Origin of the sequence: Streptomyces sp. NPDC048185 (genome assembly GCF_043202495.1) — a bacterium.
Taxonomy (GTDB): domain Bacteria; phylum Actinomycetota; class Actinomycetes; order Streptomycetales; family Streptomycetaceae; genus Streptomyces.
This window is the reverse complement of the sequence record NZ_JBIDAN010000006.1, coordinates 54,475-110,582: the sequence shown is the minus strand read 5'-3', so window position 1 is coordinate 110,582 and position 56,108 is coordinate 54,475. Positions and strand designations below refer to the sequence as shown.

Genomic DNA, 56,108 nt, shown 5'->3' with positions numbered 1-56,108 from the left:
ACGTCGTCGAGTGCGGCGTCGGCGCCATCGTGTGGCGCCACGAGGCCACCGCGCACCGGCTGGTGCAGGCGGTCCTGGCGGCCTCCCGCGGCGACGGCGACCTGCCGGCCGACCTGATCGGGCGGCTCGTCCACCAGGTGGGAACCCTGCATCGGGGCGCGGCGGGCCGCCCCGGCGCCCCCTCGCTGGGCCTCGCACCCCGCGAGGTGGACGTCCTGCGACTGGTCGCCGACGGCCTCGACACCGGGGAGATCGCCGGCAAGCTGTCCTACTCCGAACGGACCGTCAAGAACGTCATGCACGGACTCACCACGCGGCTCCATCTGCGCAACCGCGCGCACGCCGTGGCCTATGCCCTCCGGGAAGGCTACATCTGACCGAACGGGCAATCGAAGGCGGCGCGTCGGAGCCGCACGGGCAGACCGTCCTGCCCGCCGGCCGTCCCCGGCGTGCCTGCGGGCCGGGCGGCCCCCGGGGCACGATCGACGGCGGACGACAGGCCGGGCGAAGCGGCGGCGGTGCGGGCAGGGCGGGAGCGCGAACGTGATCCACGAGGTGGACGAGGTCCTCAAGACCCTCCTCGGCGGCGGGGCCTTGGCGGGCTCGGGCATCGACGTGTCCTTCGAGGCACCCACGCGCGACTGGGCGGCCCGGCGCAACGGCCCGGTGGTCAACACCTACCTGTACGACATCCGCGAGGACGTGGCCCGGCGCCAGCGCGGGCAGATGGCGGTCCGCGACGAGCACGACATCGTGGTGCGGCGCCGCCAGCCGCCCCGCTGGTTCCGGCTGTCGTACCTGGTGACGGCCTGGACGAAGACCCCGCAGGACGAGCACCGGCTGCTGTCCGCCGTGCTCGCGACCCTGCTGCCCCACGAGATGGTGCCGCCCGCCGGACTCCCGGGCTCCCTGGGCGCACTCGGCCTGTCGGTGCCGCTGACGGTGGCCGGCATCCAGACGGAGTCCCGGTCCCTCGCCGAGATCTGGTCCGCCCTGGGCGGTGAGCTGAAACCCTCCCTCGACCTGGTGGTGACCGCGCCCTTCCCCGCCTTCCCCGAGTACGACGCCGGTCCCCCGGTCACCGAGGGCGCCACGGTCCGGGTCCGCGACCTGGCCGACGACCCGGCGGAGGCCGGCGGACGCTCCCACCGCCCGCACCAGGTCGCGGCGGCCCGGGCCGCCCGCCGGGCCGGCCGCCCCGCGGACCCGCGGTGAACGCGCCGTGCACCCCCTCCGACGGCCCGGGAGCGGCCACGGGCACCGGTGAGGGTGCCGCCCCCGCGCTGCTCGCCCGGCTCGCGGTGCTGCGGGAGCGGGTGACCGCTCTGGTCGAGCGGCGTTCCGCCACCGATCCGACCGCCGACGACCCGCTGCGCGGCCTCTACCTGTCCGAGGAGGCGGTGCGGCGCCTGCTGCACACCTGGTCCCCGCCCGCGGGGGCCGAGGCCACCGCAGCGGCCACCGGGGCCGCCCCCGGCGCCGGCCACGACGGGACGCCGGCCGACCGGCTGTCCCGGCTCGCCGGGCGGGCGGCGCTGACCGAGCTGGACGTCGCCGTGCTGCTCGTGGCCCTCGCCCCCGACGTCGACCGCACCTTCGAGCCGCTCTACGGCTACCTCAACGACGACGTCAGCCGCCGCCGGGCCACCGCGGGCCTCGCCCTCGAGCTGTGCGCCGTGCCCGCGCACGCGGCGGCGGCCCGCGCCCGCCTGCACGCCTCGGCACCCCTGCGCGCCCTCGGTCTGCTGGAGGTCGAGGAGCCGGAACGCCCCTTCCTGACCCGTTCGCTGCGGGTTCCCGACCGGCTGACCGGCCACCTCCTCGGCGACGACACCCCGGACGCGGCCCTGCTCGGCCGGCTGCGCCCGATGCCCGAGCCGCTGCCCGCGGGCGCCGCCGCCGAGGACTTCGCGCGCCGGCTCGCCGCCCGCCTGCTCGCCGGACCGCTCACCGTGCACCTCCGCGAACAGCACGAGGGTGACGGCCTGGCCGCCGTCGCCGCCGCGCTGCGCCTCGCCGGCCTCGACGCGCTGCACTGCCCGGACCCGGGGGACCACGTCCCCGAACTCCTCCGCGAGGCCCGCCTCGACGGCCGCGCCGTCGTCGTCCCGGGCCTGCCCGGACAGCCGGGCCCGCTGGTCCGGGCGCTGACGGCGGCGAGGGACGTGACCGTACTGCTGACGGACACCCGCCCCTACGACCCCCACTGGTCCCTGGGCGATCCGCTGGTCCTGGAGGCGCCGGGACGCGGGGCCGGCGGGGCGCAGGCCTGGCGGGCCGCGCTCGGCCCGGACGCCGACGGCTTCGACCTGGCCGCCACCGTCGCCCCGTACCGCCTCGGTGGCGAGCGCATCCGGCGGGCCGCCGAGGCCGCCCACGCCCTCGCCGTCTTCGACGGCGGCCCGGTCACCGCCGCCCACGTCCGGCTCGCCGCCCGCCGCCAGTCAGCCTCCGGACTGGAGAGCCACGCCCGGCGCATCCGTCCCGCGGTGGACTGGGGAGACCTGGTCCTGCCCGAGAAGCCCCTCACCCAGCTGCGCGAACTCGCCCTGCGCGCCCGCCACCGCGACCGCGTGCTCGGCGACTGGCGGCTCAGCGCCGGCGGCGGGCGCGGCCGGGGCGTGCTCGGGCTGTTCGCGGGCGAGTCCGGCACCGGCAAGACCCTGTCGGCGGAGGTGGTCGCGGCCGACCTGGGCCTGGACCTGTACGTCGTCCAGTTGTCGTCGATCGTGGACAAGTACGTCGGCGAGACCGAGAAGAACCTGGAACGGATCTTCACGGAGGCCGACCGCACCGACGCCGTGCTCCTCTTCGACGAGGCCGACGCCGTGTTCGGCAAGCGCTCCGAGGTCAAGGACGCGCACGACCGGTACGCCAACATGGAGAGCGCCTACCTGCTCCAGCGGCTGGAGTCCTTCGACGGCATCGCCCTGCTCACCACCAACCTGCGGGCCAACATCGACGAGGCGTTCACCCGGCGCCTGGACCTCGTGGTCGACTTCCCGTTCCCGGACGCCGGGCAGCGGCTGGCCCTGTGGCGGCACGGCATGGCGCACGTCCCCTCCGCCGACGGCATCGACCCGGCGCCCCTGGCGCGGGACTTCGAGCTGGCCGGGGGTTCGATCCGCAGCGCGGTGGTCACCGCCGCCTACCTGGCCGCCGGGCGCGGTGACCGGGTGACGGCGGGCGACCTCCTGGAGGGCGCCCGCCGCGAGTACCGCAAGGCGGGGCGGCTGGTGCCGGGCGAGGGCGGCTGGTGACCGGTCAGGCCCCGTCCGGCCGGACGATCTTCCACTCCGCGTCGTCGGAGGCGGCGCAGTCGTAGATCATCAGCCGGGCGAAGAGGTTGCCCCCGTCGACGCCGTCCACGTCCAGACACGCGTTGTTGCTGGCGAAGTTGCGGATCCAGTAGACGCCGCTCTGCTGCTCGTCGAGCCACCAGAGCTGGTTGTCGGCGGTCGTGCCGTCGCAGTGGAACTCGGCGACGGGCGTCCCGAAGGGCCGGGCACCGTACTCGCCCAGGTCCATGCAGTACTTGTCCTTGACGTTGCGGATCTGGAAGAGAGCCGCCCCGCCGGGGCCGCCCTTCTCGTCCGTCACCTCCAGGTCCCAGATCTGGTTGTCCCCGTCGGTGTCGTCGCAGGCGGCCTGCTGCACGGGGCCGTTGATCTCCCCCTTCTCACGGCCGGGCAGTTCGGCGCACATGTCGCTGGCGGTGTTGCGCAGCAGGATGTTCCGGGCGGGCACCACGGGCGGCTCGCTCTTGGGCTTCGGGGACGGCGACGCGTCACCGCCGCCGCCACCGCCGCCACCGCCGTCGTCCTCGGGTTCCTCGGCGGCCGGCTGCTCGGGTGCCTCGACGGGAGCCGACGCGGCCGCGCTGGGCAGCGGCTGGGGCGGGGCACTGGGGCTGGGGGCGAGCGCTGCGCCCGCCTGCTCCGTCTGCTCGGTGGCGCTGCTGCGGACCTGGGGCTTGTAGGCGATCCAGATCATGACGAAGGCGATGGTCAGGGCCAGCGCGATGCCGAAGAACGTGGCCAGCCAGCGGGGCAGGAACCCGCGCTGCACGTAGGTCCCCTCGACCTCCGTCGGCTCGACGCCCGACCGGCGCACCGCCAGCGTGTAGGGCCGTTCCTCCTTCGAGCCGAACCAGATGATCCGGCGCGGCCTCAGCGTCGTGTCCACGAACGCCGCGCGTCCCGGCTCGATCTGCACGTTCCCCGGACGGATCTCGTACGTCAGGTGGTCGCCGGTGTCGCTGCCCGCGACCGACGCCGTCACCTTGGTGTTGCCGAGGTTGTCCACCGCGAGCCGCGGCCGCCCCCGGAACCTGCCCTTCACCGTCGGCGGCACCAGTTCGGCCCGCACCTGCGTGAACGGCGTGATCGTCAGGTTGCCCTCGGGAACCGTCACCGCTTCCGGGTGCTCGGTCGGCGTGATCCGCACCGCGTACGGATTCGGGCCGGCCGCGGCGTCGGGGGTCCGCGGCGGCGCGAACGTCAGCTCGACGGTGCCGGTCGTACCGGGGTACAGCCGCAGTGTCTGCGGCTCGACGGTCGTCCACGGGGCCACGTCCCCGACGGGTTCGAACCGGTACTCGTCGACGACGTCACCGGTGTTGCGCAGCCGCAGCCGCACCCGTGTGCTGCTGCCGGGATCGACCGTGGCGGACGCGGGCTCCAGGGAGGTCCAAAGGCTCACGCCGCGACGCTACGGGGCCCGCGCCGCCGGGTCACCGGGCGGCGGGGCAGACCCCGTTGCCCCTCGGGTCAGGCGGAGGTGTCCATCGGTTCGGTCTCCCGCTCCCCCTCGCTGGGCGCCGGGGAGTCGGAGTCGGAGTCGTGATCGGTGGTGAGCTGGTGGAGCTCGCAGTTCAGCGGCACGGTGACGCGGGTGCCGCCGGCCTGCCGGATGACGGTGTCGATGCGCCGCGCGAGGGCGGGCGCCTGGTCGGCCGTGTAGTCGGCGATGTCCGTGTTGGCCGCGGTGCTGGGCCAGTACGGGCCCGGAGTGCGGTCGGTGCCCTGGAACAGCTCCATGTAGCAGATCACGCAGGGCCGCTTCAGTCCGCCGTACGTGTCCGCGGTCGCGCCCTCCTTCTCCGCGGCGGCGTGGATGGCCCGCTCCGCGTGGATGTCCTTCTCCCCGTCGGGCACCGTGGCCTGCCCGGCGAGCGCCGCCATGACCGGCCAGAAGTCGGGATGCAGGTTCTCCTTGGTCTTCATCTGCGACAACAGGTGCCGCAGCTTCGCCGTGTGGCGCTTCTCGCGGCCCTCCTCGGGTGCCACCTTCTCCAGCAGACCCAGCAGGTAGGCGTCGGCGGCCTGTCCGTCGATGCCGGCGCGCAGCGCATCGTTCACCCGGGTGTGGTTGGTGGAGACGAACAGCTTGAAGGCCTGCTCCTGTTCGGGCGTGGGCTCCAGGTCCTGGGCGGGCCGGACGGTCGCCGCCTGCACCTCCGTCGGCTTGAGGCCGTCGGCCAGCAGGTACCGGTTGACGGTCGTGCACACCCAGCGCAGCACCTGCCGGGTGCGGGCGCCGTCGAAGCTGTGCGCCTGGCTCCGGTTGGCCGAGCCCGCGTAGCGCTCGTCCAGCACCGACTTGGCGGTCCCCTCCTCCATCTGCTGCGCGTCCGGCACCAGGTGGAGGGTGAGGCTCTGGTTGGCGCCCCTGCGCTTCCAGCCGAGGGCCACCAGCGCGTCCGCCACCGAGTCGGCGACGCTCTGCACCTTCTTCCGCCGGCCGCCCCGCCCCTGCGGCTTGGTCACCCGGCCGGACGGCGCCCGCTGGACGTGCGCGCCGGGCTCGGCGGCACGCTGCACCGCGGCGCCCGAGGCCGTCGCGCCGGGCAGCGTCAGGTCGGGCACCCCGCCCCGCGCCATGATCCGCCCGTGCTCCGCGGCCTGCACCTCGAAGGCGTCGTCCGGGCTGGAGACCCGGGTCCCGGTGCCGTCGTCGGTGCCCGCCACCTTGCCCATGGCCTGCTGCCAGACGTGCCCGGCCTCGTGGAAGAGGGTCTCGTCGTCCAGGCTGGAGCGCCCGCTGACGATGTGGGAACCGGTGGTGTAGGCGACGGCGCCGTGGTCGGCCGCCGAACGCTGCGCCACCGGCCCGTCGTGCAGGCGGACGTGCCCGAACTTCATGGGGTACGCCTGCTCCACCCGCTCCAGGATGTGCGACGGCAGTGGCCGGCCGGGCGTCGCGATGGCGTCACCGGGAGCGACCCGGCGCTGCACCGCCGCCTCCTCGTGCCCGCAGCCGGCGCCGTGCCGGTGCCGGTCGCCCTCCGCCAGGCGCTGCACCGCCGCGTCGGCGTGCCCGCAGCCGGCGCCGTGCTCGTGCCGGTCCTGGGAGACGGCGCGGGAGAAGGCCGCGTTGCCCGCCTGCCGCTGGAGCGCGAGCGCCCCGGCCGCCCACGAGGGTGTCCGGGAGGGCCTGGGCGGGCGCCCCGCCTGCCCGTTCGCCGGATCCCGCTCCTTGCCGTTGTCCTGCGCGCGCACGGGCGCTCCCCTCGGCGGTGGATACACGTCGGGACGACACTGTGCCGGGCGGCGGCGGGAGCGGGAAGGACCACGGGGGCAGCCGCGGGGGCAGCGCGCGAACGTGCCCGTCGGGGCAGCGGGGCTGCCCCGGGAACGGCCCCCGGGGCCGTTCCGGCGGGCGCGACGCGCGCGCGAGGGTGAGGGGCGTCCTGTCTCGTACCCCGAGGAGAGCAGAGCATGCCGTCCTACCTGTCGCCCGGCGTCTACGTCGAGGAGGTGGCCAGCGGCTCGCGCCCGATCGAAGGGGTGGGCACCTCGGTGGCGGCCTTCGTCGGACTCGCGCCGACCGGACCGCTGAACGAGCCCACGCTGGTCACCAACTGGACCCAGTACGTCGCGGCGTTCGGTGACTTCACCGACGGGTACTACCTCGCGCACTCCGTCTACGGCTTCTTCAACAACGGCGGCAGCGCCGCCTACGTCGTCCGCGTGGGCGGCTCCGCCGAGGACGCCGCGGGTGAGGCCCCGGGGACGGACGCCGCCGCCTCGGTGACGGCCGGCACCGCTCCCGCCGCGCTGCCCGCCGCCGAACCCCGGCAGCTCGGCACCTTCGCCGTGACGGCCACCGCCGCGGGCGAGCACGGGCCGCTGTCCGTCGAGGTCGCCGACCCCGAGGGCGAGGGCCCCGCCGAGCGCTTCAAGCTGATCGTCAAGGACGGCGACCGGCCGGTCGAGACCTTCGACGTGAGCGCCAAGAAGGGCAACCGCGCCTACGTCGTCACCCAGGTCAAGGAGCGCTCCAAGCTCATCACCGTGACGGAGGCCGCGCCGTCCGCGCAGCTGGCCCGTCCGGAGAACCAGACCGTGGCGCTGCCCGCACCGCCCGCCGCTCCCGCCGCTCCCGCCGGGAAGGCCGCTCCGGCCGGCGAGGTCTCCCACCCCGGCCCGGCGCAGTACCTCGGCGACTCCGCCGACCGCACCGGCTTCGGCGGTCTGGAGGCCGTCGACGAGGTCTCCATGGTCGCCGTGCCCGACCTGATGGCCGCCTACCAGCGCGGCGCGATCGACCTGGAAGCCGTCAAGGCCGTCCAGCTCGGTCTCATCGCCCACTGCGAGCTGATGGGCGACCGCGTCGCCGTCATCGACCCGCCGCCCGGGCTGAACGCCCGTCAGATCCGGGTCTGGCGCCAGGAGACGGCCGGCTACGACTCCAAGTACGCGGCCCTGTACTACCCGTGGATCAAGACCTTCGACCCGGCCTCCGGCCAGTCCCGCCTGATCCCGCCGAGCGGCCACGTGGCCGGCATCTGGGCCCGCAACGACTCCGAGCGGGGCGTGCACAAGGCCCCCGCCAACGAGGTCGTCCGCGGCGCCGTCGACCTGGAGCTCCAGATCACCCGCGGCGAGCAGGACCTGCTCAACCCGGTCGGCGTCAACTGCATCCGCGCCTTCCCGGGCCGCGGCATCCGCGTCTGGGGCGCCCGCACCCTCTCCTCCGACCCGGCGTGGCGCTACCTGAACATCCGCCGGTACTTCAACTACCTGGAGGAGTCGATCCTGATCGGCACCCAGTGGGTGGTGTTCGAGCCGAACGACCACAACCTCTGGGCCCGCATCCGCCGCAACGTCTCGGCGTTCCTGGTCAACGAGTGGCGCAACGGCGCCCTGTTCGGCCAGAGCCCCGAGCAGGCCTACTACGTCAAGTGCGACGAGGAGACCAACCCGCCGGAGTCCGTCGACCTCGGCCGGGTCATCTGCGAGATCGGCATCGCCCCGGTCAAGCCCGCCGAGTTCGTGATCTTCCGGCTGGCCCAGTTCTCCAGCGGCAGCGGGGAGCTGGAGGAGTAGGCGGCACCCGCCCGCTCCCCGTAAGCCCCCTCCCATCCCCAGAAGGACAGCGAACACATGAGTCTCCAGCCGGGTGACGCCCTCACTTCACACAACTTCGGTCTCCAGATCGACGGTGTGATGGTCGAGTACCTCGCCGAGGTCAGCGGCCTGACCCTCGAACAGGACGTCATCACCTACCAGCAGAACAGCGCGCAGGGCCGGGCCGAGGTGGCGCTGCTGCCGGGCGTGCAGAAGAACGGCCAGTGCACCGTCGTGCGCGGCATGACCCAGTCGGCGTCGTTCACCCAGTGGATCAACGACTCGATCCGCGGCCAGATGAGCACGGCCCGCAAGAACGCGTCCATCATCATGATGGACTTCCAGGACAACCCGGTGAAGCGGTACAACCTGCGCAACGCCTGGTGCAGCAAGATCGACACGAGCACGGTGAAGGCGGGCGAGGCGGCGGCCCTGACCGAGACCGTCACCATCGTGTTCGAAGAACTGGTCATCGAGTAATGCGGCGTACGGCTGCCCAGGCACCCGCCGCGGCACCCATGACTGCGGCGGCGGGAGCGGACTCCCCCCGTTCGGCTCCCGCCGCCGCGCCTGCGGAAGCTCCGGCCGACGCGCTGCCCCGCCGGCAGCTCGTCACCGAGTTCCCCTTCGAGCTGCCGCGCGGGTACGTCGACGAGGCGGGCACGGTGCACCGGGACGGTGTGATGCGCCTGTCGACGGCCCGGGACGAGCTGGTCCCGTTGCGCGACGTGCGCGTGCAGGAGAACCCCGCGTACCTGTCGGTGGTGCTGCTCGGCCGGGTCATCACCCGGCTCGGCACGCTGGCGATGGTGCACGACGGGGTCGTGGAGAACATGTTCGCCTCCGACCTGGCGTTCCTCCAGGACTTCTACCGCCAGATCAACGCGGAGGGGCACACCCGCGCGGCCGTGCAGTGCCCGCACTGCTCGGAGCCCTTCGAGGTGGAACTCGGCGGGAGCCGCCTGGGGGAATCGTGACGTACGCGACCGACCGGCTGCACGAGGAGATCGCGTACGTCGCCTTCCACTTCCACTGGGGCCTGGACGCGATCCTGGACCTGGAGCACCAGGACCGGCGCCGGTACACGGAGCAGATCGCGTCCCTCGTGACGCGCGGCGCGACGGAGGGCTGAGCGGTGGGATTCCTCGACCGGCTGCGGGGACGGCAGGGCGGTGCCGGCGCGGCGGGCTCCGCGCAGAGCCCGCCCCCGCGCGGGGACGTGCCGAGCCCGGCGGACGTGCCGAGCCCGGAGAGCGTGCCGAGCCCGGAGGGCGTGCCGGCCCCGGCCGATGTCACGGCGCCGCCCGTGGCCGTCGCCGCGTGGACGGCCCTGCCGCCGATCCAGCGGTCGACGGGCGACCGGCGTCCAGGCGTCGCGGACGCCGGGTTCGGCGGACGGCTGCCCACCTGGCAGAACCCGTCGTTCAGCGGGGCACCGTCCCCGGCGGTCCTCGACCCGGCGGCCGGCCACGGCCTGCTCTCGGGGGCGTTCGCCGAGCCGGCGCGGCCGGGCGCGGAGTCCGGCCCCCGTACGCGAGGGCTCCCGTCGGCGTCCCCGGCGGGCGCTCCCGCCGTGCAGCGCATGCCGGTGGCGCCGCTGCGGACGGTACCGAGGACACCGGCGCCGTCCCCGGCCGCGCCCGCCTCGTCCCCGGCCGCGTCGCCCGTGACGCGGGCGCACACTCCGCCGTCCGCCGCGGCACCGACCGCGTCCCGGACGCCGGTCCAGCGACCGCGCCCCACGGCGCCGGCGTCGCCGTCGGCTCCCGCGGGTCCCCCGGCCCGGGGCGCGCACGGCGTCCGCGTGACTCCCGTGCCGCCCGCCGCACCGCGCACACGGGACCTGCTGACCAGGGCGCCGTCCGCGCCGGCGGCCGTGCAGCGGCGGGCCCTGCCCGCGACCCGGCGCGCGCCCGACGCCGCTCCCGCCTCCTCGGACACCGCGCCCTCGTCACCGGACGGCGACCGAGGAGGCCCCGGCGCGCTTCAGCCCGGGTCCGCCGACCGGACGCCCGCGCCTGCCGCGGCGCCCGTCCAGCGCACCGCACGCCCGCCCGGCGCCGCGCCCGCACCACGGACGCACACCTCCGGTCCCCGGGCGACGGCCGCGTCCCCGGACGGCCCGACGGTCGCCGACGCGTCCCCGGGTCCCGTTCGCCTGCCCGGCCCCACCACCAGCACCCCGACACCGGGCGGCGCCCCGCGGTCCGGCACGCCGGTCCAGCGGGCGACCCACGAGGCCCGGCCCACGCCCCGCACCACCCCGGCCCCACGCACCACCGCACGACCCGCGAACGCCCCGGCGGCCGGTGCCCCGGCGGCCGGACGTCCGGTCCAGCGCGCATCGTCGGCGCCGCGCACCGACCCGGCCGCCAACACCCCGACACCCGGAACTCCGGTCCAGCGGACGACATCCGCCCCGCACCCGGGCCCCACCGGCAACGACAGCACCTCGACGACCGGCACCCCCGCCCAGCGCGCATCGTCGGCGCCGCGCACCGACCCGGCCGCCAACGCCCCCGCACCCGGAACTCCGGTCCAACGAGGCACCTCCGCCCCGCACCCGGGCCCGACCGGCAACGGCAACTCCCCGGCGACCGGCACCCCGGCCCAGCGGCCGACATCCGCCCCGCACCAGACCCCGACCCCGACCCCGACCCCGACCCCGACCGGCAACGACAGCACCTCGACGACCGGCACCCCCGCCCAGCGCGCATCGTCGGCGCCGCGCACCGACCCGGCCGCCAACGCCCCCGCACCCGGGGCTCCGGTCCAACGAGCCACCTCCGCCCCACCACGCACCGACCCGGCCGGCAACCCCCCGGCGGCCGGCACCCCCGCACGCGAAGGCGCCCTCGGCGGCCCGGCGTCCGACCTCCCGGTGCAGGGTGCGGTGCCCCCGCGGGGCCCGCAGACCGCCCGCACGAGTACGGGCCCCACCCCCGCGAGCACCCGGTCCTCGTCCGCCCCCGGTAGCAGCACGCCCGCCGCACCCGTGCACCCGCACGGCTCCGTACCGAACGCCGCCCCTGCCTCCGGCACCACGACCGACGGCACGCGACCGACCACGCGGGCCCAGGGGGCCGTACCCGGCTCCACGGGCGACCGACGGACGCCCGCCCCTCACGACCCGGCAGCCGGTCTCCCGGTACAGCGGGCCGCCACCCCGGGCAGCACCGCGCCCGGCGGCGGCACGTCCGCACCGGCGGCACGCCCGCAGAGCCGGCCCTCCGCGGCCGCCGGTCCGGCGACGCCCACCACCGGTGGCGCCCCCGCGACGAGCACCCCGGTCCAGCGGCCCGCGCCCGGCACCGTCCGCCCGACCGCGGCACCCGGCACGCCCGGCGGCAAGGGCGGCGGCGGAGCGACCGGCACGGCACCCGACGCCTCGGCCCCGCCCGTCCAGCGGGCCGTGCCCCGGAACACCCCCGCGGCGAGCGGACCCCGGCCGACCGCCACCGCCCGGCCACCGGCGGATCCCTCCGGCGCGGGACGCCACCCCGGTGCCACCGCGCCCACCCCCACGACGTCCACGTCACCGCGCACCGCCGACAGCACGGCCGCGACCCGCCCCGCCGACGCGGGTGCCACCACGGCCCCCGTCCAACGGCGGACGACGACGCCCGGCGGGCCGGCCGCAGCGAAGACCTCGCCGCCGCACCGCGCCGACGGCACCCCCGCCCCGGCCCCGTCCACCGTCCCCACGGCCGTACGCCCGGGCACGCCCGCAGGCCCGGTGCAGCGCTCCACGGACGGAGCACCCGCGTCCGCGACGCCTCCGGCGCCCGCCACGGCACCGGCCCCCGTCCGGCGGTCGCCGTCGGCCGCCCCGGGTGCCTCCGACCGCTCGGCCCGTCCGACGACCGACGCGGCCACCGCCTCGCACTCCACCGGCCCCACGTCCGTACGCCCCGGCCCGGTGCCCCCCGGCACCGCACCCCTGGTCCAGCGCAGCACCGCGGTACACCGTCCGGGACTGGGCGCCCCCGCCTCCGCACCGACCCCCGCACACCCGGCCCCGGCACCCGAGCCCGCGCGCCCGGCCCCCGGCACGGCGGCCCCGCCCGCCGACCGGCGCCGCTCCCCGCTCGGCACCCCCCTCACCACCACGCCGGCCGGCAGCACGCCGCTCACCGCACCGGCCCCCGGTCCGCGCGCCGGTACGCCCGCACCCCCGCCGGTCCAGCGAGCCACCGCCCCCTTCGTCCCCGGGTTCCGGACCCCGGTGCCGGCCGCCGACGTCCTCCAGGCCCCCGCGTCCACGTCCCCGCCGACGCCCCCCGGCCCCAGCGCCCCCGTCACGGACCACCCCGCACCCCAGATCCAGCGCGCCACCACGACACCCCCGCCGGTCCACGCGGCCACCCCCGGCCCCAACCCGCCCCTCCCGGGCCACCCCGCACCCCCGGTCCAGCGCACCACCACCGCCACACCCCCGCCGAACCGGCAGGCCGCCACCCCGTTTCCGCCGCCACCGCCCGTATCCGCGGCGCCCGCCACCCCGACCGGCCCGCCACCCGGGCCGGTGCCGCCCCTGCCGCTGCCCGCCGTCGCAGGCTCCGCCGCGCACACGGGCCGGCGCGCGCCCGCCGGCGCCGTACCGCTGCGCCGGCCCGCCCCGCCCGGCGCCGGGGCAGCCGCCGGTCCGTTGCCCGTGGCGCCCCTGACCCCGCCCCCGGCGGCCCCGCACCCCCCGCTCCAGCGCACGCCCCCGGCGACGCCGGCCGCGGACACCGCACCTGCGCACACGGTGCAGCGCCTTTCCGGTCGCAGCATCGGCGCCCTCGCCGCGGCGGCGTCGGCCACCGTCGCCTCCACCCTGGGGCACTTCCGGACGTCCTCGACCCAGCAGTCAGGCGTGAGCGACCCGCCGCCCCCGTCGTACAGCGCGGCGACCGCCCCGCCCGGCGACCGTCCGCCCTCCGCGTCGCCCGGTCCCGCGGCAGACCCGCCGCCCGCGTACACGGCGGTCGCCGAGGGCGGGTTCGACCCGCGCGAGCTCACCGACTTCCAGCTCGACGAGCTGGTGCACCGGATCATCGGCCGCGTCACCCGCCTGGTCCGAACCGAACTGCGCATGGACCGCGAGCGCATCGGACGGCTCCGCGACCCTCGCGCCTGACCGGCCACCCCTCGCACCCCACGGCTCACCCACAGAAAGGCCACTCCGATGTCCCGCCAGGACCCGGGCTCCACGATCTGGTTCACCCTCACCATCGACGGCGAGAGCCTCGGTTACTTCAACGGGTGCGAAGGCCTGGCGTCCCAGGTGGAGGTCGAGCAGCGGCAGGAGGGCGGCAACAACGGGTTCGTCTGGCAGCTGCCGACCCGCGTCACCTTCTCCACCATCCGGCTGACCCGCCCCCTCACCCCGGACACGGCCAAGGTCGCCAAGTGGATCTCCTCCGTCCAGACCGGCATCAAGCGGCCCACCGCGCAGATCTCGGCGCTGCGCGCGGACGGTTCGCTGGTCGCCCGCTGGGGGCTGATCGAGGTGCTGCCCGTCAGCTGGCAGGGCCCGAGCCTCGACCCCGCGAGCCCGGCCGTGGCCACGGAGGTCCTGGAGATCGCCCACCACGGGTTCACGGACTGACGGCGCCGCGGAGCAGAGAGGAGAACCCATGGCCACCAGCGGCAAGGGCGCCGGCAAGAGCCTCGTACGCGCCAGCCTCGCCATCCACGAACCGCCCACCGGCACGACCACCACGCCCGGCGCGCTGATGCGGACGTTCGGCTTCGAGTTCAACCCGGCACACCTGTCCATGACCCAGCGCGCCCAGTGGAAGGCGACGCCGACCATGGCCGTGCGGGACGGCTCGAAGCCGGAGTTCATGGGTGCCGAACCGCGGGAGATGACCCTGGAGATCTTCCTGGACTCCTCGATGAAGCCCAACGGCAACACCGTGATGAAGAAGGTCGAGTCCCTGTTGCGCTGCTGCGACGTGACCGCCAAGAGCATCGCCGCCAAGCAGCCGTCGCCGCCCTGGGTGGTCTTCGAGTGGGGTTCGTTCTCCACGGCACGCTTCGCCGCGTACGTCTCCTCCGTCGAGGCCCAGTACACCCTCTTCGGCACCACCGGAGTGCCCATCCGCGCCACCTGCCGGGTGTCGCTGGTGGAGATCCCCGGCCCGACCGAGGGCCAGAACCCGACCTCCGGCGCCCTCACCGCCCAGCGCGTGCACCGCGTCGTCGCGGGGGACTCGCTCGAGTCGCTGGCGTGGAGCGAGTACGGCCGCGCCCAGGCCTGGCGGGCGATCGCCGAGGCGAACGGCATCGACGACCCGTCCCGTCTGGCGCCCGGCACCGAACTCATGCTGCCCGCCGCCGAGGAGGTGCCCCACTGATGGTGCGGCACGCCTTCTCCAGCATCGTCGAGGTCAGGATCGGCGGAGCGAAACTGCCCGCCGACATCGCCCCCCTGCTCGTGGAGGGCTGGGTCGACCAGGGCGTCGGCGTACCCGCCGCCTTCCGCCTCACCTTCCGCGACCCCTACCGTCTGGTCCTCGGCAAGCTGAACGTGCAGTTCGGCACCCAGGTCGTCATCACCCCGGTCGCCGACGGGCAGGGCGTCGGCAACCCCCTGCTCACCGGCGAGGTCACCGGCCTGGAGGCCGACTACGACGGCACCGGCAGCTTCACCGTCGTCCGGGGCTACGACTACGGGCACCGCATGATGCGCCAGCGGCGCGTCGCCGCCTACCGCAACCAGAAGGCCTCCGACATCGCCCGCAAGCTCGCCGCCATGGACGGCGTGTCCATCGGCCGCATCCAGCCGACGAAGGGCATGTACGGGTTCATCAGCCAGTCCAACGTCACCGACTGGGACTTCCTGTCCCGGCTCGCCGACGAGAACAACATGGTCATGTCCCTGGACGCCAAGGGAAAGTTCCGGTTCGTCACGCCGCAGCCGTCGGCCGGCGCGCCCTCACCGCAGACCGACGGAGACAAGAGCACCTTCGTGCTCCAGGCCGGCCACGACATCCTGCGGCTGCGGGCCGCCGTCACCGCCGCCGACCAGGTGGGCCGGGTCGAGTCGCGCGGCTGGAACGTCACCACCAAGAAGAAGATCACCGAGATCGCTCCCGCCACCACCGACCCGGGCATCAGCATCGGCTCGACACCGGGCGAGGCCGCCGGGAAGTTCAAGTCGGCCAAGCTCGTCGAGACCGCCCACCCCTACGACCGGCAGGACGAGGTCCAGCACGCCGCGAAGGCCCTGGCCGCGGACGTCACCTCCTCCTTCGCCGAACTGGAGGTCGCCGTCTACGGCCACCCGGACCTGCGGCCCGGCGTCCCGGTGGCCCTGTCCGACGTCGGCAGGCCCTTCGAGGGCAAGTACACCGTCACCTCGGTGCGCCACGTCTTCGGCGACGGCAAGCACTACGAGTCCTGGATCACGGTCAGCGGACGCCAGTGGCGCTCCCTGTACGGCCTGGCGTCGGGCGGCGGTGGCGGCGGCGTGGACGCCGCGAGCGCCGCCCGGCTGCCCAGCGTCGCCAACGCCGTCGTCACCGACGTCCAGGACCCGCTCAAGCAGGGCAGGGTCAAGCTCCAGTTCCCCTGGCTCGACGACACCTACGTCAGCGACTGGGCGCGCAGCGTGCAGCTCGGCGGCGTCGGGGGCGGCGGCGTCTTCCCCATGGACGTCGGCGACGAGGTGCTGGTCGCCTTCGACCGGGGCGCGCTGGACCACCCGTTCGTGATCGGCGGCCTCTACAACGGCCGGGACCTGCCCACCAAGGTCTCCGACGTCCCCCTGCACGACGGTCTGCGGAAGAAGGCCGCCCGGCACACCCTGTCCGACCGCCAGGGCAACCGCGTCGACCTGCTCAGCCAGCAGACCGGCGGACGCAGGCAGGGCGTGCGGATCGCCAGCGGCAACGACAAGCTGACCATCAACCTCGACCGCACCCGGACCGAGATCACCGTCGACAGCAAGGGCTCGGTCAGCATCACCGGCAGCCGCTCGGTGTCGGTGGAGGCCGGCACCAGCCTGCGCCTGCACGGCCGCCAGTCCGTCCTGATCGACAGCGGCGGACCGCTCACCCTCAAGGGCAAGGGCCTGGTCAGCATGACGTCGCTGGGCGGGGCCGTCGACGTCAACGCGATGGGCGGCGCCATGAACCTGTCGTCGACCGGCATGACGTCGATCAACGCCACCGGCATGGTCTCGGTCAACGCCGTGGCGAACGTGAACATCAAGGGCCTCAAGCTCGACCTCTTCGGCGCCGTGTTCGTCAACACGATCAAGTACCCCCTCCCGGCATGAGCGCCGAGCGAAGCAGAAGGCAGGTGGCCCCCTGATGGCCGAACAGTTCGTGGGCTCCGGCTGGGCGTTCCCCATGCGCATCGGACCCACCGGCGGCATCGCCCTGGTCAGCGGCGAACGCGAGGTCGAGGAGGCCATCCGCCTCGTCCTCGCCACCGCGCCCGGCGAACGGCCGATGCGCCCCGAGTTCGGCTGCGCCATCCACGACCTCGTCTTCGCCCCGGTCAACGAACAGACCGCCGGGCGCATCCAGCACGAGGTGTACGTCAGCCTGGACCGCTGGGAGCCCCGCATCGAGGTCCACGAGGTCGACGTCAGCACCGGCACGGACCAGAGCGTCCTCTACATCGACGTCCGCTACTCGATCCGCGGCACCAACAACCCGCGCAGCCTCGTCTTCCCCTTCTACGTCATCCCGTCCCACGACGAGCCGGACCTCCCCGACGGTCCGGCCGGCCCTGCCGGCCTCCCGGGCTCTCCCGAAAGCGACCACTGATGTCCCTGCCCTCCCCCAACCTCGACGACCGCCGCTTCCAGCAGTTCGTCGACGACGCCAAGCGCTACATCCAGCAGCGCGCCCCGGAGTGGACCGACCACAACGTGTCCGACCCCGGCGTCACCCTCGTCGAGACGGTCGCCCACATGGCCGACCAGATCGTCTACCGGCTCAACCGGGTCCCCGAGAAGAACCACCTGGCCTTCCTCGACCTGGTCGGCATCACCCTGTTCCCGCCCTCCGCCGCGCGCACGGACGTCACCTTCTGGCTGTCCGCGCCCCAGGAGGACGCGATCCTGGTCCCGGCCGGCGCGGAGGTCGCCACCCTGCGGACCGAGCGCGACGACGCCGTCGTCTTCGCCACCGAGGAGGACCTGACCGTCGTACCGTGCGCCCTGCGCCATCTCGTGGTGCAGCACCGCGGCGAACCCGTCACGGACCGCACGACGGACCTCGCGGAGGGCAAGGACCTGCTCTGCTTCGCCGAGGCTCCCGGCCCCGGCGACTGCATGCTCATCGGCCTCACCGCCGCCGTCCCGGACTGCGCCCTCGCCCTCGAACTCGACAGCCGCGTCGACGGCGTCGGCGTCGACCCCCGCCAGCCGCCCCTCGTCTGGGAGGCGTGGACGGAGGACGGCTGGCAGTCCTGCGAGGTCGACCGCGACGGCACCGGCGGCCTCAACCGCCCCGGCGACGTCGTGCTCCACGTCCCCGGCGGCCACGTCCTGTCCCGCAACGGCGGCCAGGAGGCGGGCTGGATACGGTGCCGGGTCACCGACCCGCTGCCCGGCCAGCCCTTCTACACCACCTCGCCCACCATCCGCTCCGCCGAGGCGTTCACCATCGGCGGCACCACCCGCGCCGTCCACGCCGAGACCGTCCACGACGAGGCCCTCGGCGAGTCCACCGGCCTGCCCGGCCAGCGGCTGCGCCTCGCCCACGCCCCCGTCGTCGCCGACGACCCGCCCCTGCTCCTCCAGACCGCCGCCGACGCCGGCTGGCAGGACTGGCAGGTCGTCCCGCACTTCGCGGCGTCCCGCCCCGACGACCACCACATCACCCTGGACGCCGCCACCGGCGAGATCGCCTTCGGCCCCGCCGTCCGCGAACCCGACGGCACCCTGCGCCAGTACGGCACCGTCGCCCCCAAGGGCGCCGTCATCCGCGCCCGCCGCTACCGCACCGGCGGCGGCCGGGCCGGCAACGTGGCACGCGGCGCCGTCCAGGTCCTGCGCACCTCCGTCCCGTACGTCTCCGAGGTCGTCAACCGCGAGGCCGCCCGCGGCGGCGTGGACGGCGAGACCGTCGAGGAGGCGAAGCTCCGGGCGCCCATCACGCTGCGCGCCCAGGAACGCGCCGTCACCCTGCGCGACTACGAGGAACTCGCCCGCCGCGCCGCCCCCGAGACCGCCCGCATCACCTGCCTGGAGGGCAAGGAGGGCGACCACGGCGCCTACGCGGTCCGCGTCCTGGTCGTCCCGCAGGCCGTCCCCGACCCGGGCGGACGGCTCCGCTTCGAGCAGCTCGTCCCCGGCGACGCCCTCCTGGCCCGCATCACCCGCCACCTCGACGAGCGCCGCCTCATCGGCACCCGCCTCGCCGTCGGCCCGCCGTACTACCAGGGCGTCACCGTCGTCGCCACCGTCCACGCCTTCCGCGGCGTCGACACCGACCGCGTGCGCCGCCAGGCCCACGACGCCCTCTACCGCCACCTCGACCCGCTCACCGGCGGTACCGACGGCAAGGGCTGGCCCTTCGGCCGCCCGGTGCAGAGCGGCGAGGTCTTCGCCGTGCTGCAGCGCGTCCCCGGTGTGGAGCTCGTGGACGAGGTCGTCCTGCACCCCGCCGACCCCCTCACCGGCAAGCGCGGCGACCCCACCGACCGCATCGACCTCCAGGCCCCCTCGCTGGTCTTCTCCTTCGACCACCGCGTCCGCGTGATCGGAGACGGCACATGAGCACCACCGCGTACCGGGGCTCCGTCGACGGGCTCGGATCTTCCCTCCCCCTGGGCACGATGCTCCCCGCCGTCTTCGCCGACGACGACCTCGCCCAGCGCTTCGTCGGCGGCCTCGACGACGTCCTCGCCCCCATCCTCAACGTCCTCGACTGCCTGGACACCTACTTCGATCCGGCCCTCACCCCGGCCGACTTCGCCCAGTGGCTCGGCACCTGGGTCGGCGCCGAGACCGACGGCACCGAACCGGAGCCCCGGCTGCGCGCCGCCGTCGCGGCGGCGGCCCGCCTGCACCGCGTGCGCGGCACCCGGCGGGGCCTGTCCGAGGCCGTACGGCTCGCGTTCGGCGTCGCCCCGACCATCACCGAGAGCGGCGGTGCCGCGTGGAACGCCCGCCCCCTCGGCCCGTTCCCCGGCGACGCCCGCCCCCACCTCCACGTCGCCCTGCGGCTGCCGAACCCGTCCCCGGCCGACACCCACCGCCTGGACGCCCTCGTCGCGGCCGCCCGCCCCGCCCACATGCCCTACACCGTCGAAGTGACCGCCTCCGAAAGGACCCCGGAGAGATGACCACGCAGAACTGCGCCGAGTGCGGAACGCGCGCGGAACCGGGCCAGTCCTTCTGCGACGCGTGCGGCGCCGTACTCCGCTGGGAACAGGCCGGCACGGCCCGCCCCGCCCGGGACACCGCCGCCCCGCCCGACCGGACCCCCGCGCGGGACACCTCTGCCCGGCCGGACTCCGGCGGCACGCACACGCCCGCCACGACCGCCCCGGCCGACGACGACCGGTCCACCCCCGGCGCCGACGGCGACGACGACGGCTGGGCACCCCCGCCCACCACCGGCACCCCTGCCCCCGCCCCGCAGCCGGACACCCCCCGGAACACGACGACAGGGGCCGGCACGGGCACCCGGGGGACCGGCACGCCCGACCCGGGGACCGCGGCCAGGCCCGGGGCCGGCACGGGCACCCCGACGCCCGACACGAATCACCCGGGGATCGATGCGGGACACCCGGGGGCCGGCGCAGGCACCCCGACGCCCGGCACGGGTCTCCCGGGGGCCGGCGCAGGCGCCCGGGGGACCGCGGAGGGCTCCGACACCAACACACCCGCGGGAGCGGCAGGCGAGGCGGCGAGCGCCCCGGCACCCGCGGGCACCACCGACACCGTGAGCGCCGCGCGAGCCGCCAGGGCGGCGAGGGCCGCCAGAACCGCCAGGATCACAGCGGGCGCCACGGCGTCCACCGGACCGGCCGGCACCACGGCCCCCACCGCGCCCCAGCGGGCCGACGCCCAGCCCTCCTGGTCCGCCGACGCCACGCACTCCCCCGCCCCCGGAGCCCCCGGAGCCCCCGGCACCACGGCACCGACGACGCCCACCGCACCGAACGCACCCTCCTGGCCCGCCGGCACCACACACCCCCCGGCCCCCGAACCGTCCGCGCCCACCACCGGCCCCGCCCACCCCACGACGCCCGCCCGCGCGGACGGCGGCCCGCCCCACCCGTACACGGCCCCCGACACCCGCGACGTGGACGAGACCGCGCCCACCACCCCGATCCCGTCGACGTCCGAGCCGGCCCGGCCGAACGCCCTCAGCGACACCATGAACCACCGCGCGCGGTCCCTGCTCGTCCCCGTCGACGACCCGGAAGACCCCGCGCCCGCACCGCCGCCCGCCGTCGCCCCGGTCCTGCCCGGCCGCCCCGACGCCGCCCGGCCGCAGGTACGCGCCCCGGGCCACCAACCCGGCATCGCCGACGGCCCGCCCTGCCCGTGGTGCTCCACCCCCAACCGGCCCGACCGCCACTACTGCGCCCGCTGCGCGATGCCCCTGGCCGCCACCGGCGGGACCACCCAGGCACCGGCCCCCTGGTGGCGCCGCCTCTTCGGCGGCCGTCGCCGCGAGACCCCCTGGGCGGGCGACCGGCCCCGCCTGCGGCGCGTGTTCGACCGCGTCGGCACCTGGGTCACCCTCGCCGTCGTCGTCACCCTGGCGATCCTGGGCTTCGTCTACATCCCCGACGGCGTCCAGGCCACCCGCGACCACTTCGCCAAGCGCGCCCCGGTCGCCCCGGACAGGATCACGGCCTCCCGCTCCTTCCCCGGGCACTCACCGCAGCTCGCCTTCGACAAGCGCAGCAACACCTGGTGGGGCCCGGGCGTCTCGGAGTCCGGCCGGGGAGAGTGGATCGAGGTCGGCTTCACCGAGCCGACCCGGCTGCTGGACGTGATCATCACGCCGGGCGTCTCCACCCAGCCCGACAAGCTCGGCGAGTCGGCTCTGCCGCACCGCGTCAAGGCGACGATCACGAGGAAGGACGGCAGCACCACGACCCGCGACCTCACCCTGGACCAGGGCGCCGGCGGCCAGCGCCGCCCCTTCCGGGTCGGTGAGGTCACCAAGGTCCGCTTCACCATCGAGTCGGCCCACGCGGCCTCGGCCAAGAAGCAGGTCGCCATCGCGGAGATCGAGTTCTTCGGCCCGTCCAGCACGAACCGCACCTGACCCCGACCCGCCAGAGGGAACGTCGACGCCCCCGCGATCCGAGATCACGGGGGCGTCGTCCCTGCCGGGACCGGAGCCCCCTGTCGGATTCGAACCGACGACCTTCGCTTTACAAGAGCGGCGCTCTGACCAGCTGAGCTAAGGAGGCAAACATCGCGCGACGGCGCGCGCGGAGGCTGCTCCACTGTACACAGAGCCGGTGAACGATGGGATTCGAAAATTTCGGCGAAGTTCACAGCCGCGCAGGTACTGACAGATCAGGTGAACGCCGGGTACCGTCCTGAGCCAGTTCACCCGTGTGGACTACACCAACCACCTTCCTACAACGGATCGTCCGGCACGTTCCTGCCGGTAGAAGGGGGCCCATCACCATGGCCACAGTCCAGTTCGACAAGGCGACCCGCGTGTACCCGGGTTCCGACAAGCCCGCCGTCGACGGTCTCGACATCGACATCGCGGACGGCGAGTTCCTCGTCCTGGTCGGCCCGTCCGGCTGCGGCAAGTCCACCTCGCTCCGCATGCTCGCGGGGCTCGAGGACGTCAACGGCGGCGCCATCCGCATCGGCGACCGCGACGTCACCCACCTGCCGCCGAAGGACCGGGACATCGCCATGGTGTTCCAGAACTACGCGCTGTACCCGCACATGACGGTCGCCGACAACATGGGCTTCGCGCTCAAGATCGCCGGCGTCAACAAGGCGGAGATCCGGCAGAAGGTCGAGGAGGCGGCGAAGATCCTCGACCTCACCGAGTACCTGGACCGCAAGCCGAAGGCGCTCTCCGGTGGTCAGCGCCAGCGTGTGGCGATGGGCCGCGCGATCGTGCGTGAGCCGCAGGTGTTCCTCATGGACGAGCCGCTGTCCAACCTGGACGCCAAGCTCCGTGTCTCCACGCGTACGCAGATCGCCTCGCTCCAGCGCCGCCTGGGCATCACCACCGTCTACGTCACCCACGACCAGGTCGAGGCCATGACCATGGGCGACCGGGTGGCGGTGCTGAAGGACGGTCTGCTCCAGCAGGTCGACTCGCCGCGCAACATGTACGACAAGCCCGCGAACCTCTTCGTCGCCGGCTTCATCGGCTCCCCGGCCATGAACCTGGTCGAGGTGCCGATCACCGACGGCGGCGTGAAGTTCGGCAACAGCGTGGTCCCGGTCAACCGTGACGCCCTGCAGGCCGCGGCCGACAAGGGCGACCGCACGGTCACCGTCGGCGTCCGCCCCGAGCACTTCGACGTGGTGGAGCTGAACGGCGGCGCCGCCGCGTCCCTGTCCAAGGATTCCGCCGACGCCCCCGCCGGCCTCGCGGTCTCGGTCAACGTCGTCGAGGAGACCGGCGCGGACGGCTACATCTACGGCACGGTCGAGGTCGGCGGCGAGTCGAAGGACCTCGTGGTCCGCGTCAGCAGCCGCGCGGTGCCGGAGAAGGGCGCGACCGTGCACGTCGTGCCGCGGCCGGGCGAGCTCCACGTGTTCTCGTCCTCCTCGGGCGCGCGTCTGTCCGACTGAGGACCCGACCGGTGTGTGCCGGGGACGCGCGTCCCCGGCACGGGTGAATTCCCCCCGCGTTGACGAGAAGGGCCCCGCAACCTGCTGCGGGGCCCTTTTCGTTGTCGACAAATACCCAGGCACACCGGACATTTCGAGCGGTGTGCGTCAACCCGCTACCCATTTCCGGGCCTTTCCATGTCACCCGAACCGGTGACTAAATGTCGCCAAATCATCACCGGGCGCTACCCTCACTCGCGTGAAGCACTCCGTGAAGCACTCCGCCTCCCAGCAGACGCGAAGCGGCCGGGGCCCCGCCCGCCGGATCGGCCGTTCTCTCGCCTTCGTCCTGCCCGTCGTCCTGGTGCTGTCCGGGACCCTCGCGGTCACCCGGGTCAACTGGTCGGGGGACCCCTCGAACTCGGTGCTCACCGCGTCCGACGCCTCCGCCGCCGGGGCCTCCACGCGTGCCGCGGCCCGTGCCCCGCACGAGGTGCTGCGCGACCGGCTGCTGACCGAGCTTCAGGAGGAGGACCCGGGCGTCGCCCTCACCCACCTCCAGCAGGCCGTGGACGACCGCCCGTCGCTGGCCAAGCACTGCGCCTCCATCGCCCGCGCCCTCGGCCGCGCCGCCGTCAAGGTCTACGGCCCCACGCGCGCCCAGTCGTACGCGCGCCCCGTCTGCGACACCGCCTTCGCCTCGGGCGTGCTGGCCGCACACCGCTGAGCGCGGCAGGGCCGAGCACCCCCACGGGGCCGACGGGACGCCACGTACAGTTCGGGTCATGACCGATCCGAACGCCGCGTCCCGCCGCCCCGTTCAAGCCGTCGTCCTGGCCGGCGGGCAGGGTTCCCGCCTGCGCCCCTACACCGACGACCGGCCCAAGCCGATGGTCGAGATCCCGGGCACCGGTACCCCGATCATCGGCCATCAGCTCGCCTGGCTCGCCGAGGAGGGCGTGACCGACGTGGTGGTCTCCTGCGGCCACCTCGCCGAGGTGCTCCAGAAGTGGCTGGAGACCGCCGACCTGCCGCTCTCCGTCACCACCGTGGTGGAGCCCGAGCCCCTCGGCCGCGGCGGCGGCCTGAAGTACGCCGCCGCGCGCCTCCCCCGCCCGGACCAGCCCTGGTACGCCACCAACGGCGACATCTGGACGCGCTTCTCGCTGCGCGACATGGCGGACTTCCACACCGAGCGCGACGCCGTCGCGACCCTCGCCCTGGCCCGCCCCCGGCTGCCCTGGGGCGCCGTGCAGACGGACGGCTTCGGGCACATCACGGACTTCATAGAGGCGCCTCCGTCGACCTTCGAGATCAACGCGGGTGTCTACGTCTTCTCGTCAGACTTCGCTGAGATGCTCCCGGAGCGCGGCGACCACGAGCGGACGACGTTCCCCCGCCTGGCCCGCGAGAACCGGCTGGCCGGTTTCCCGATCCCGCAGGGCTCCTACTGGCGCGCGATCGACACCGCGAAGGACCTGACCGAGGCGGCCCGTGAACTGGCGGCCCTGGCCGGCCGCTGAGCGCTCGCCAGGATTGACCCCACGACGACGGGTCCCGCACGTCATGCGTGCGGGACCCTTCGTCGTCGTACCTGCCCCGTGCCGGGGCTGGGCGGCCTAGCCCAGGAGGCCGCCCACCAGGCGGCCGCCGGGCTGGCCCGTGGAGGAGGAGCCGCCGTCGCCGTCGCCGCTTCCGGTGGAGCCGGTGGAGCCGTCGCCGCCGCCTCCCGTGTCGGTGCCGCCGGAGGTCGGACCGGCACTGGTGCTCGGCGCCTGTCCGGCCGGTGAGGTCCGCTGCGGCGGGGCCTGGCCCGTGGTGCCCTGCGTCTGGCTGGGGGTGCCGCCGGGCGTGGTACCGCTGTCGCTGGTCGCCCCCGGCGTGCTCTCGCCGTCCTCGGAGGGGGTGGCCGCACCGGAGGCGGCGCCCTCGGTGGATGCGGAGGAGGAGGCCTCCGGCGTCTTCTCCTTGCGCTCGCCGGGCTCCTCGGGGAGCGGGGAGCCCGGGAGTTCGTTGCGCGGGCCCTCGCCGGGTCCGGGCACGACCACCCGGTCGGCGTCGCGCACGGCACCGCCGAGCAGCGAGCCGACGAGGAGGGTGACGCCGGCGACGAGGAAGGTGACGAGAGCACCGCGGCGCAGCACGTAGCGGCGCAGGTCCCAGATGTCGGCGCGGGGGCCGAGGCGGCGCCAGGCACCGCCGGCGAGACGGCCGTCCACGGAGTAGACGGGGGCACCGGCGATGATCAGCGGGGACCAGGCGGCGAGGTAGATGATGTCGGGCGCGTCGTAGACCGGGGTGCTCTTCCAGCTGACGGTGACCAGGAGCGCCGCGGACAGGATCGCGCCGATGACGGCGGCGACGCGCTGCCAGCAGCCCAGGACGGTCAGCACGCCGACGACGACCTGGAGGAAGGCGATGACCAGGCCGGAACCGACGGGGTGCGCGAGGGCGAACTGGCGCAGCGGTTCGGCGACGTCCCACGGGTGCAGGGTGTTGAGCCACTTGACCATGGACCCCCGCTCGCCGCCGTCGAAGTAGACGGGGTCGCAGAGCTTGCCCATGCCGGCGTAGACGGAGATGAAACCGAGGAAGACGCGCAGGGGCAGCAGCACGACGCCGAGGTTGAGGCGGCGTCCGGGGTAATAGGCGTGCCGGGACGGGTCGTCGGCGTGGCGCCGGCTGCGCGTGTCCGCGCCGTCGTCGTAGTCGTAGCCGTAGTCGTGGTTCTGGTCGTCGTCGCACCCGGCGGGGGGCGGGCCGAAGTCGTCGTCGGCGTAAGCCGGTTCGTCGTAGGCGCTGCCGACGGTGCGCATGGCGGGCAGCAGCGGGGCACCGTCGCGGACGGGGCCGCGCTGGGCGCCGACGAAGGGGGACTCGAGTGGCTGGGTGTCGGGCCCGTCGTCGAAGTCGTCGTACGGGTCGTAGCCGGGGCGGCCGCCCTCGCCGAAGCGGGGGACGACCCGGGTGACGCCGACGTCGGCGGAGGCGTCGGCGACCGGGTCCTCGACGTGACGGCCCGCTCCGGCCCGCACCGCCTGAAGCAGTCGGTGGGCGCCGGTGTCGTCCGGGTCGGACCGGCCGCTCCAGACGACGGGGCGGCGGCGGGCGGGCGTGGGGACCCCGGCGCCGGCGACGGGCATGCGGGCGGTGTCCTGGGTGGCGCTCAGGTGCCGCGCGATCCGCGGGGACCGGGTCCGCCGCGCGGAGGCACCGAGCTGCACGCGGAAGCTCGCGTGATTGACGATGACCTGGGCCGGATCGCTCGGCACCTTCACCATGCTCAGCGCGGGAGCGTCGTCGTATCCCGACGAGCGGTCCCCCGTGGGTGTGCGGGGTGTTCTGGTGTCCACGCTCATCTAACCGAGTGATGTGTCGTTAGGACACTGCCTCACCCCGCCGGATCTGTCCGGACCGCGTCAAGCTTGTCCGGACCACCCGGAACGCCCCGTTCGGGGGACCGAACCGAACACCCGATCCCCCTGCCGGAGCCACTCACTCCTCACCGGGAGCCGCCTCCGCGGCGCGGTCCCCCGCGCCCGACCGCCGTCAGGCGCGCCGGCGCGACGCCTCGTACAGCACGATGCCCGCCGCCACACCGGCGTTCAGCGACTCCGCGCCGCCGGGCATCGGGATCCGCACCCGGAAGTCGCAGGTCTCGCCGACCAGCCGCGACAGGCCCTTGCCCTCGCTGCCGACCACGACGACCACGGGCCCGTCCAGGGCCTCCAGCTCGCCGAGTTCGACCTCGCCGTCGGCGGCGAGGCCCACGACGGTGATCCCGGCCTTCTGGTACTGCTCCAGCGCGCGCGTGAGGTTGGTGGCACGGGCCACCGGCGTCCGGGCGGCGGTGCCCGCCGACGTCTTCCAGGCGCCCGCCGTCATGCCGGCCGCGCGCCGCTCGGGCACGACCACGCCGTGACCGCCGAAGGCGGAGACGGAGCGGACGACCGCACCGAGGTTGCGCGGGTCGGTCACGCCGTCGAGGGCGACGATCAGCGGGTCCGCGCCCTCGTCGTGGGCGGCGGCGACCAGGTCCTCGGGGTGGGCGTACTCGTAGGGCGGGACCTGCAGGACGAGCCCCTGGTGGTTGAGCCCGTTGGTCATCCGGTCCAGTTCCGGGCGCGGCGCCTCCATGAGGTTGATGCCGCCGCGCTCGGCCGCGAGCTGGAGCGCCTCGCGCACCCGCTCGTCGTTGTCGATGAACTGCTGGACGTAGAGCGTCGTGGCGGGCACGCCCTCGCGCAGCGCCTCGTAGACGGGGTTGCGGCCGACGACGAGTTCGGACGCCGACCGGCCGCCCCCGCGCCGCTGCTGGGGGCGCCCCGTGGCGCGGCGCGCCTTCGCGTTCGCGGCACGCTGCTTGGCGTGCCCCTTGCGCATCTCGGCGGGGGGCGTCGGCCCCTTGCCTTCCAGGCCCCGGCGTCGCTTGCCGCCGCTGCCGACCTGCGCGCCCTTCTTGCCGGACATGCGGCGGTTGTTCGCGGCCATGAGTTACCTGTCTCCGCTCTCTACGTCTTCACGCGGTGTGCGTGGTGTGGTGCTTGCGTCTTATGCAGTGTGCCGCCCGGGAGGCCGGGCGGCACAGTCGATCTTCCGGGACCGAGGGGGCTCAGCGGGAGCCGAGGCTCCAGCGGGGACCCTGCGGGCCGTCCTCGATGGCCAGCCCCGACTCCTTCAGCCGGTCGCGGATGGCGTCCGCGGTGGCCCAGTCCTTTCGCGCCCGGGCGGCCTCCCGCTGGTCGAGGACGAGGCGTACGAGGCTGTCGACGACGTCGTGCAGGTCCTCGCCCGTGTCGCCCTCGCCGGCCCAGTGCGGCGCCTGCGGGTCGAGGCCGAGCACGTCGAGCATCGCACGGACCTCGGCGAGGCGGGCGACGGCTGCCTCCTTGTCGTCGGCGGCCAGTGCGCTGTTGCCCTGCCGCACGGTGGTGTGCACGACGGCGAGCGCCTGCGGGACGCCCAGGTCGTCGTCCATCGCCTCGGCGAAGGCGGGCGGCACCTCGGCGGCGGACTCGACGGTCCCGGCCAGCTCGGTGACGCGCTGCACGAAGCCCTCGATCCGCGCGTACGCCGACTCGGCCTCGCGCAGGGACTCCTCGCTGTACTCGATGGTGGAGCGGTAGTGCGGCGTGCCCAGGTAGTACCGGAGCACGACCGGCCGCCACTTCTTCACCATCTCGCTCACGAGGACGCTGTTGCCGAGCGACTTCGACATCTTCTCGCCGCTCATGGTGACCCAGGCGTTGTGCACCCAGTACCGGGCGAAGGCGTCGCCGAAGCCCTCGGCCTGGGCGATCTCGTTCTCGTGGTGCGGGAAGATCAGGTCGATGCCGCCGCCGTGGATGTCGAACTCGGTGCCCAGGTACTTGTGCGCCATGGCGGAGCACTCCAGGTGCCAGCCGGGCCGGCCGCGTCCCCACGGCGTCTCCCAGCTCGGCTCCCCGGGCTTGGCCGCCTTCCACATGGCGAAGTCCCGCGGGTCCCGCTTGCCGGTCTCGCCCTCGCCCGCGGGCTGGCGCAGTTCGTCGATGTCCTGGTTGGACAGCGACAGGTACCCGGGCAGGGACCGTACGTCGAAGTAGACGTTGCCCTCGGCCTCGTAGGCGTGCCCGCGTTCGATGAGGCCGCGCATCATCTCGACCATCTCGGTGATGTGGCCGGTGGCGCGGGGCTCGTAGGTGGGGGGCAGGCAACCGAGGGCGGTGTAGGCGTCGTTGAACGCCCGCTCGTTCTCGTAGCCGATGGACCACCAGGGGCGGTTCTGCTCGGCCGCCTTCCTGATGATCTTGTCGTCGATGTCGGTGACGTTCCGGATGAACGTGACGTCGTAGCCGCGGTACGCGAACCAGCGGCGCATGATGTCGAAGTTCAGGCCGGAGCGGATGTGCCCGATGTGCGGGGCGGCCTGCACGGTGGCACCGCACAGGTAGATCGAGACACACCCGGGCGTGAGGGGGGCGAAGTCACGGATCTGCCGGGCGCTGGTGTCGTACAGGCGAATAGTCACGAGTCCAGGGTAGTGGTCCCCGGGCAGTGCAACGGGCGCACGGCCCGGTGTTCACGGCACCGAATCCATCGGACGACACCCACCCCTCACCCGACCGAGCCCGAAGACGAGGGCGACCCCTCACCCGACCGAGCCCGGAGGCGAGGCTCACCGCTCGGCCGACCAAGCCCGGAGGCGAGGGTCACCGCTCGGCCGACCGAGTCGGGTGGTGGGTGGGCGCAGGCCGGGGTCCAGGGGCGGAGCCCCTGGCGGGGTGCGGGGCGGAGCCCTGCGCGGCCGTCGGGCACGGGCAGCACCCCGCGATCACCCGGCAGCGGCGGCACCCCGCTGCCGCCGGCCACCGACCACGCCCGTCACCCCACCGCCGCCCGCACCACCAGCGCCGTGGCCACCGCCATCAGCCCTTCCCCCCGTCCGGGGAACCCGAGCCCGTCCGTCGTGGCCCCCGACACCGACACCGGCGCCCCCACGGCCTCGGACAGCACCTTCTGCGCCTCGTCCCGCCGCTTGCCGATCTTCGGTCGCGGCCCCACCACCTGCACCGCGACATTCCCGATCCGGAAACCGGCCGCCCGCACGATGCGCGCGGCCTCCGTCAGCAGGGTCACCCCCGACGCCCCGGACCACTCGGGCCGCCCGGTACCGAAGTGCTCCCCCAGGTCACCGAGCCCCGCCGCGGAGAACAGCGCGTTGCACGCCGCGTGGGCGACGACGTCCGCGTCGGAGTGCCCGGCCAGCCCGGTGCCCTCGCCCTCCCACTTCAGCCCCGCGCACCACAGCTCGCGTCCGTCCTCGAAGGCGTGGATGTCGGTACCGATGCCGACCTGCGGGAGCACCGGGAGAACGTCCGCCTCAGAACCCATCGTTCAGCCTCCTGCGCGCCAGGACGGCCTCCGCCAGCACCAGGTCGAGGGGCCGCGTCACCTTGAACGCCTCCTCGTGCCCGGGCACGACCACCACCGTCGGTCCCAGCCGCTCGACCATGCTCGCGTCGTCGGTGACGTCGTCGGTCACCGTCTCGTGGGCCCGCACCAGCGTGGCCCGGTCGAAGCCCTGCGGCGTCTGCACCGCCCGCAGCCTCGCCCGCTCGGGCGTCGCCACCACGGGTTCCGGCCCGCCCGGCACCGCGGCGGGCTCGACCTGCTTGACGGTGTCGGCGAGCGGCAGCGCCGGCACCACGGCGGGCGCGCCCTCCCGCACGGCCTCGATCACGCCGTCCACCGTGTCCACCGGCACCAGCGGCCGGGCCGCGTCGTGCACGAGGACGATGTCGTACTCCGGCGGCAGCGCGTCCAGGCCGAGCCGTACGGACTCCTGCCGCGACTCGCCGCCGGGGACGACGAGGAAGTCGGTCCGCTCGGGCAGGGCGTGCGCGTCGAGGAGGTTCTTGACCTCGGGGGCGCCGTCGGGCGGGGCCACGACGACGACCAGGGAGACCGCGCGGGACGCGGCCATGGCGCGCACCGCGTGGATGAGCATGGGCGTGCCGCCCAGCGCGCGCAGGGCCTTCGGGGCGCCCGGGCCGAGGCGTACGCCGCGGCCGGCGGCCGGGATCACGGCCGCGGTCCGGGCGTTCGTACGGGCCTCGGCGGGCGGCTGCGCGGGCGAGGGGCGCGATTCGTCAGACATCGGTTCCTGTCAGGTTTGTGTGCTCGACCTAGTTGGGTATGGCCTCACCGTGCCGGGCGCGACGCCTTGACCGGACCCTTCCGTGACCCCGGTCGAGCCTGCTGCCCGGGCCCGGCACGCCAGGACCGGGGGAAGCCTCCCCGGGATGAGCGTACGAAGGCGTACGGCGTCGGGGTACGAAGATGCCGCAGCGCCCGGCGACAGCAAAGATGTCATCGGGCACCGCGGCATTTCCGTGCGCTGAACCGAGGGGGCCTGAGTCGAACGGCCGGGGCCGTGTCGGGCGTCAGGTCCCGCGAGGGTTTCGCCTCAGGAGGCGAGCACCTCGTCGAGCAGGGCCTCCGCCTTGTCCTCGTTGGTGTTCTCCGCGAGGGCGAGCTCGCTCACCAGGATCTGGCGGGCCTTGGCGAGCATGCGCTTCTCACCTGCGGAGAGTCCGCGCTCGCGCTCGCGCCGCCACAGGTCGCGCACGACTTCCGCGACCTTGATGACGTCGCCGGAGGCGAGCTTCTCCAGGTTTGCCTTGTAACGACGCGACCAGTTCGTGGGCTCCTCGGCGTACGGCGCGCGCAGCACCTCGAAGACCCGGTCCAGCCCGTCCTGACCGACCACATCACGCACGCCGACGAACTCCGCATTGTCCGCTGGCACACGTACCGTCAGGTCACCCTGGGCGACCTTCAGCACCAAGTAGGTCTTGTCCACGCCTTTGATCTGGCGAGTTTCGATAGCCTCGATCAGCGCGGCCCCGTGATGGGGATAGACCACGGTGTCGCCAACCTTGAACGTCATGTGACAGGTACCCCTTCCGTGGCTATCCAGGGTAACACGGATACGGCGTCTTCTGAATGGCGTTTTCGCAGGTCAGGGCATATCTCGGGGCTTGACAACAGCAACAGGAACGTGCTGCGCCGGGTGAGCGGAACAAGGTATTCGCAGGTCGGAGCCGCTCTTACGGCCGGGCGAAACGTGCACGCCACACACGCCGAGAGGGTCCCTCGAACGCCCGAAGATCCCCATATGTCCGGTTCCATGCGTGCGACTTCCGCTACTCCGTTCGGTGCCCGGTCCGGGCTTCCGGCCGAATCCGGAATTGATCACGGGTGCCCCCGGACGGCCCCTGCCGATGATCAATTCCGCGCCCGTCCGCGCATTCCTTCACGCAAAATTCGTGCTCGGGCAGGGCACCGGTATGACGGGGCTTCTTATCCGAATGGCGGATGAGTGTGTGTTGACTCTGCGTACCAATGTGACGCCTGATGCCACTGCGCTCGACGCCCTTCCCGACGCGTTCGGCGGCCCCGCCGCTACCGCCTGCCGGGCGAAGCCGAGCACCTCCGGGGAGGGTCGGGTGCGGCGGCCCGGGAACGGCTCGGTAACCTAAGGCCGCTGACAGTCACTTAGGGCGGCTTTATCCGTTGCCGCCGCCTCGCTCGAGTCCAAGGAGTTGCCGCCGCCGTGAGCAGCAGCCTTCGACGCGGTGCCCTCGCCGCCGCCGCCATCGCGTTCTCGATCGCCTCGCTCGCCGCGTGCGGTGCCGGTCACAACGCCCAGACCCTGGAAGTCAAGCCGGACAACGCGGCGACCTCGGTCGGCCACATCAAGGTCCAGAACGCGCTGGTCATCACGCAGCCCGACCTGGAGTCGACCGGCCCGGCCGTGGTCTCCGCCACCCTGTTCAACAGCGGTTCGACCGATCAGACGCTGGAGTCCATCACCGTGGCCGGCAAGTCCGCCGCGCTGAAGCCCGCCGACGGCGGCAAGGCCCTGACCGTCCCGGCCGGCGGCTCGCTGATCCTGGGCGGCAAGGGCAACGCCTCCGCGGTGCTGCCCAGCAGCCGCGAGGCGATCCAGGACGGCAACGCGCAGAAGACCACCTTCGCCTTCAGCGAGACCGGTGACGTGAGCCTGCGCGCCTTCGTCGTCCCGGCCGAGAGCTACTTCTCCTCGTGGGGTCCGACCGACGTCCCGTCGGCGCCGGGCGCGTCGGCGAAGCCGTCCGCGGAGACCTCCGGGGAGCCGGCCGCCGGCGAGACCTCGGGCGCCCCGGCCGACGGCGCGACCGAGGGTGACGCGACCGACGGCGCGACCGAGGGTGACGCGACCGACGGTGCCTCGGCGGACGCGACCGGTGCGGCCGCCGACGCCGACGCCGCGCAGGAGGAGACGGCCGGCCACTGAGCCCCGTACGCCGCAGCACGCGGTACGCCGAAGGGCGGGACCCCCGTGAGGAGGTCCCGCCCTTCGTCGTACCGTCGGGGGCCGTAGCCGGTCCGGCTACGGCTCGAACTTGTAGCCCAGACCGCGGACCGTCACCAGGTACCGCGGCGCGCCCGGGTCGGGCTCGATCTTGGCGCGCAGCCGCTTGACGTGGACGTCGAGGGTCTTGGTGTCACCGACGTAGTCGGCGCCCCACACGCGGTCGATCAGCTGCATGCGGGTCAGCACCCGGCCGGCGTTGCGCAGCAGCATCTCCAGCAGGTCGAACTCCTTCAGCGGCAGGTCGACCTTGGTGCCGCCGACGGTCACCACGTGCCGGTCGACGTCCATGCGGACCGGCCCGGCCTCCAGCGCGGCGGGGGTGACCTCCTCGGGCTCGCCGCGGCGGCGCAGGACGGCGCGGATGCGGGCGACCAGCTCGCGCGTGGAGAAGGGCTTGGTGACGTAGTCATCGGCCCCTATCTCCAGCCCGACGACCTTGTCGATCTCGCTGTCCTTGGCGGTCACCATGATCACGGGGACGTTCGAGCGGCCGCGCAGCTGGCGGCACACCTCGGTGCCCGGCAGGCCGGGCAGCATCAGGTCGAGGAGGACGAGGTCGGCGCCGTTGCGCTCGAACTCGTCGAGTCCGTCGGGCCCGGTGGTCGCCACGGCGACCTCGAAGCCCTCCTTGCGGAGCATGTAGGACAGGGCGTCGGAGAAGGACTCCTCGTCCTCGACGACGAGCACACGGGTCACGGAAGGACCTCCGGAGCGGGAAACGTTTCGTACGGGGATGTGTGGGGGGCGCTGGGGGCGGGCCGTCCGTCGTCGGCGATCTCGCCGTGCTCCACGTGTCCCAGGTCGAGCTGTTCGACCTGGTCCACGGGGTCGTCGTCGTGGGCGGTCCGCCGTGCTGCGCGGTCGCGGGCGGTGCCCGACTCCGGCAGTCGCAGGGTGAAGGTGGAGCCCTGGCCTTCGGCACTCCACACCGTGACCTCCCCGCCGTGCGAGGCGACCACGTGCTTGACGATCGCGAGACCCAGGCCGGTGCCCCCGGTGGCCCGGGAGCGGGCCGGGTCGACGCGGTAGAAGCGCTCGAAGACGCGCTCCTTGTCCTTCTCGGAGATCCCGATGCCCTGGTCGGTCACGGCGATCTCGATCAGGTCGCCGCCGGGGGCGCTGACGCGCCGGGCCGCTATGCCGACGCGGGTGCGGGCGGGAGAGTAGTTTACGGCGTTCTCGACGAGGTTGCCGAGCGCGGCGGCGAGCTGGCCGCGGTTGCCGCGGACGTGCAGGTCCGCGGTGCCTCCGGCGGCCATCGTGATCTGTTTCGTACCGGCCGCCTGCCGGCAGCGGTCGATGGCCTCGGCGACCAGTTCGTCCACCCGGACGGGCTCGGCGTCGTCCAGCGGGTCGTCGTTCTGGACCCGGGACAGGTCGATGAGCTCCTGCACGAGGTTGGTGAGCCGCGTCGCCTCGATCTGCATGCGCCCCGCAAACCGCTCCACGGCCTCCGGGTCGTCGGAGGCGTCCATGACGGCCTCCGAGAGCAGGGAGAGCGCGCCGACCGGCGTCTTCAGCTCGTGGCTCACGTTGGCGACGAAGTCCCGCCGCACGGCCTCGATGCGGCGGGCCTCGGTCAGGTCCTCGACCAGCAGCAGCACCAGTCGCGACCCGAGGGGCGCGACGCGCGCGGACACGGCGAGTGCCTCGCCGCGCCCGGTGCCCCGCCTCGGCAGATCCAGCTCGACCTGCCGTATCTCCCCGTCCCGCCGCGTGTCCCGCGCCATCTGCAGCATCGGGTCGACCGCGAGCTTGCCGCCCCGGACCAGGCCGAGGGCGTACGCCGCCGAGCTGGCCTTGACGACTCCGTCGGCCTCGTCGAGGACGACGGCGGAGGACCGCAGCACCGACAGGACGGTGTCCACGCCCGGCGGGAGCACCGGGTCGGTGTGCAGGGAGGTGCGGGTGGGGCGCTTCTGGTCGCGCTCGCTCCAGCGGAACGCCAGCATGGCGATGACACCGGTGAGCACTCCGGCGATCGCTGCCGCTGCGGCGACCGCCGCGTTCACGTCCATGCGTCCAGGTTAGGCATGGCGAACGGCCCCGCATCAGCCATCGGGGTGCGACCTCGAACACTCGTCGCCCAGAGTTCACCTTGGAGCCAGGGTTGGTTCACTTGTGGTGCCGGAAACGGACGCGTACGGGCCGGAACGTGTGAGCGTGGGGGTGCGGCAAGGGGCTCGAGCCCCCTCCCAGGACGTACGAGAGGGAACCTGATGCGGGACGCGTACCACGAGGAACTGGACTCGATCGGCGACAGTCTGGTGGAGATGGCCCGGCTGGTCGGGTCGGCGATCGGACGCGCCACGACCGCGATCCTCGACTCCGACCTGAAGCTGGCCGAGCACGTGATCGAGGGCGACCAGAAGGTCGACGAGCTCCAGCACGACCTGGAGGCGAAGGCCATAGCCCTGCTGGCGCGGCAGCAGCCGGTGGCGACGGACCTGCGCATCGTCGTCACGTCGCTGCGGATGTCGGCCGACCTGGAGCGCGCGGGCGACCTGGCCCAGCACGTGGCCAAGCTGGCCCGGCTGCGCTACCCGGCGCGGGCGGTCCCGCAGGACCTGCACGCCACGATCCTGGAGATGGGCCAGCTCGCGCAGCGTCTGATGGCGAAGGCGGCCGAGGTCATCATCACCAAGGACGTGGACCTGGCGCTCCAGCTGGAGCAGGACGACGACGCGATGGACCTGCTGCACCGCACCCTCTTCCAGCACCTGATGGACGACCGCTGGAGGCACGGCATCGAGACGGCCGTGGACGTGACCCTGCTCGGCCGCTACTACGAGCGGTACGCGGACCACGCCGTCGCGGTCGCCAAGCGGGTGGTCTACCTGGTCACGGGCGAGCACGCGGACGAGCTCCAGGCGGACATCCAGCCGGTGACGGGGGTCGAGGGGGCCTGACGGGGTCCGAACGGGGGGATCGGCCCGTGCCGGGGGCGCGCGGGAGCGATCCAGTGCGCCGTTGATGCGACCAGGGCTCCGGGCGTCCAATGGGCTCAGGCACCAGCCTCGAGGAGGGACCCATGGCCGATTCCCCCAGCACGACGCCCGACCCCGCGCAGGAACGCCGGACCGAGCGGCCCGCCGACCTCCGCAGCCTGCCCCTGATCGCCGCCTGCGGCTGCGGTTCGGGCTGCGGCTGCGGCTGCCAGTCGGGCAACCCGTGCCAGTGCGGCTGACGGGGCGATGACACGGTGACACGCACGGCGGCCGGACTCGCTCCGGCCGCCGTACGGGCGCACCCTGGAGGGGAGGAACCCTGAAGGGGGTGCGAGGCCATGGCTCACTTCATGGACGTGCACCGCGGGATGCACGGAATCACGGCTGACCAGCTCCACCGGACGCACCAGGCCGACCTGGAGGTGGAGAAGGACGAGGACGTCCACTTCGAGCACGCGTGGGCGGACCCGGACTCCGGCACGATCTACTGCCTCTCCGAGGGCCCGTCGGCCGAAGCGGTCCAGCGCGTCCACGAACGCACGGGACACAAGGCGGACGAGATCCACGAGGTCTCGCTGTCGGTATGACGGCTTCCGCCTCCGCGTAGGGGCAGGCCGTGGGCGAGGGCGGCGCGACGACACATACACCCCTTTGAACATGTCCACGCAGTCCCCGAGAACTTGGCGATCATCGCGAAGGCCGCCGAGCGCCGAGGCATGAGCAGAACCGAGATCATCCGTCAGGGGAGCCGCCTCGCGGCCACGGCCCACCGGGTCCGGGACGAGCCGCTGTTCTCGCGCACCGTCGAGGGGCCGGGCCGCACCGCCGTCCACGGCCGAGGTCCGCGAGACGGTCGCCGACGCCGCACGCGGCGAGACGGACACCGGTAGCGCCGCGTGATCGTCGTCATCGCCGGCACCTCCGGCCTCCTGGCCGCCCTCGCCTCCGCGCACCGCACGTGGCCCTCGCCTCCGACCACGGCACGGACGCGATCATTACGTTCGACCGCCGTGCTTCCCAGCCGTACGCCCGCTCACTCGCCGCAAGCCGTTCCGCGTCCTGCCGGACGGCCTTGCGCTCTGACCGCTGGCGCGCGGTGACCGGTCCCCGCGCCGGTCGCCGGCCCGACCGGAACGGACCGCGGCGATCGGACGCCATGGGTACGCCCCCTGGCACGGTGTACGCCGAAGGGAGGCCTCATGATCTCGGCACTGAACCGGCTCGTCGACCTGGTCGAGGAACACCTCGGCGAGGAACCGGACGTACCCGCACTGGCCGCCAGGCTCGGCACGACCGAGTACCACCTGCGACGGATGTTCTCGTCGCTGGCGGGCATGCCGCTGTCGGAGTACGTCCGCCGGCGCCGCATGACCGTCGCCGCCGCCGACGTCGTGCGGGGCGAGAACGATCTGCTGAGCATCGCCGTCCGGTACGGATACGGCTCCACGGAGGCGTTCGGACGCGCGTTCCGGTCGGTCCACGGCGCGGCCCCGCGCGAGGTGCGCAGCGCGGGAGGTCCCCTTCGGACTCAGCCGCAGCTCAGGTTCCGCCTGACCGTCGAGGGGAGCACCCCCATGGACACCCGCTTCGCCAACCGCCCCGCCTTCCGCCTGATCGGACACGCGACCCGGGTTCCGCTCATCCACGAGGGCGTCAACCCGCACATCCAGCAGCACATCACCGCACTCCCCCAGGAGGCCCATGCCCGCCTGAAGTCCCTCAGCGACACGGAACCGGCCGGCCTGCTCCAGGTCTGCGACGACCTGGCCCCCGACAACGCGGAGGACACCGAACTGACCTACCTGCACGGCGTGGCCGTCTCCGCCGACACCTCAGCGCCGGACGACCTCGACGCCATCGAGGTACCGGCGGGTACCTGGGCGGTCTTCCGGAGCTCGGGTCCCTACCCTGAAGCCCTCCAGACGACCTGGGCGGCCACCGCGGCCGAGTGGTTCCCCTCCAACCCCTGGCGCCTGCGCCCCGGCCCGTCGATCGTCACCGTCCTGAACCGGACGGACGACTTCACGACGGCGACGACCGAACTGTGGCTGCCGGTGGAACCGGTCTGAGCCGGCCACCGGCTGTTCACGGGGGCCGCACCCCTCGAAGGCCGGGGGCTCCGTACAGCCGCGACTGGACCGCTCAGTCCCCCCGTACCTGGTCTGCCAGGGCTGCGAGATCGGCGGTGTCCCCGGACGGAGCGTCCGGCTGGGTGCCCCGGCGCCGATGACGTCTGCGGGCGCGGACTGCCGCTGGTCGACTGCCTCGCCGGCTCCTGGCACTCCGGGCCCAGCCGCTTCGGCGGCACCATGGTCTTCTTCTAGATGGCCGACGCCTGACCGTCCGGAGCGCTGCCTGATCGCCCAGGCGACGGTCCAGGCCAGACAAAAGGCCCCTGTCCAGCGCGGAAACCGCAGGGCAGGGGCCTCGAGAACGTGGGCTTACTTCTTCTTGCCCTGGTTCTTCACGGCCTCGATGGCCGCTGCCGCCGCGTCCGGGTCGAGGTAGGTGCCGCCCGGGTTGAGCGGCTTGAAGTCGGCGTCCAGTTCGTAGGAGAGCGGGATGCCCGTCGGGATGTTCAGGCCCGCGATGTCGGCGTCGGAGATGCCGTCGAGGTGCTTGACCAGGGCGCGGAGCGAGTTGCCGTGCGCCGCGACCAGGACCGTGCGGCCGGTGAGGAGGTCGGGGACGATGCTGTCGAACCAGTACGGCAGCATGCGGACGACGACGTCCTTCAGGCACTCCGTCTGCGGGCGCAGCTCCGGCGGGAGCATCGCGTAGCGCGCGTCGGAGAACTGGGAGTACTCGGCGTCGCGGTCCAGCGGCGGCGGCGGGGTGTCGTAGGAGCGGCGCCACAGCATGAACTGCTCCTCGCCGAACTCGGCGAGCGTCTGCGCCTTGTCCTTGCCCTGGAGGGCGCCGTAGTGGCGCTCGTTCAGGCGCCAGTGGCGGTGGACGGGGATCCAGTGGCGGTCCGCGGCCTCCAGCGCGAGCTGGGCCGTGCGGATCGCGCGCTTCTGGACGGACGTGTGGACCACGTCGGGCAGCAGGCCGGCGTCCTTGAGCAGCTCGCCGCCGCGCGTCGCCTCCTTCTCGCCCTTCGGGGTGAGGTTGACGTCCACCCAGCCGGTGAACAGGTTCTTCTCGTTCCACTCGCTCTCGCCGTGGCGGAGGAGGATCAGCTTGTACGGTGCGTCGGCCATGGCTCCGAGCGTAATCGACCCCCCTGACCGACCGCGCGCCGCGCCCGGTGGGCGGACGGTTGACGGGAAGTGTTAATCGAGTGGCCTGCGGCGACCGCCCGCCCGTAAGTTGTGCTCACTACATGAGCCGCTTACATGCCATCGGGGGTCCCCATGTCCGTCGCCGGGCTGAGACATGCCGTGCGCCAGTCCGTCTCCGGACTGCCGCGCGAGTTCTGGTGGCTGTGGACCAGCACCCTGGTCAACCGGCTCGGTGCCTTCGTCGCCACCTTCATGGCGCTGTACCTGACCCTCGACCGCGGCTACTCCGCCTCGTACGCCGGTCTGGTCGCCGCCCTGCACGGGCTCGGCGGGGTCGTGTCCTCGCTGGGCGCCGGGGTCATGACGGACCGGCTCGGACGGCGGCCCACCCTGCTCGTGGCACAGACCTCCACCGCGCTGTCCGTCGCGCTGCTCGGCTTCGTGCGGGACCCGGTCGCCATCGCGGCCGTCGCCTTCCTCGTCGGCATGGCGAGCAACGCCTCCCGGCCGGCCGTGCAGGCGATGATGGCGGACATCGTGCGGCCCGAGGACCGTATCCGCGCCTTCTCACTGAACTACTGGGCCATCAACCTCGGTTTCGCGATCTCCTCCATGGGCGCCGGGTTCATCGCCGAGTTCAGCTACCTGGCCGGCTTCCTGATCGAGGCGGGCATGACCCTGGTCTGCGCGGTCCTCGTCTTCGTGAAGCTGCCCGAGTCGCGGCCCGAGCAGTCCTCCCCGGGCGCCGCCTCGGCGGCCGGGCCCCCCGTCTCCCTGATGACCGTCCTGCGCGACGGGCGCTACATGAGCGTCGTCGGGCTGTCCTTCCTCGTCGCCCTCATCTTCCAGCAGGGCTACCTCGGCCTGCCCGTCGCCATGGGCGAGGCCGGGTTCACGCCCGCGGACTTCGGCCTGGCCATCGCCGTCAACGGTCTGCTGATCGTCGTCCTGCAGATCCCGGTCACCCGGTTCATCGAGCACCGGGACCCCCGGCGGCTGCTCGTCGCCTCGTCGCTGCTCGCCGGGTACGGCTTCGGGCTCACCGCCTTCGCCGGGTCGGTCGGGGTGTTCGCCCTCACCGTGTGCGTGTGGACGCTGGCCGAGATCGTCAACGCGCCGACGCAGACGGGCCTGGTCGTGCGCCTCTCCCCCGTCCACGGGCGCGGGCGCTACCAGGGCATGTACACCATGTCCTGGGCCGTCGCCTCGCTCGTCGCGCCGCTGATGTCGGGCTTCGTCATCGACCACTGGGGCGCCGCGTGGCTGTGGGGGATGTGCGCGGTCGTCGGCACGGTGGCCGCCGTCGGCTACGGGGCGCTGATGCGGCGGCTGCCGGACGAGGAGCCGGCGCGCTCGGAGGCGTCCGTCTTCGAGGAGCCGGCGCGCTCCGAGGCGCCCGTCCCCGAGGAGCCCGCGCGGCCCGGGACGCCCTCGAAGCCGGAGGTCGGCGCGGCCTGACGTCCCTCGGAGCGCCCGACGCGTCACCGGCCCGCGCCGCTCGCCCGACGCGTCCCCGACCCGCGTCCGCCCCCGTCACGGGTGCATCCGGGCCCCCTTGAGCACCTTGTCCACCGCGTTCTTCGGGCCGTACACCGCCAGTCCGACCAGGTCCAGGTCCGCGGTCGCCACGGCCCGCACCGCCGCCCGGTTGTCGCGGTCGTTGCCGGTGGTGAAGAGGTCGGAGGTGAACACCGCGCGGGGCAGGGCGCGCGACAGCACGCGCGCGTGGGCGTTGGTCAGCGTCTCCTTGGTGCCCTCGAAGACCAGCACCGGCTGCCGGAACATCGGCAGGTAGGCGGTCGCGTCGGCGTCCTCGTAGGGCTCGCCGATCACCTCGGGGATCTGCGTGCCCAGGCCGCTGACCAGGAAGGCGGTGACGTTGAGGCGCTGCCACGTCTCCAGGTCCTCGCGCAGCAGGACGGCGATCTTGGTGTCGAAGCGGACGGGGCTCTCGGTGTCGTGCGTGCTCATACCGTGAGACTGCCGGTCGGCGCGGGGCGCGGTCTTGTACGTTTTTTGCATGGCCGACCAGCGGAACGTCTCCGCCTGGCGTCCCCGGGTCCCGGGCGTCGTCGAGGTCTTCCACGCCCACTACACCGAGTACAGCTACCCGATGCACGTCCACGACGCCTGGACGCTGCTCATCGTGGACGCCGGTGCCGTGCGCTACGACCTCGACCGGCACGAGCACGGCACGCCGCACGACACGGTGTCGCTGCTGCCGCCGCACGTGCCGCACAACGGCGCGCCCGCCACCCCGGACGGCTTCCGCAAGCGCGTCCTGTACCTGGACACCTCCCGGCTCGGCGAGGAGCTGATCGGACGCGCGGTCGACGCCCCCGACCTGCGCGACCCGGTGCTGCGGCGGCGGGTCGGCCAGGTGCACGCGGCGTTGGCCCTGCCCGGTGACGAGCTGGAGGCCGAGAGCAGGCTGACGCTGATCGGGGACCGGCTGCACGCCCACCTGCGCCCCCGGGGCGCGTCCCGTTCCCCCCGGCCCGACCCCGTCCTCGCCCGCCGGCTGCGCGAGTTGCTGGACGAGCGGGTCGTCGAGGGCGTCGGGCTGGGGGAGGCCGGCGGGCTGGTGTCGGCCCATCCGGCCCATCTGGTGCGGGCGTTCAGCACGGCGTACGGGATCGCGCCGCACCAGTACCTGATGTCCCGCCGGGTGGATCTGGCCCGGCGGCTGCTGCTCGCGGGACGTGCGCCGGCCGAGGTGGCGGGCGCGACCGGGTTCTACGACCAGGCCCATCTGACACGGCACTTCAAGCGGCTGGTCGGTGTCACACCCGGGCGCTACCGCACCGGCGCGCGGCGGAGCCGACCGGACGTCAGTCCTCGGAGCGCTCGATGAGGTGCTGGAACGCCTCCAGGTTCCGCGTCGACTCGCCGCGCGAGGTGCGCCACGCGTACTCCTTGCGGATGGCGGAGGCGAAGCCCAGCTCCAGCAGGGTGTTGAAGGCGCCGTCGGCGGCCTCCAGGACCTGCCCGAGGAGGCGGTCGATCTCGTCGGCGGTGACGGCGGACAGCGGGAGCTTGGCGGTGACGTAGACGTCACCGAGGCGGTCGACGGCGTAACTCACCCCGTACAGCTTGAGGTTGCGCTCCAGCAGCCAGCGGTGGACGGCCGGTTCGTTCTCGTCGGGGTGCCGGACGACGAAGGCGTTGAGGGAGAGGGAGTGCCGGCCGAGGAGGAGGGAGACCGTGGTCGACAGTTTCCGGGTGCCGGGGAGCTTGACGACGTAGTTGCCGGGCTCGGGGCTCTCCCACTCCAGCTCGGCGTCCTTCAGGGCGCCCTCGAGGACCTGCGCTGCCTTCTGTGCCTCAGCCATGGTGGGAGCGTACGCGACGGCGGTGGGACTGGGTCGCGGCCGTGTAGACGTCGGCGGTCGCCGCGGCGGCGCTGTCCCAGCCGAAGGACTGGGCGTGCCGGGCGGCGGCGTCGCCCATGCGGGAGACGAGTTCCGGCCGGTCGGCGAAGTCGCGCAGCACGCGCGCGTAGGCGGCGGGCTCGTGGCCCTGGACGAGCCGGCCGGTGTGCCCGTCGCGCACCGCGACCGGGAGGCCGCCGACCGCGGCGGCGAGCACGGGCGTGCCGGCCGCCTGGGCCTCGATGGCGACCAGCCCGAAGGACTCGCTGTAGGACGGCATGACCAGCACCGACGCGGCCCGGAACCAGTCGGCGAGCTGCTCCTGCCCGACCGGCGGGCGGAACTGTACGACGTCGGCGATGCCGAGCCGCGCGGCGAGCTTCTGCAGGCCCTCCGGCTTGGCGAGGCCGCTGCCGCTGGGGCCGCCCACGACGGGGACGACGATGCGGGAGCGCAGCTCGGGCCGCTCGTCGAGGAGGACGGCGACGGCGCGCAGCAGGACGTCGGGGGCCTTAAGGGGCTGTATGCGGCCGGCGAAGAGCGGGATCAGGGCGTCCTGCGGCAGGCCGAGGCGGGCGCGGGCGGCGGCGCGGCCGTCGCCGGGGCGGAACCGGTCGAGGTTGACGCCGGGGTGGACGACGGCGACCTTCGCGGGGTCGGCGGCGTAGTGCCGGACGAGTTCGTCGGCCTCCTCGGCCGTGTTGGCGATGAGCCGGTCGGACGCGGCGACGATCTGAGTCTCGCCGATGACGCGGGCGGCCGGTTCCGGGGTGTCGCCGTCGGCCAGGTTGGCGTTCTTGACCTTGGCCATGGTGTGCATGGCGTGCACCAGGGGCGCGCCCCAGCGCTGCGCGGCGAGCCAGCCGACGTGGCCGGAGAGCCAGTAGTGGGAGTGCACCAGGTCGTAGTGGCCGGGGCGGTGTCCGGCCCAGGCCTGCATCACCCCGTGGGTGAAGGCGCACAGCTGGGCCGGCAGCTCCTCCTTGGCGAGCCCCTCGTAGGGGCCGGCGTCGACGTGCCGGACGAGGACGCCGGGCGCCAGTTCGACGGTGGGCGGAAGGGCGGCCGTGGTCGCGCGCGTGAAGATCTCGACCTCGATGTTGATCGCGGCGAGGCGCTGCGCGAGCTCCACGATGTAGACGTTCATGCCGCCGGCGTCGCCGGTGCCGGGCTGGTGGAGCGGTGAGGTGTGCACGGAGAGCATGGCGACGCGGCGGGGCCTGCGATGCAGCCGCAGCCGCGTGGGGGCCGCCGGTGAGCGACGCCCGAGCCTGCTGACGTACTGGCTCACGAGCCGTTCCTCCTCGCTGCGGGCATGCCGGTCGGAGGGCACGCGCCGCCCTCCAAGGGGTCGGAACACCGGATGAAGGTGCTCCATTTCCGGTTCCCCGCCCTTTACCGAATCATTACCGGCTATCGCTCAACCGTTCGAGGGCGCGGTGCGTACGAGGGCCTCCATCCCTTTCCGCCACGCCTCCGGCAGGTCGGCCCCGGGAGGGAACCGGCCGTGGATCTCCAGGACCGTCATCCCGTGCGCGAACGCCCAGACCGAGCGCGCCAGGTCCCCGTCGCCCGCGCAGGCCTGCAGCACGGGTGCGGCGGCCCGGTCCTCCAGGCCGGCCGGGAGGGACTCACGGGGCAGGGGGCGTTCGTTGGCCAGGCAGTACAGGTGGGGATGGGCCAGCGCGTAGGCCCGGTAGGCCCGCGCCAGCGCCACCGGCGAGCCGGGCTCCCGCGCCACGGCGGCCTCCATCGCCTCGGCGGCCTCGGCGAGGAACTGGGCGATCAGCTCGACCTCGACGGCCTTCTTGTCCGGGAAGTGCTTGTAGAGGGAGGGGGCCTTGATGCCGAGCCGGTCGGCGAGCGCACGCAGGGTGAGCGCGGCGGGCCCGGACTCCTCCAGGAGGGCACGCGCCGCCTCGGCGATCTCACGGGCCCGGGGGGACAGACGGTCAGCCACGCTGGAAGCCCTCCTTCGTACGCAGTCCATAGCCGAAGGCGCGATCGTACGAGATGTGGGCGAGCCACCCGCACAGTGCCGCGAACGCCGGCGCCCAGGCCAGCGGCACCACGGCGCAGACCACGACGAGCGCGAGCGGGACCGTGGCGCGGTGGGCGGCGTTGTAGAACGGCACCGCGCGGGGCGGCAGCTGCCCCTTCTCCATGCGGGGCGCGTCGGACAGGCCCACCAGGAAGGTCAGGTCGGGCGCCACGAAGAAGACGAACGCCAGGAGCCCCGCGAGCCAGCCGTGGTTCACCGCCTCGAGGACGGCGAACGCGGACCAGAAGAGCGCTCCCAGCAGCCAGGCGGTGCGCCGGACGCGGGCGAGTGCGCGCGAGGGCCGTGGGGTGGCGGCGGGCGTCGCGGTGACCGTGCTCATGGTGTCGTTCCCCTTCTGTCGGGCGGACCGGCGCTTTGGCTAACACCGTTAGCTCCACCGTAGGGCTAACGGTGTTAGCCGTCAAGGGGCGTCCTGACCCGGTCCGGCCGGGGCCGGCCGCATACCCTCGTACGCATGACAGCCCGCGCCACCGCCCGCCCTGTAGGCACGGTCACGCGCGGGACGACGAACCCGAACCGGCTGCGCCGCATGGACCGCTGGATCGCGGCCGTGCACGGCGCCGAACTGCGCCGCGCCGCCGACCCCGTCGCCGTCGACCTCGGCTACGGCGCGGCCCCGTGGACCGCCGTCGAACTGCTGCACCGCCTGCGCACGGTCGCGCCGCGCACGCGCGTGGTGGGCGTCGAGATCGACCCGGCACGGGTGGCGGCGGCCGAGCCGTACGCGCGCGAAGGGCTCGCCTTCCGGCACGGCGGCTTCGAGGTCCCCGTCACCCCGCCCCCGGCGCTGATCCGCGCGGCGAACGTGCTGCGCCAGTACGACGAGGACGAGGTCGCCGCCGTCTGGCAGCGGCTGTGCGCGCGGCTCGCGCCGGCGTCGCCGCACTCGGGCGGCGGGCTCCTCGTCGAGGGCACGTGCGACGAGATCGGGCGGCGGCACGTATGGGTCGCGCTCGGACCGGAGGGGCCGCGCACGGTCACCTTCGCGACCCGGCTCGGCTCGCTGGACCGCCCCTCCGACCTGGCCGAACGGCTGCCCAAGGCGCTCATCCACCGCAACGTCCCCGGCGAGCCGGTGCACGCCTTCCTGCGCGACTTCGACCGGGCCTGGGCCGCCGCCGCGCCCTACGCCTCCTACGGTGCCCGCCAGCGCTGGATGCGGGCGGTGCGGGACCTGGACGCCGACTGGCCGGTCACGGACGGACCGGCGCGGTGGCGGCAGGGCGAGGTGACGGTGCGCTGGGAGGCGTTGGCCCCGCGCGGCTGACCGGCGACCCGCGCGGCGGGAACGATCTCCGTGCGGCGTTCGTCACACACCGGGGAAGCACCGCGCCCGGACGGCGGGGGAAGAGGAGAGAAGCGGACGCCGGGCAGGCGGGAAGCGCACGGGAGCGGGCGGCGGCAGCGGGCGGGACAGGGCGGGGAACAAGGCGGGAACAGCGCGGGGGACAGGGGGAGAAGCGGCGGCAAAGCCGCGGCAAGCAGGGGGAAGCCCTCCACAGGCCCCGTAAGCACCCCCTCTGTCGCTTTCCGCGCCGACGTGGCACGATCCCTCGAGCGACCGTAAGTTACTGACGGTAAATCAGGTGGGGGCGAGGTATGCGTACGGGGAAGCGTGGCTTGACGACTGCCGCCGTGACCGTGGTCTGCGCGGTCACCGTGCTGGCCGCCCCGGGCACGGCGTTCGCGGACCCGGGCCCCACCCCGTCACCGACGGCCTCCTCCACGGCACCGCCCGCGGCGGCTCCCGACAAGGACCTGGAGGCCGTGCGCACGAAGCTCGACAAGCTCTACCGCGCGGCGGCCTCGGCCACGGAGGAGTACAACGCCGCCGAGGAGAAGGCCCAGCAGCAGTCGGCCGAACTCGTCTCGCTGGCCAAGAAGATCGTCGAGGGCCGGCAGAAGCTGGACGGCCTCAAGGACCGCGCGGGCGCCGCGGCGCGCGCCCAGTACCGCACCGGCGGGCTGTCCGACGAGGCCAAGCTGGTGCTGAGCGAGGACCCCGAGGAGTTCCTCGACGACACCGGCCGGGTGATGCAGGGCCAGCGTGCCACCAAGGGTCTGCTGGGCGAGATGACCCGCGCCCAGGAGGACCTGCAGGCCTACCAGGCGGACGCCTCCGCCCAGTGGAAGAAGCTGGAGGCCAACCGCAAGGCCAAGGCCACGGCCCAGAAGAAGGTCGAGGCGCAGATCGCGGCGGCCGAGAAGCTCGAGTCCGAGCTGGAGCAGGAGGAGAAGGAGCGCCTCGCCCGGCTGGAACGGCTGGCCCAGGAGAAGGCACAGGCCGCCTGGCTCGGCTCGGGCGCCGTCCAGGACCTCGACGCCTCCGCGACCGAGCAGGGCAGGAAGGCCGTGGAGTACGCCACCGCCCAGATCGGCAAGCCCTACCGGTGGGGCGCCGAGGGCCCGAAGGCGTACGACTGCTCCGGTCTGACCTCGCAGGCCTGGGTGGCGGCCGGGCGGGCGATCCCGCGCACCTCGCAGCAGCAGTGGCAGCAACTGAGGCACGTCGACATCAAGGACGTGCGCCCCGGCGACCTGATCATCTACTTCGACGACGCCAGCCATGTCGGCATGTACGTCGGCGACGGCAAGGTCGTCCACGCTCCGCGTCCCGGGCGCACGGTGACGATCACGGGGGCGGGCACGATGCCGATCCTCGGCGTGGTGCGGCCGGACACGGCGGCCGAGCCCGCGGGGTGACGCGGGCCACCCGGTCCGCGCCCGGGGCGTGACACCGCCCACGTGACCCGGTCCACGCCGGACGCCCGCCCCGCGTGACGTTCGTCATCCCCGTACCGCGGTCGTCGTGTCCAACTGCGGTACGGAACGCGGCATATGACAGTGGCCGATGGCGGCCCGACGTGTTGTGGACCATTCCGCAGCGGCACCGTCACCCGCTATGGTCCCCGTCGGTGGGTCGAGGTCCCTCGCTCCGCCATGCCCTCGGGGGGAGGGAAGGAACCCAGACGATGCCCGTACCCGTACCGCGGCAGAGGGCGATCCCGGCCGCGGAGTGTGGTCAGGCGCCCGCCGCGTCCGCGCGGAGCGGCCGTTCCCCGGAACAGGCCCCGCTCGGGACGAACCCGGCCGAGAACCCCGCCGACCCGCGGGAGAACCCGACGGAGAAGCGCGAGAAGGCCACGGACCAGCGAGAGAGCACCACTCCGACGAACCTGACGCTGCTGCTGATCGAGGACGATCCGGCCGGCTCGCCGATCGTGCCCGACCTGCTCGACCAGGCCGGCAAGCCGATCCGCGTCCGCACGGCCCGCAACCTCACCGAGGCCGAGCGGCTGCTGACCGACGACGTCCACTGCATCCTGCTGGACCTCGCCCTGTCCGCCCCGGCGCGGGCGGGCGACGGCGAGGGCGACGACGAGCTGGCGGTGCTCAAGCACGTACTGGAGCTGGCGCCCCGGCACGCCGTGCTCGCGCTCACCTCCTCCAGCGACGCCGAGCGCGGCGCGGAGGCGGTGGCGGTCGGCGCGCAGGACTACCTGTTCCGCGACGAGCTGGACGGCCGGCTGCTGAGCCGGGCCATCCGCTACGCCGTCGAGCGCAAGCGGTCCGACTCGGCGGAGCGGCGGCTGGCCGAGGGACGGCTGCGCGCGCAGGAGAACGCGCGTCTGGAACGCGGCCTGCTGCCGACCCCGCTCCTGGAGGGCTCCCCGCTGCGCTTCGCGGCCCGCTACCGTCCTGGCCGTTCGCGTGCCCTGCTCGGCGGCGACTTCTACGACGTGGTCCGCACCCCGGACGGCACCGTGCACGCCATGATCGGCGACGTCTGCGGGCACGGCCCGGACGAGGCGGCGCTCGGCGTGGAGCTGCGGATCGCCTGGCGCGCGCTGACCCTGGCGGGACTGTGCGGGGACCAGCTGCTCGGCACGCTCCAGCAGGTGCTGGAGCACGAGCGCTCGGACGACGAGATCTTCGCGACCCTGTGCACCGTGGACATCGCGCCCGACGGGCGCCGCGCCGGCCTGTGCCTGGCCGGGCACCCGGCGCCGCTGATCGCCGGCCCGGGCAGGCCCGCCCGTCTGCTGCCGTACGACAACAACGGCCCGGCGCTCGGCCTGCTGCCGGGTGCCCGCTGGCCGCGCATGCAGGTGGAGCTGGGCGCGGAGTGGAGCCTGATGCTCTACACCGACGGCCTGATCGAGGGCCACATCGGCGCGGGCCGCGAGCGGCTCGGCCAGGACGGCATGGTGGAGATGGTCCGTCGCCGCTTCGCCGACGGCCTGCGCGGCGAGGAGCTGATCCAGACGGCCGTCGACGAGGTCCGCGACCTCAACGGCGGCGAGCTGACGGACGACGTGGCCGTCCTGCTGCTGGACCGGATCCCCTGACCGCCCCGGAGGGCGGCGCGGGCGTCAGCGTCCGCCGTTGTACGGTCCGTACGGGCCGTCGCTGCTGGAGCCGCGGCGGCTGTTGCGGCCGCCGCCCGGCAGACCGCGCAGCACGGGCCGCACGTCGACCATGTACACGATCGTCGCGACGAGACCGATGATCGGCAGGAACGACAGGATCGGGAACAGCAGGTTCACCACGAACGCGAGCGCGAGGACGATCAGCCAGAACGGCTTGGTCTTCTTGTCGGCCGCGCGGTAGGCGTCCTCCCGGCGTGTGGCGGCGTCGATCAACGCGAAGCCGCTGAAAACGATCAGGGCGGTGCTCAGCAGCCACATGAAGCCTGCGAACCCCTGCATCAGCACAACGTCCACCACCAGACTCGGGTCGTCCTTACGCGGTCACCGTACCCGGAGAACGGGCCGGACACCCCAAGGGTGCCCGGCCCGCGTGTGCTTCCGGTCTCCTACTTGGCGGGCGGAGTCGGCTTCTTGGCGGTGGTCGCGGTGGTGGGGCCGGGGGTGGGGCCGGGGGTGGGCTTCCGCACCGGAGCCTTGCGGGCGGCCGGGGTCTTCTTCGCCGCGGCCGGCTTGTCCTCCGTGACCGTGACGGGCTCGCGCTTCGGCTCGACGGCCACGGCCACCTCCTCCACGCCCTCGGCGAGGTCCTCGATGCCGTCGGCGGCCTGGCCGCGCCAGGTGCGCACCGCCTGCTCGCCGTGCTCGGCGACCTTCTCGTAGGTCTCCCGGGCCTTGACGGCGTACTCGGCGGCGACGCCGACACCGCGCAGCGCGAGGTCCTGGGCGGTCTCGCCGAGCTTCCTGAAGTCGGCGTCGAGGGACCCGAGGAGCTCGTTGACCTTGGTCTGCAGGGTGCCCTGCGTCTCCTTGACGCGGGCCGTCGCCTTCTCCTGGACGGCCTTCGGGTCGGTGTTGCGCACGGCCTCGATGCGCGCCGGCGCCTCGGAGCGCAGCTGCTCCACCAGCACCGGAACCTTCTTGGCCTGCTGGAAGGCCAGGTCGGCGGTGCCGGCGGCGAAGTAGAGGGGGGTGGGGTCGCTGAAGGTCTTGCGCAGGTCGTCGGTGATGGCCATGGTGCTGGTCCTCCCGGAATGCGTTCGGCTGAGGGTGGGTTGGTGGTCCCGCGCCCGGCCGGCCGGCTGTTCGCTCCTGCTCATCCGGCCGTCTGCTGCGGGGCTGCGTCGCTGTCGCCGCTCGTAGGGGGGCGGCGGCCGGGTATGGAGCCGCCACCGGGGCCGCTCTCGGGGGCGTCGTCGGTCCCGAACCCGTTCTCCTTGCGGAAGGAGTCGTAGATCTGGAGCAGTACCTGCTTCTGCCGCTCGGTCAGCGTGGGATCGGCGAGGACGACCGCACGCGTCGTGTCCTCCCGGCGGCGCTCCTCCCCGTCCCGCTCCGCGTCCAGGATCCCGGCACGCACGTACAGCGTCTCGGCGGAGATCCGCAGCGCCTTGGCGACCTGCTGGAGCACCTCGGCACTCGGCTTGCGCAGCCCGCGCTCGATCTGGCTCAGGTACGGATTCGACACCCCCGCGGCATCGGCGAGCTGCCGCAGCGACAGCTGCGCGTTGCGCCGCTGCTCGCGCAGGTACTCACCGAGATTGCCGACGTTGAGCGAAGCCATGACTCCACCATGCACCAGCGTGCTAACTATTGCAAGCAACCGCTTGCAAGAGTGTGCCCGTCCCGTCGGGCGGCCGGGCTCACACCAGTTCGGGCTGGGGTCGCGCCTGCGGCGCCGGTACCGGCACGGCCCCGGGGGCCCAGAGCCGCGTGGTCCGCGTGTACCCGTACACCACCGAGGCCATCGCCAGCAGCAGCAGCGGCCCGGCCACCCACGGGTGCGCGGCCATCTCCACGGGCAGGTACCGGTACGAGACCAGCAGCGCGGCGAAGACCGCCGCACCGTGGGCGACCAGCCGGACGCCCGGCCAGTCCAGCCCGCGGTCGAACGCGCGCAGCGCCCCCTCCACCGTGTACGCGAACACCACGCCGGCCACCAGGTCCACGCCGTAGTGGTAGCCGAATCCGAGCGTCGCGGTGAGCGTGGCGGCCAGCCAGACCGCGCCCGCCCAGCGCACGGCACGGGGGCCGGTGCGCGAGTGGATGAAGATGACGACGGCCCACGCCGTGTGCAGGCTGGGCATGCAGTTGCGCGGGGTGAAGGCGTCGTACGGCATGTGCTGCGGAGCGCCGGCAGGCGGCAGCGTGTGCGGCCAGAGGTGGGCCAGCGCCCACTCCCCGCCGCCGGTGCCCCAGGCGCCGTCGCCGTAGGCGAAGATCGGCCCGACCACCGGGAAGACCATGTAGACGGCCGGCCCGAGCAGGCCGACGGCCAGGAAGGTGCGCACGAGGTGGTGGCGCGGGAAGCGCCGCTCGGCCGCCACCTTGCGCAGCTGCCAGACGGCGATGACGACCGCGGCCACGGGGAGCATGACGTAGACGAAGTCGAGGATCCCGTGGCCGACCGGGCCGGTGGCGCCGACGATCCGGCCGGCCACCCACGACGGGTTGCCCAGCGCGTGGTCGGCGCTCGCCAGGTACTGGTCGAGCACCGTCGGGCGGGTCCTGGACGTGATGAGCAGCCAGGCGTCACCGGTCTTGCGGCCGGCCACCAGCAGCAGCCCCAGCCCGACGCCCTTGAGGAGCAGGACGCGCTCTCGCCCCGTGCGGCGCGTGACGGCGACCACCGCGCCGCCCAGGATCACCCACAGGGCTCCGTTGCCGAAGTTCATCTCGGCACCGATCGCCCACCGCACCAGGGCGAAGACGACGTCGATGCCGACCGCGAGGCCGGCCGCGACGAACCGCTGCCGCCAGGTGAGCACCACCATCATCAACGCCATGCTGGCGTACAGCAGCGGCCCGGAGGCGGGGGCGAGGACCACCTCACGCGCCTGGTTGGTGATCGGTCCCGGCTCGCCGTAGTGCCGCGCGGCGATCTCCAGGGCGACGAGGAAGGCGAGGACCGCCGCACCCCCCGTGGCCCACAGCATCACCCGTGGCCGACGCCACGCGGCGAACGTGCTTCTGACGCTTATTCGCGACAACAGGCGCGATGCTGCAGATATCAATTTTTGGCCGATTTGTGAGGAACAGACGGTTAAGAAAACACGAACGAGTGATGGGCGATCACCGCAAGTTCGGACATGCTAGCGAATCCGGTGCGGGATGCGTCCATGACTGCGGGCCCCTCCCGGCAAGTGCCCCCGCAGCACGGCGAGCGGCGCCGGCGCTCCCCTGGGCGGGTCCCGCTCGTGGCGCGAGCCTAGGCACCGCTCCCGTCGGCCGCGGAGACCGGCTCCAAAGCCTTCGCCGCCTCCCACAGGACGCCCAGGAACGCCCTTCTGCGGGCGACCACGTCACGCCCCAGCTCGCTGTCGTCCCGGCACCAGCGGGTCAGCAGCGACCCGTGCCCGATCAGGTCGAGCAGCTGGTCGTCGTCGTGCGACCGCGACGGGGCAGGGACCAGGGAGCGGTACTCGTCCGGCCGTAGGTCGATCTTGTCGTAGATGCCTTCGAACACCACGTCGTCGTTGATGACGTAGAGCTTCAGGAACGGCGACATGTGCACCGCCCGGAACTCGACGGACAGCGTGCCCTGCCCCCTGCGGAGCATCCGGCCTCGCATCAACCGCAGTTCGCGCTCGTACCCCGCGATCTTTCCGACCAGGTAGCGGCGGAATCCGGGCGCGTCCGCCAGCTTGCCGTCCGCGTCCCGCACCAGCCCGGGAACCTCCGTCGGCCGGGTGAAGTCCGGCACCAGGATGCGGACGGTCACCGACCGCGACGGGTCCGGAGGGAGATCCTCCAGCACCCTCCTCATCGGGTCGGCGAACGTCTCCCCGGTGAAGCACATCCCCCACAGCTGGACGTCACCGCCGCGCCGCAGCGCCGTGGCGCACTCCCGCACCAGCTGGTCCGTCGTGGCGTGCTGGCCCGACTGCGGCCGCAGCCGCGCCGTCAGGTCCCGGACCTCCTCGCCCAGCTGCCGGACCGTCTCGTCCAGGCGACGCGTCTGCTCCCGCTGCGCCTCGTGCGCCGCGTTCAGCCGCAGCACCTCCGCGTAGAGCACGTAGCCCACGATGCTGAGCAGCGCTCCGCCGATGTAGGTCTTGCCCTGCAGGGCGTCGCCCACCGGCTTGACGAACTGGGCCACCAGCCCGACGCAGAAGACGGCCAGCAGCAGCACCCGGGTGGCCGTCGTCTCGGCACGACTCCACCGCGCCGCCGTCCTGCCGCCCGGCGACGGTCCGCGCTCCGGCACCAAGTCCCCCTGTGACCACGTGAGTTGTGTGGACCCACTCATGGTGCCGGGTACCGGTGCCGACAGGAAGGGGGCGGCGCGGGGTTATGCGGGCCGTCGGACCGGGTCCGAGGGGGCGCCCTCCGGCCGGCCGTGCTCAGCGTGCCAGGCCCGTAGCGCGTCCAGGACCTGCTCCCGGCCCGGTACGTCGACCAGCCGCAGGGGCTCGCGGGCCCGTCGCGTCGCACGGCGGACGCGGTCGGCAGCGAGGCCGAAGTGCTCCGGGGCCGCGTCGGCGGGCAGGTCGATCGCCGCGCGCATGACGTCGGGGAAGACGGACTGGGCGTGCTCGAAGGCGAGGTAGACGGGGAGGTCGTCGTCCAGGCCGGCGGTCAGCTCGGCGAGGCCGGCCGCCTCCATCGCCCCGGCCCACAGCTCCGTCATGCGGACCTGGTCGTGCTTCTCGTACCCCATGCGGACGAGGTGCGTCGCGAGGTCGTGCAACGGGTCACCGAATATCGCCAGCTCCCAGTCGATCACCGTGAGCCGCTTGCCCCGGAGGACCGTGTTGGCGCGGTGGACGTCGGTGTGCAGCAGCCGGAACGGCCGGGCCGTGCGGCAGCGGTGGTCCGCCGCGAACCGCGCCATCGCGTCCCGGGGGACGCCGACCGCGTCGAAGAGCGCCCCGAAGCGCTCCCGGTTGGGGCGGTGCACCCGCTCCTCGGTGAAGCGGACGAGCCAGTCCAGGAAACCCTGGGTGTCACCGTCCTCGGGCCAGTCGCCGGGGCGGGCCGGGAGTTCCGCGACAGGGACCCGCGCGGTCCTGACGAAGAACGCGGCGAACTCGCGCATGAGCGTCTCGTCCGGGCCCCCGGTCCCGTCGGGCCGGAGCTCGCTGAGCGCCCGGCCCATCCGGTACCGGTGCACGGAGCGGTCGCCGAGGTCGGCGAGGCACGCCGGCACCTCGCGCAGGTGCCGGCACACGACGCGGAGCACCTCCGACTCCCGCGGCCAGATGCGCGGCACGACCTCGACGGTCGCCAGCGGCACGCGGTACTTGAACCGGGTGAACGGCACGGCGCCCAGCAGCAGCGCCAGCACCGGTCCGGCGCGCAGCACGTAGTTGGTGTTGTGGTGACCGCGCAGCACCTCGCCCCTGCCACGGAGCCTTCGGGACTCCACAAAATGGCGCACAAGCGCCTTGTGCGCTCGGTGGGGCAGACGGTGCATGGCCGGAGAGTAGCGCCTCGCGCCCGCCACCGGCGGACGCGTCCGAACGGTGTCCGCCGAACGCCGGATCAGCCGCCGGACGCGCCGCCGGTACGGAGCACCGCCAGCAGCGGCTCGAAGGAGCCGACGACGGTGTCCGCGCCGGCGTCCCTCAGGTCCTTCTCCTTGCGTTCGTTGCGGGCGTAGCCGAGGAAGGGGACCTGGGCCAGCCGGGCGGCCTCGCAGTCCGAGGGGGAGTCGCCGATGAACAGGGAGGCCGACGGCGCGGCCCCCAACGCGCCGAGCGCCCGGACGAGGGTGTGCGGGTCGGGCTTGAGGAGCCTCAGCTCCTGCGTGCGGCCGTAGACGTGCGGAGCGAAGCAGGGCAGCAGGCCCCGGCCGGTCAGATAGGCGCGCACGACCCCGGGGGCGTTGTTGGTGGCGACGGCCAGCCGGACGCCCACGGCCGTCCAGGTCCGGATCAGCGGATCGGCGTACGCGGTCGGCATGGCGGAGGCGGTGGCCCGCAGCTCCTCCTGCGTGAGACGTTCCTCGAGTTCCGCCACCAGGTCGCTGTCGGGATGCCGGCGGTCGACCGCGCGGAGCACCGCGTGCGGGTCCGGCGACTCCCGCTCCGCCGGGGTCAGCAGGCCGCGCAGCCCGCGCCCCTCGAGCCAGTCGACGAGGTCGGCCGCCACCCGCTCCGCCGTGTGCCCGGCGAACAGCCGGCAGATCGGCCCGTCGAAGTCCCAGAGCACGAAGCGGGCGCGGCGCACCAGCCGTCCGAGGTTCTCCGTGTCCGCCGCCGCCGACTCGGTCTGCGTCGTATCAGAAGTCACTAGGAGAGTGTCATGTCCGTGGTGATGGTTTCCCAGAGGGCGTCGAACCACTTCTGTGATTCCTTCACGAACACCGCGTCCCGCTGCCCCGTGCGCGTCAGGAAGGAGAACAGCAGCGACTGGGATCCGAGGGCGTCGTACATCTCCAGCGTCCGGCTCTCGTACTCCTCCTCTCGCCGGGTGAGCATGTAGTAGCCGAGGAGCGCCTCCTCGCCGTTGAGCAGGTACAGCTTCATCGGCGGGGTGAAGGGCAGCGCGCGGAAGGCGATGCGCACGTCGACGCGGTGGGTGGACCGCACGGCGTACAGGTTGTGCTGGAGGACGCGGGCCTGGGCGTTGCGCATCTGCAGCCAGCGCTGGTGGACCGGGTCGTCCTCCTCGTCCTCGACCAGGACGGGGAAGGCCAGCTCGATGTCCCGCGACGGCATCAGCACGCGGAAGTCGATCGACTCCGGCCGGATCCGGCCCTCGTGGATCAGCCGGAGCGGCTCGCTGAGCGCCAGCATCAGCGTCTCCGAGGTGTGACACACGACGTCCACCCGCACGTGGGGCACCGAGAACGCCTCCGCCAGCCGGGGCCCGAGTGCCACCATCGTCGGCTGCGGCTCGCCCCGGAGGGGCGGGGGCTCGGCGATGCGGGGCGGGCTGCCCTTGCTGACGTTGGTGAGCAGGCCGTCCTCCTGGAGGGCCCGCAGGGCCTGGCGGACGGTGCCGCGCTCGACCTTGAACTCGTCGGCCAGCTCGGCCTGCGTGGGCAGGCGGTCGCCCGCCCTGAGCTCACCCCCGCGGATCCGTTCCCGCAGGATGTCGGCGATCTCCTGGGCCGAGAGCCTTCTGCTGCCGTTCACGGACACGTTCTCCTGAGTCA

The 56,108-nt window shown here is 73.6% G+C and carries 52 protein-coding genes and 1 tRNA gene (2 of these 53 only partly in view); 28 read left to right on the top strand and 25 right to left on the bottom strand.

Going from position 1 to position 56,108, the window contains the following annotated elements; all coding sequences use genetic code 11:
* The 3 genes from ACGF3H_RS19210 to ACGF3H_RS19200 all read left to right on the top strand — a co-directional run.
* Window positions 1-377, top strand: partial view of a LuxR C-terminal-related transcriptional regulator gene (locus tag ACGF3H_RS19210; RefSeq protein ID WP_362489845.1) — the 3' portion only. Its footprint begins 307 nt before the window's first position; the window shows 377 of its 684 coding nt (coding positions 308-684); its start codon lies beyond the left edge, outside the window; it ends in the stop codon at window positions 375-377.
* A gap of 166 nt (window positions 378-543) precedes the next feature.
* Window positions 544-1,215 carry a DUF4255 domain-containing protein gene (locus ACGF3H_RS19205; RefSeq protein ID WP_362489843.1) on the top strand — a complete coding sequence of 224 codons (672 nt, stop codon included), beginning with the start codon at window positions 544-546 and terminating at the stop codon, window positions 1,213-1,215.
* Window positions 1,212-3,260, top strand: coding sequence for an ATP-binding protein (locus ACGF3H_RS19200; RefSeq protein ID WP_393816512.1), 2,049 nt, complete (start codon window positions 1,212-1,214; stop codon window positions 3,258-3,260). The genes ACGF3H_RS19205 and ACGF3H_RS19200 overlap by 4 nt, the downstream gene beginning before the upstream one ends.
* A gap of 4 nt (window positions 3,261-3,264) precedes the next feature.
* On the opposite strand, the gene ACGF3H_RS19195 is transcribed toward ACGF3H_RS19200, so the two are convergent.
* Together ACGF3H_RS19195 and ACGF3H_RS19190 are read right to left on the bottom strand one after the other, a co-directional pair.
* A complete protein-coding gene (locus tag ACGF3H_RS19195; protein WP_362489841.1) occupies window positions 3,265-4,701 on the bottom strand; it encodes an RICIN domain-containing protein in 1,437 nt (478 codons plus the stop codon).
* Window positions 4,702-4,769: 68 nt separating this feature from the next.
* Entirely contained in the window at window positions 4,770-6,500 is a 1,731-nt protein-coding gene (locus tag ACGF3H_RS19190; RefSeq protein ID WP_362489839.1) for a DUF4157 domain-containing protein, read from the bottom strand.
* A gap of 219 nt (window positions 6,501-6,719) precedes the next feature.
* Between ACGF3H_RS19190 and ACGF3H_RS19185 the strand changes: the two genes are divergently transcribed.
* The 12 genes from ACGF3H_RS19185 to ACGF3H_RS19130 all read left to right on the top strand — a co-directional run bounded on the left by ACGF3H_RS19185 (window position 6,720) and on the right by ACGF3H_RS19130 (window position 21,586).
* Window positions 6,720-8,330: a phage tail sheath subtilisin-like domain-containing protein gene (locus ACGF3H_RS19185; RefSeq protein ID WP_362489837.1), complete on the top strand. Its 1,611-nt coding sequence runs from the start codon at window positions 6,720-6,722 to the stop codon at window positions 8,328-8,330.
* 57 nt (window positions 8,331-8,387) lie between these two features.
* Window positions 8,388-8,831, top strand: coding sequence for a phage tail protein (locus ACGF3H_RS19180; protein WP_019326684.1), 444 nt, complete (start codon window positions 8,388-8,390; stop codon window positions 8,829-8,831).
* Window positions 8,831-9,328: a hypothetical protein gene (locus tag ACGF3H_RS19175; protein WP_362489834.1), complete on the top strand. Its 498-nt coding sequence runs from the start codon at window positions 8,831-8,833 to the stop codon at window positions 9,326-9,328. The genes ACGF3H_RS19180 and ACGF3H_RS19175 overlap by 1 nt, the downstream gene beginning before the upstream one ends.
* Window positions 9,325-9,483, top strand: coding sequence for a DUF6760 family protein (locus ACGF3H_RS19170; RefSeq protein WP_362489832.1), 159 nt, complete (start codon window positions 9,325-9,327; stop codon window positions 9,481-9,483). The genes ACGF3H_RS19175 and ACGF3H_RS19170 overlap by 4 nt, the downstream gene beginning before the upstream one ends.
* Window positions 9,484-9,486: 3 nt before the next feature.
* Entirely contained in the window at window positions 9,487-13,473 is a 3,987-nt protein-coding gene (locus tag ACGF3H_RS19165) for a hypothetical protein (RefSeq protein ID WP_393816511.1), read from the top strand.
* A gap of 48 nt (window positions 13,474-13,521) precedes the next feature.
* Complete coding sequence (locus ACGF3H_RS19160) at window positions 13,522-13,944, top strand: phage tail protein (protein ID WP_362489829.1); 423 nt, start codon at window positions 13,522-13,524, stop codon at window positions 13,942-13,944.
* A gap of 28 nt (window positions 13,945-13,972) precedes the next feature.
* Window positions 13,973-14,695 (top strand): LysM peptidoglycan-binding domain-containing protein, encoded by a 723-nt coding sequence (locus ACGF3H_RS19155; RefSeq protein ID WP_362489827.1) that lies wholly within the window; start codon window positions 13,973-13,975, stop codon window positions 14,693-14,695.
* On the top strand, window positions 14,695-16,620 hold the full coding sequence (locus ACGF3H_RS19150; protein WP_362489825.1) for a VgrG-related protein: 1,926 nt from the start codon (window positions 14,695-14,697) through the stop codon (window positions 16,618-16,620). Before ACGF3H_RS19155 ends, ACGF3H_RS19150 begins: the two co-directional genes overlap by 1 nt.
* Window positions 16,621-16,654: 34 nt before the next feature.
* Entirely contained in the window at window positions 16,655-17,116 is a 462-nt protein-coding gene (locus tag ACGF3H_RS19145) for a GPW/gp25 family protein (protein WP_362489823.1), read from the top strand.
* Window positions 17,116-19,074 (top strand): putative baseplate assembly protein, encoded by a 1,959-nt coding sequence (locus ACGF3H_RS19140; protein ID WP_362489821.1) that lies wholly within the window; start codon window positions 17,116-17,118, stop codon window positions 19,072-19,074. The genes ACGF3H_RS19145 and ACGF3H_RS19140 overlap by 1 nt, the downstream gene beginning before the upstream one ends.
* Entirely contained in the window at window positions 19,071-19,643 is a 573-nt protein-coding gene (locus tag ACGF3H_RS19135; protein WP_362489819.1) for a phage tail protein, read from the top strand. The genes ACGF3H_RS19140 and ACGF3H_RS19135 overlap by 4 nt, the downstream gene beginning before the upstream one ends.
* A gap of 602 nt (window positions 19,644-20,245) precedes the next feature.
* On the top strand, window positions 20,246-21,586 hold the full coding sequence (locus ACGF3H_RS19130) for an NADase-type glycan-binding domain-containing protein (RefSeq protein ID WP_362490056.1): 1,341 nt from the start codon (window positions 20,246-20,248) through the stop codon (window positions 21,584-21,586).
* A 74-nt stretch (window positions 21,587-21,660) separates the two neighbouring features.
* On the opposite strand, the gene ACGF3H_RS19125 is transcribed toward ACGF3H_RS19130, so the two are convergent.
* Window positions 21,661-21,734: transfer RNA gene (locus tag ACGF3H_RS19125), tRNA-Thr, on the bottom strand.
* A 223-nt stretch (window positions 21,735-21,957) separates the two neighbouring features.
* On the opposite strand from ACGF3H_RS19125, the gene msiK reads away from it, so the two are divergent.
* The 3 genes from msiK to ACGF3H_RS19110 all read left to right on the top strand — a co-directional run bounded on the left by msiK (window position 21,958) and on the right by ACGF3H_RS19110 (window position 24,596).
* Window positions 21,958-23,094 carry a diacetylchitobiose ABC transporter ATP-binding protein MsiK gene (gene msiK / locus ACGF3H_RS19120; RefSeq protein WP_362489817.1) on the top strand — a complete coding sequence of 379 codons (1,137 nt, stop codon included), beginning with the start codon at window positions 21,958-21,960 and terminating at the stop codon, window positions 23,092-23,094.
* 250 nt (window positions 23,095-23,344) lie between these two features.
* Window positions 23,345-23,800, top strand: coding sequence for a hypothetical protein (locus ACGF3H_RS19115; RefSeq protein WP_362490053.1), 456 nt, complete (start codon window positions 23,345-23,347; stop codon window positions 23,798-23,800).
* Between the two features lie 58 nt (window positions 23,801-23,858).
* Window positions 23,859-24,596 (top strand): nucleotidyltransferase family protein, encoded by a 738-nt coding sequence (locus ACGF3H_RS19110; protein WP_362489815.1) that lies wholly within the window; start codon window positions 23,859-23,861, stop codon window positions 24,594-24,596.
* A 96-nt stretch (window positions 24,597-24,692) separates the two neighbouring features.
* Here the strand turns inward: ACGF3H_RS19110 and ACGF3H_RS19105 are convergent, their stop codons facing one another.
* From ACGF3H_RS19105 to ACGF3H_RS19080, 6 genes are all read right to left on the bottom strand, one after another.
* On the bottom strand, window positions 24,693-26,432 hold the full coding sequence (locus tag ACGF3H_RS19105; protein WP_362489813.1) for a DoxX family membrane protein: 1,740 nt from the start codon (window positions 26,430-26,432) through the stop codon (window positions 24,693-24,695).
* A gap of 190 nt (window positions 26,433-26,622) precedes the next feature.
* Entirely contained in the window at window positions 26,623-27,564 is a 942-nt protein-coding gene (gene rlmB, locus ACGF3H_RS19100) for a 23S rRNA (guanosine(2251)-2'-O)-methyltransferase RlmB (RefSeq protein WP_362489811.1), read from the bottom strand.
* 121 nt (window positions 27,565-27,685) lie between these two features.
* Window positions 27,686-29,083, bottom strand: coding sequence for a cysteine--tRNA ligase (gene cysS / locus ACGF3H_RS19095; protein WP_362489809.1), 1,398 nt, complete (start codon window positions 29,081-29,083; stop codon window positions 27,686-27,688).
* A gap of 353 nt (window positions 29,084-29,436) precedes the next feature.
* A complete protein-coding gene (ispF, locus tag ACGF3H_RS19090) occupies window positions 29,437-29,946 on the bottom strand; it encodes a 2-C-methyl-D-erythritol 2,4-cyclodiphosphate synthase (protein WP_362489807.1) in 510 nt (169 codons plus the stop codon).
* Window positions 29,936-30,712, bottom strand: coding sequence for a 2-C-methyl-D-erythritol 4-phosphate cytidylyltransferase (ispD, locus tag ACGF3H_RS19085; RefSeq protein ID WP_362489805.1), 777 nt, complete (start codon window positions 30,710-30,712; stop codon window positions 29,936-29,938). The genes ispF and ispD overlap by 11 nt, the downstream gene beginning before the upstream one ends.
* A 309-nt stretch (window positions 30,713-31,021) precedes the next feature.
* On the bottom strand, window positions 31,022-31,504 hold the full coding sequence (locus ACGF3H_RS19080) for a CarD family transcriptional regulator (protein ID WP_003953493.1): 483 nt from the start codon (window positions 31,502-31,504) through the stop codon (window positions 31,022-31,024).
* Between the two features lie 666 nt (window positions 31,505-32,170).
* Here ACGF3H_RS19080 and ACGF3H_RS19075 point away from each other — a divergent pair.
* Window positions 32,171-32,893 carry a DUF461 domain-containing protein gene (locus ACGF3H_RS19075; RefSeq protein ID WP_362489803.1) on the top strand — a complete coding sequence of 241 codons (723 nt, stop codon included), beginning with the start codon at window positions 32,171-32,173 and terminating at the stop codon, window positions 32,891-32,893.
* A gap of 96 nt (window positions 32,894-32,989) precedes the next feature.
* Here the strand turns inward: ACGF3H_RS19075 and ACGF3H_RS19070 are convergent, their stop codons facing one another.
* On the bottom strand, window positions 32,990-33,670 hold the full coding sequence (locus ACGF3H_RS19070) for a response regulator transcription factor (protein WP_362489801.1): 681 nt from the start codon (window positions 33,668-33,670) through the stop codon (window positions 32,990-32,992).
* Window positions 33,667-34,992, bottom strand: a complete 1,326-nt coding sequence (locus tag ACGF3H_RS19065) for an ATP-binding protein (protein ID WP_362489799.1) — start codon at window positions 34,990-34,992, stop codon at window positions 33,667-33,669. Before ACGF3H_RS19065 ends, ACGF3H_RS19070 begins: the two co-directional genes overlap by 4 nt.
* Window positions 34,993-35,193: 201 nt before the next feature.
* On the opposite strand from ACGF3H_RS19065, the gene phoU reads away from it, so the two are divergent.
* From phoU to ACGF3H_RS19045, 4 genes are all read left to right on the top strand, one after another.
* Window positions 35,194-35,883 carry a phosphate signaling complex protein PhoU gene (gene phoU / locus ACGF3H_RS19060; RefSeq protein WP_362489797.1) on the top strand — a complete coding sequence of 230 codons (690 nt, stop codon included), beginning with the start codon at window positions 35,194-35,196 and terminating at the stop codon, window positions 35,881-35,883.
* A 122-nt stretch (window positions 35,884-36,005) separates the two neighbouring features.
* Complete coding sequence (locus ACGF3H_RS19055; protein ID WP_362489796.1) at window positions 36,006-36,161, top strand: hypothetical protein; 156 nt, start codon at window positions 36,006-36,008, stop codon at window positions 36,159-36,161.
* A 99-nt stretch (window positions 36,162-36,260) separates the two neighbouring features.
* Entirely contained in the window at window positions 36,261-36,509 is a 249-nt protein-coding gene (locus ACGF3H_RS19050; protein WP_362489794.1) for an SCO4226 family nickel-binding protein, read from the top strand.
* Between the two features lie 612 nt (window positions 36,510-37,121).
* Window positions 37,122-37,991: an AraC family transcriptional regulator gene (locus tag ACGF3H_RS19045; RefSeq protein ID WP_362489792.1), complete on the top strand. Its 870-nt coding sequence runs from the start codon at window positions 37,122-37,124 to the stop codon at window positions 37,989-37,991.
* 372 nt (window positions 37,992-38,363) lie between these two features.
* Here ACGF3H_RS19045 and ACGF3H_RS19040 read toward each other — a convergent pair whose 3' ends face one another.
* Window positions 38,364-39,125: a phosphoglyceromutase gene (locus tag ACGF3H_RS19040; RefSeq protein ID WP_362489790.1), complete on the bottom strand. Its 762-nt coding sequence runs from the start codon at window positions 39,123-39,125 to the stop codon at window positions 38,364-38,366.
* 153 nt (window positions 39,126-39,278) lie between these two features.
* Here ACGF3H_RS19040 and ACGF3H_RS19035 point away from each other — a divergent pair, with 153 nt between their 5' ends.
* Window positions 39,279-40,604: an MFS transporter gene (locus tag ACGF3H_RS19035; RefSeq protein ID WP_362490052.1), complete on the top strand. Its 1,326-nt coding sequence runs from the start codon at window positions 39,279-39,281 to the stop codon at window positions 40,602-40,604.
* A 75-nt stretch (window positions 40,605-40,679) separates the two neighbouring features.
* On the opposite strand, the gene ACGF3H_RS19030 is transcribed toward ACGF3H_RS19035, so the two are convergent.
* A complete protein-coding gene (locus tag ACGF3H_RS19030; RefSeq protein ID WP_362489788.1) occupies window positions 40,680-41,117 on the bottom strand; it encodes a DUF2000 domain-containing protein in 438 nt (145 codons plus the stop codon).
* Between the two features lie 49 nt (window positions 41,118-41,166).
* Here ACGF3H_RS19030 and ACGF3H_RS19025 point away from each other — a divergent pair, with 49 nt between their 5' ends.
* Window positions 41,167-42,000 carry an AraC family transcriptional regulator gene (locus ACGF3H_RS19025; RefSeq protein WP_362489786.1) on the top strand — a complete coding sequence of 278 codons (834 nt, stop codon included), beginning with the start codon at window positions 41,167-41,169 and terminating at the stop codon, window positions 41,998-42,000.
* Here ACGF3H_RS19025 and ACGF3H_RS19020 read toward each other — a convergent pair.
* The 4 genes from ACGF3H_RS19020 to ACGF3H_RS19005 all read right to left on the bottom strand — a co-directional run bounded on the left by ACGF3H_RS19020 (window position 41,978) and on the right by ACGF3H_RS19005 (window position 44,898).
* Window positions 41,978-42,478 (bottom strand): YbjN domain-containing protein, encoded by a 501-nt coding sequence (locus ACGF3H_RS19020; protein ID WP_362489784.1) that lies wholly within the window; start codon window positions 42,476-42,478, stop codon window positions 41,978-41,980. The genes ACGF3H_RS19025 and ACGF3H_RS19020 overlap by 23 nt on opposite strands.
* A complete protein-coding gene (mshA, locus tag ACGF3H_RS19015) occupies window positions 42,471-43,808 on the bottom strand; it encodes a D-inositol-3-phosphate glycosyltransferase (RefSeq protein ID WP_362489782.1) in 1,338 nt (445 codons plus the stop codon). Before mshA ends, ACGF3H_RS19020 begins: the two co-directional genes overlap by 8 nt.
* A gap of 129 nt (window positions 43,809-43,937) precedes the next feature.
* Window positions 43,938-44,507: a TetR/AcrR family transcriptional regulator gene (locus tag ACGF3H_RS19010; protein ID WP_393816510.1), complete on the bottom strand. Its 570-nt coding sequence runs from the start codon at window positions 44,505-44,507 to the stop codon at window positions 43,938-43,940.
* On the bottom strand, window positions 44,470-44,898 hold the full coding sequence (locus tag ACGF3H_RS19005; protein ID WP_362489779.1) for a DUF4260 family protein: 429 nt from the start codon (window positions 44,896-44,898) through the stop codon (window positions 44,470-44,472). The genes ACGF3H_RS19010 and ACGF3H_RS19005 overlap by 38 nt, the downstream gene beginning before the upstream one ends.
* 135 nt (window positions 44,899-45,033) lie before the next feature.
* On the opposite strand from ACGF3H_RS19005, the gene ACGF3H_RS19000 reads away from it, so the two are divergent.
* The 3 genes from ACGF3H_RS19000 (at window position 45,034) to ACGF3H_RS18990 (ending at window position 48,928) form a co-directional block, all read left to right on the top strand.
* The gene (locus ACGF3H_RS19000) at window positions 45,034-45,846 is read left to right on the top strand and encodes a class I SAM-dependent methyltransferase (RefSeq protein WP_362489777.1); all 813 of its coding nucleotides are present in this window, start codon (window positions 45,034-45,036) and stop codon (window positions 45,844-45,846) included.
* Window positions 45,847-46,178: 332 nt separating this feature from the next.
* Window positions 46,179-47,282 carry an NlpC/P60 family protein gene (locus ACGF3H_RS18995; RefSeq protein ID WP_362489775.1) on the top strand — a complete coding sequence of 368 codons (1,104 nt, stop codon included), beginning with the start codon at window positions 46,179-46,181 and terminating at the stop codon, window positions 47,280-47,282.
* Between the two features lie 269 nt (window positions 47,283-47,551).
* Window positions 47,552-48,928, top strand: a complete 1,377-nt coding sequence (locus tag ACGF3H_RS18990) for a fused response regulator/phosphatase (protein WP_362489773.1) — start codon at window positions 47,552-47,554, stop codon at window positions 48,926-48,928.
* A 24-nt stretch (window positions 48,929-48,952) separates the two neighbouring features.
* Here the strand turns inward: ACGF3H_RS18990 and ACGF3H_RS18985 are convergent, their stop codons facing one another.
* The 8 genes from ACGF3H_RS18985 to ACGF3H_RS18950 form a co-directional block, all read right to left on the bottom strand.
* Complete coding sequence (locus ACGF3H_RS18985; RefSeq protein WP_362489771.1) at window positions 48,953-49,288, bottom strand: DUF2516 family protein; 336 nt, start codon at window positions 49,286-49,288, stop codon at window positions 48,953-48,955.
* A gap of 107 nt (window positions 49,289-49,395) precedes the next feature.
* A complete protein-coding gene (locus tag ACGF3H_RS18980) occupies window positions 49,396-50,022 on the bottom strand; it encodes a hypothetical protein (RefSeq protein ID WP_362489769.1) in 627 nt (208 codons plus the stop codon).
* A gap of 80 nt (window positions 50,023-50,102) precedes the next feature.
* Entirely contained in the window at window positions 50,103-50,570 is a 468-nt protein-coding gene (locus ACGF3H_RS18975) for a helix-turn-helix transcriptional regulator (protein ID WP_362489767.1), read from the bottom strand.
* Between the two features lie 79 nt (window positions 50,571-50,649).
* Complete coding sequence (locus ACGF3H_RS18970; protein WP_362489765.1) at window positions 50,650-51,942, bottom strand: phosphatase PAP2 family protein; 1,293 nt, start codon at window positions 51,940-51,942, stop codon at window positions 50,650-50,652.
* Window positions 51,943-52,214: 272 nt separating this feature from the next.
* Complete coding sequence (locus ACGF3H_RS18965; protein ID WP_362489763.1) at window positions 52,215-53,213, bottom strand: ATP/GTP-binding protein; 999 nt, start codon at window positions 53,211-53,213, stop codon at window positions 52,215-52,217.
* Between the two features lie 84 nt (window positions 53,214-53,297).
* A complete protein-coding gene (locus ACGF3H_RS18960; RefSeq protein WP_362489761.1) occupies window positions 53,298-54,422 on the bottom strand; it encodes a phosphotransferase in 1,125 nt (374 codons plus the stop codon).
* Window positions 54,423-54,490: 68 nt separating this feature from the next.
* Window positions 54,491-55,240 carry an HAD family hydrolase gene (locus ACGF3H_RS18955; RefSeq protein ID WP_362489759.1) on the bottom strand — a complete coding sequence of 250 codons (750 nt, stop codon included), beginning with the start codon at window positions 55,238-55,240 and terminating at the stop codon, window positions 54,491-54,493.
* Window positions 55,240-56,108, bottom strand: the 3' portion of a protein-coding gene (locus tag ACGF3H_RS18950) for a winged helix-turn-helix domain-containing protein (protein WP_362490049.1). 7 nt of this gene lie beyond the right edge of the window; 869 of the gene's 876 nt are visible here — the last part of the coding sequence; its start codon lies off the right edge, out of view — the gene reads right to left on this strand; its stop codon occupies window positions 55,240-55,242. Before ACGF3H_RS18950 ends, ACGF3H_RS18955 begins: the two co-directional genes overlap by 1 nt.

Excerpts from the sequence above, each read along its gene's own strand:
- ACGF3H_RS19150 (WP_362489825.1), top strand. The coding sequence starts at position 14,695 with ATGGTGCGGCACGCCTTCTCCAGCATCGTCGAGGTCAGGATCGGCGGA.
- ACGF3H_RS19155 (WP_362489827.1), top strand. The coding sequence starts at position 13,973 with ATGGCCACCAGCGGCAAGGGCGCCGGCAAGAGCCTCGTACGCGCCAGC.
- ACGF3H_RS19185 (WP_362489837.1), top strand. The coding sequence starts at position 6,720 with ATGCCGTCCTACCTGTCGCCCGGCGTCTACGTCGAGGAGGTGGCCAGC.
- ACGF3H_RS19010 (WP_393816510.1), bottom strand. The coding sequence starts at position 44,507 with ATGGACTGCGTACGAAGGAGGGCTTCCAGCGTGGCTGACCGTCTGTCC.
- ACGF3H_RS19045 (WP_362489792.1), top strand. The coding sequence starts at position 37,122 with ATGATCTCGGCACTGAACCGGCTCGTCGACCTGGTCGAGGAACACCTC.
- ispD (WP_362489805.1), bottom strand. The coding sequence starts at position 30,712 with ATGTCTGACGAATCGCGCCCCTCGCCCGCGCAGCCGCCCGCCGAGGCC.
- ACGF3H_RS18975 (WP_362489767.1), bottom strand. The coding sequence starts at position 50,570 with ATGGCTTCGCTCAACGTCGGCAATCTCGGTGAGTACCTGCGCGAGCAG.
- ACGF3H_RS19175 (WP_362489834.1), top strand. The coding sequence starts at position 8,831 with ATGCGGCGTACGGCTGCCCAGGCACCCGCCGCGGCACCCATGACTGCG.
- ACGF3H_RS19000 (WP_362489777.1), top strand. The coding sequence starts at position 45,034 with ATGACAGCCCGCGCCACCGCCCGCCCTGTAGGCACGGTCACGCGCGGG.
- ACGF3H_RS19030 (WP_362489788.1), bottom strand. The coding sequence starts at position 41,117 with ATGAGCACGCACGACACCGAGAGCCCCGTCCGCTTCGACACCAAGATC.
- ACGF3H_RS18985 (WP_362489771.1), bottom strand. The coding sequence starts at position 49,288 with ATGCAGGGGTTCGCAGGCTTCATGTGGCTGCTGAGCACCGCCCTGATC.
- ACGF3H_RS19005 (WP_362489779.1), bottom strand. The coding sequence starts at position 44,898 with ATGAGCACGGTCACCGCGACGCCCGCCGCCACCCCACGGCCCTCGCGC.
- ACGF3H_RS19180 (WP_019326684.1), top strand. The coding sequence starts at position 8,388 with ATGAGTCTCCAGCCGGGTGACGCCCTCACTTCACACAACTTCGGTCTC.
- msiK (WP_362489817.1), top strand. The coding sequence starts at position 21,958 with ATGGCCACAGTCCAGTTCGACAAGGCGACCCGCGTGTACCCGGGTTCC.
- ACGF3H_RS19040 (WP_362489790.1), bottom strand. The coding sequence starts at position 39,125 with ATGGCCGACGCACCGTACAAGCTGATCCTCCTCCGCCACGGCGAGAGC.
- ACGF3H_RS19110 (WP_362489815.1), top strand. The coding sequence starts at position 23,859 with ATGACCGATCCGAACGCCGCGTCCCGCCGCCCCGTTCAAGCCGTCGTC.
- rlmB (WP_362489811.1), bottom strand. The coding sequence starts at position 27,564 with ATGGCCGCGAACAACCGCCGCATGTCCGGCAAGAAGGGCGCGCAGGTC.
- phoU (WP_362489797.1), top strand. The coding sequence starts at position 35,194 with ATGCGGGACGCGTACCACGAGGAACTGGACTCGATCGGCGACAGTCTG.
- ACGF3H_RS19025 (WP_362489786.1), top strand. The coding sequence starts at position 41,167 with ATGGCCGACCAGCGGAACGTCTCCGCCTGGCGTCCCCGGGTCCCGGGC.
- ACGF3H_RS19145 (WP_362489823.1), top strand. The coding sequence starts at position 16,655 with ATGGCCGAACAGTTCGTGGGCTCCGGCTGGGCGTTCCCCATGCGCATC.
- ACGF3H_RS18960 (WP_362489761.1), bottom strand. The coding sequence starts at position 54,422 with ATGCACCGTCTGCCCCACCGAGCGCACAAGGCGCTTGTGCGCCATTTT.
- ACGF3H_RS18990 (WP_362489773.1), top strand. The coding sequence starts at position 47,552 with ATGCCCGTACCCGTACCGCGGCAGAGGGCGATCCCGGCCGCGGAGTGT.
- ACGF3H_RS19105 (WP_362489813.1), bottom strand. The coding sequence starts at position 26,432 with ATGAGCGTGGACACCAGAACACCCCGCACACCCACGGGGGACCGCTCG.
- ACGF3H_RS19055 (WP_362489796.1), top strand. The coding sequence starts at position 36,006 with ATGGCCGATTCCCCCAGCACGACGCCCGACCCCGCGCAGGAACGCCGG.
- ACGF3H_RS19140 (WP_362489821.1), top strand. The coding sequence starts at position 17,116 with ATGTCCCTGCCCTCCCCCAACCTCGACGACCGCCGCTTCCAGCAGTTC.
- ACGF3H_RS19020 (WP_362489784.1), bottom strand. The coding sequence starts at position 42,478 with ATGGCTGAGGCACAGAAGGCAGCGCAGGTCCTCGAGGGCGCCCTGAAG.
- ACGF3H_RS19160 (WP_362489829.1), top strand. The coding sequence starts at position 13,522 with ATGTCCCGCCAGGACCCGGGCTCCACGATCTGGTTCACCCTCACCATC.
- ACGF3H_RS18980 (WP_362489769.1), bottom strand. The coding sequence starts at position 50,022 with ATGGCCATCACCGACGACCTGCGCAAGACCTTCAGCGACCCCACCCCC.
- ACGF3H_RS19065 (WP_362489799.1), bottom strand. The coding sequence starts at position 34,992 with ATGGACGTGAACGCGGCGGTCGCCGCAGCGGCAGCGATCGCCGGAGTG.
- ACGF3H_RS19080 (WP_003953493.1), bottom strand. The coding sequence starts at position 31,504 with ATGACGTTCAAGGTTGGCGACACCGTGGTCTATCCCCATCACGGGGCC.
- ACGF3H_RS19135 (WP_362489819.1), top strand. The coding sequence starts at position 19,071 with ATGAGCACCACCGCGTACCGGGGCTCCGTCGACGGGCTCGGATCTTCC.
- ispF (WP_362489807.1), bottom strand. The coding sequence starts at position 29,946 with ATGGGTTCTGAGGCGGACGTTCTCCCGGTGCTCCCGCAGGTCGGCATC.
- ACGF3H_RS19035 (WP_362490052.1), top strand. The coding sequence starts at position 39,279 with ATGTCCGTCGCCGGGCTGAGACATGCCGTGCGCCAGTCCGTCTCCGGA.
- ACGF3H_RS18995 (WP_362489775.1), top strand. The coding sequence starts at position 46,179 with ATGCGTACGGGGAAGCGTGGCTTGACGACTGCCGCCGTGACCGTGGTC.
- ACGF3H_RS18970 (WP_362489765.1), bottom strand. The coding sequence starts at position 51,942 with ATGCTGTGGGCCACGGGGGGTGCGGCGGTCCTCGCCTTCCTCGTCGCC.
- ACGF3H_RS19050 (WP_362489794.1), top strand. The coding sequence starts at position 36,261 with ATGGCTCACTTCATGGACGTGCACCGCGGGATGCACGGAATCACGGCT.